Source organism: Citrobacter portucalensis (genome assembly GCF_002042885.1).
Lineage (GTDB): Bacteria > Pseudomonadota > Gammaproteobacteria > Enterobacterales > Enterobacteriaceae > Citrobacter > Citrobacter portucalensis.
Genome location: NZ_MVFY01000009.1, coordinates 1 through 57,671 on the forward strand (window position 1 = coordinate 1; position 57,671 = coordinate 57,671).

A 57,671-nucleotide genomic window follows, 5' to 3' on the forward strand; every position below is an offset into this window, starting at 1 on the left:
TTTTCATACTAATAGCTATAAATTATTTTTATCGTGAATCCGCTGGAGTGTGCAGTCGAATATTTTTATAATGGTTATTCAATAAACCCAACAAAGGTACATCGGCGCCATGACAACTGAAACGACAGGTTGTGCAAAAAAAAGCCGTGGCCGACCAAAAGTGTTCGACAGGGAAGCCGCGCTTGATAAGGCCATGACACTCTTCTGGCAGCACGGATATGAAGCGACCTCGCTCGCCGATCTCGTGGAAGCCACCGGCGCAAAAGCGCCCACGCTGTATGCGGAGTTCACCAATAAAGAAGGGTTGTTCCGTGCCGTACTGGATCGCTACATCACCCGCTTTGCGGCGAAACACGAAGCCCAGCTGTTTTGTGAAGAAAAAAGCCTTGAGTCCGCACTTGAAGACTATTTCACCGCTATAGCGACCTGCTTTACCAGCAAGGACACCCCGGCGGGATGTTTCATGATTAATACTTCTGCGACGCTGGCAGCCTCTTCCCGCGATATTGCGCACACGGTGAAATCCCGCCATGCAATGCAGGAACAGACGCTTACCCAGTTCCTTCACCAGCGCCAGCAACGAGGCGAAATTCCGGCCCATTGCGACGTGCAAAAACTGGCCGAATACCTGAACTGTATTTTACAAGGTATGTCGATCAGCGCCCGTGAAGGCGCAACGTTTGAAAAACTGATGCAGATCGCACACACAACTCTGCGGCTGTGGCCCGAACTCGTCAAAGCTTAACCCTTTCCCGCAATTCCCCCGCTGTACTCATACCACCGGGAGCTGATAAAGCCCCCGGTTAGATTCCCGTTCTATTGTCCCTACATTTCTCATTGTTTTCATCGTGTTACCCGATCATTTTTTGTAAAAAGTATTGATAACGACAATTATTATCAGCAATATTCGCATTTGTTTTAATGCCTGTTTCACAATGTAACCATCGGTTTCTCTACCGCTATAACAAAAACAGACCGACTTTTTTAAAAGGAATACAAATGCATAAGCGTCTCTGGGTGCTCAATCCTCTCCTGTTATCTTTAACTCTACCCGCTGTTGCGGCTGAGGAAGAGAACCTCATCGTCAGCGCCAACCGTAGCCAGCGCACAGTGGCAGAAATGGCGCAAACGACCTGGGTTATTGAAGGAAGCGAGATTGAACAACAGGTTCAGGGAGGTAAAGAGTTCAAGGATGTTCTTGCTCAGCTAATCCCAGGAATCGATGTTAGTAGCCAGGGACGCACAAACTACGGCATGAACATGCGCGGTCGCGCCATTGTCGTGCTAATTGACGGTGTCCGTCTGAACTCCTCGCGAACCGACAGCCGTCAGCTTGACTCCATTGACCCATTTAACATTGCGCACATTGAAGTCATTTCAGGCGCAACCTCTCTTTATGGCGGTGGCAGTACCGGCGGATTAATCAACATTGTCACCAAAAAAGGTCAGCCGGAGCGTGAAGTAGAACTCGAACTGGGGAGCAAAAGCGGCTTCAACAATAGCAACGATCATGATGAACGCGTTGCCGCGGCGGTGAGTGGCGGAACCGATCGCGCTTCCGGGCGTATGTCCGTCGCGTATCAACGATTTGGCGGCTGGTATGACGGTAATCACGATGCCCTGCTGCTCGATAACACCCAAACCGGGCTACAGCACTCCGATCGCCTGGACGTCATGGGCACAGGGACGATTGAACTTGACGACAACCGTCAGTTGCAACTGGTTACGCAGTACTATAAAAGTCAGGGGGATGACGATTACGGGCTGGATCTCGGCGAGAACATGTCCGCCGTGACCGGAAACGGCAAAGCATACACCAGCAGCGGACTGAATTCCGATCGTATTCCCGGCACCGAACGTCATCTTATTAGCCTGCAATATTCAGATGCGGATTTTTTTGGCCAGAACCTGGTCAGCCAAATCTATTACCGTGACGAATCGCTGAAATTCTACCCCTTCCCTACGCTCAGCAAAGGCAAAGTCACCAGTTTCTCCGCATCACAGCAGGACACAGACCAGTTTGGTGCCAAAATTACCCTCAACAGCCAGTTGATGGATAACTGGGAGCTGACGTGGGGTGTCGATGCCGATCACGAAACCTTCGACTCCAATCAGAAATTCTTCGATCTGGCCTGGTCCCTGCCCTCCGGCGGCATGGACAACCGTACCGCTTATACCACCGGGCGTTACCCCGGTTACAGCATCACCAACTTCGCGCCTTTCCTGCAAAACAGCTATGACATTAACGACATTTTTACCCTCAGCGGCGGCGTGCGCTATCAGTGGACCGAAAACAGGGTTGATGATTTCGTTGGCTATGCTCAACAGCAGGGAATCGCGACCGGGCTTGCGAACTCTGCCGATACTATTCCGGGCGGCAAAACCGATTACGATAATTTCCTGTTCAACGCCGGTATCCTTGCCCACCTGACCGACCGTCAGCAAACGTGGTTTAACTTTTCTCAGGGCGTGGAGCTTCCGGACCCAGGGAAATATTACGGTAACGGTACCTATTCGCTGGTTGGCGATCATTACCAGCTCCAGCGCAGCGTCAACGTGGCGGATTCACGTCTGGAAGGGATTAAAGTTAACTCGTACGAACTGGGGTGGCGCTACACCGGCGATAGTCTGCGCACGCAACTGGCCGCTTACTACTCAACTTCGGATAAATCGATCGTTATCAACCGTAGCGATATGACCATTAACGTTCAGCCCGACGATCGTCGCATTTATGGCCTTGAAGGTGCAGTAGATTATTTCATTGCGGACACGGACTGGAGTCTGGGTGGCAACTTCAACGTCATTAAATCGGAAGTGAAACAGAACGGTAAATGGCAAAAATGGGATGTCACGCTGGCCTCACCGTCCAAAGCAACCGCGTGGGTCGGCTGGGCACCAGAACCGTGGACCTTGCGCGTACAGAGCCAGCAAACATTTGATCTGACCGACGCCAGCGGTAACAAGCTGGATGGCTATAACACGATGGACTTTATCGGCAGCTATCAGCTCCCGTTGGGTAAACTGACCTTCAGCGTGGAAAACCTGCTGAATGAAGAGTACACCACACTGTGGGGACAACGTGCGCCACTGCTGTATAGCCCAACCTACGGCAGCCCGTCACTGTATGAATACAAGGGCCGGGGTCGTACTTTTGGTCTGAACTACGCCTTAACCTTCTGATAAAAAAAGCCCCCCAGCCTGAGCGAATGGGGGGCTAATGTTCAGGATAATGCTATTTTACGCTTTGTTATTCAGTACCAACTGTCCGTTGTTATCCAACGGAATTTGCGCGCCGGGGTCCTTATCCATACGGATTTTCCCCTGCTGATCGCCAATTTTGTACGTCACGTCGTAGCCCAGCATCTTTTCAGATTTGTCATACACCGTTTTACAACGCTGCTGCGTGGTGGTGTAAGTATCGTTTTCCTGCATCGAACCCTGAATCTGGTTACCTGCATAGCCGCCGCCTAAAGCACCGGCCACGGTAGCAATATCTTTACCACGTCCACCGCCAAACTGATGCCCAATAACACCACCCGCAACCGCGCCCAGTACGGAACCCGCGATACGGTTTTCATCTTGTACCGGCTTGCGGTGGGTGACCGTTACGTTCCGGCACTCCTGACGCGGTGTTTTTACCGACTCTTTAATCGGTGTTGCAGAGACAACTTGCGCATACTGTGGGCCACGCTCGAAAACGTTCAGACTGGCCACCGCTGCAACACCCAGCGCAGCAGCCACGCCAATCCCTATACCCGCCAACATTGATTTATTCACGGGACTACCTCCTTTTTTGCTATTAGCAACAACTTTGCAACAGAAGGTAAGGAATGCCAATCAGATTACGGATGAAAATAGCGGGAGGTGGAGCGAAAGCGGAATGATTCAGACAACTCTGAAGGAAGGCGTCGGATGCGTAAAATCATCCGACGCCACAGGTCGATATTAATGCAGTTTCAGACGCGGGCGAATCACCCGGTTGATACTGCCGACCAGCATCATCAGCCCGGTTTTGAAGTAGCCGTGCAAAGCAATCTGGTGCATGCGGTACAGTGAGATGTACACAAAGCGCGCAATACGTCCTTCCACCATCATCGAACCACGGGTCAGGTTGCCCATCAGGCTACCCACGGTAGAGAAGTTAGAGAGCGAGACCAGAGAGCCGTGATCTTTGTACTGATACGCTTTCAGCGGCTTACCGTTCATCTGTGCCAGAATATTGTTCATCGCGCAGGTCGCCATCTGGTGTGCTGCCTGAGCGCGCGGAGGCACAAAACCGCCTTCCGGGCGAGCGCAGGAAGCGCAGTCGCCAATCGCGTACACGTCAGGATCGCGCGTGCTCTGCAGAGTTGGCTCAACCACCAGTTGGTTAATACGGTTCGTTTCCAGACCGCCAATGTCTTTCATAAAGTCTGGCGCTTTGATACCCGCCGCCCACACCATCAGATCGGCTTTAATGTATTCGCCATCTTTGGTGTGCAGTCCGCCTTCATCAGCGCTGGTTACCATCGTCTGGGTCAGTACGCGTACGCCCAGTTTGGTCAACTCATTATGCGCAGCACCGGAAATACGCGGCGGCAACGCAGGCAGAATACGCTCACCGGCTTCGACCAGCGTAACGTTCAGCGCGTCATTGGTCAGCCCTTTGTAACCATAGCTGTGCAGTTGTTTTACCGCATTGTGCAGCTCAGCGGAGAGTTCAACACCCGTCGCACCGCCGCCCACAATGGCGATATTCACTTTTCCGTTAGCGCCCAGATTCGCGGAATACTTCAGGAACAGATTCAGCATCTCCTGGTGGAAACGACGCGCCTGATGCGGGTTATCGAGGAAAATGCAGTTTTCTTTCACGCCAGGGGTGTTGAAATCGTTGGACGTACTGCCCAACGCCATCACCAGCGTGTCATACGGCACTTTACGCTCAGGAACCAGCAGCTCACCCTTCTCATCGCGCAGCTCAGCGAGAGTAATGGTCTTCGCTTCACGATCGATATCCACCACCGAGCCTAACTGGAACTGGAAGCCATGGTTACGGGCATGTGCCAGATAACTCAGCGCATCCACACCTTCGTCCAGTGAACCCGTCGCCACTTCATGCAGTAACGGTTTCCACAAGTGACTGTGGTTTCTGTCTACTAGTGTGATTTTGACCTTTTTCTTACGCCCGAGTTTTTTACCCAGCTGCGTCGCCATTTCCAGTCCGCCAGCACCGCCGCCGACAATCACGATCCTTTTCAATGGTGTAGTCAACGTGACCCCCTCAAATTTATTAACCAATTGTTAATTAAAAGTTATGAGCATAGCCTTTAATTAACAACAAGTTACGGTAATGAAAATGTTCTTCGAGAGTGAGAATAACACGAACGGTGCATTGGTCATACCAAAATTGATATGTATCAAGTTTTGATGCTGAAAAGATAGACAACCGGAACTTTAAGAACAAAAAAACCAGCCCGATGGCTGGTTTTTTACACACTCAATAAGAATTAACCTAACGTCTTGAACGCTTTGATGCGCTGCAAATGCGGAGAGATATTCTTAAACTTATGCGTCTGCTCTTCGTCCCAGACTATCTCGTAAAAATGATGCAGCTCTTCCGACGAACGCTGACTGTTAAGCGCTTCATCATGACGTGACAGGATCACCAGGCAGCGATCGCGATTCTTCTCACGGAAATTGGTCACGCATTTTGTTGCGATGTCTGCATACTCCTCAGGTCTGTCGATTTTGCCTTCCATGTTCTCATACGGGAACAGGTTGGGATTAAACACTACCTGACGAATATCACACAGGAAACCAATCCGTTCAGCCCAATATCCCCCGAGCCCCACACCACAAATCAGCGGACGGTCATCCACATTCAGCTGCAGCATTTTGTCCACTTCTTTCAGCAGATGCTGCATATCATGTTTAGGATGCCGCGTACTGTAGCTAATCAGCCTGACATCCGGGTCGATGAATTGCAGCTGCAACACCTTCTCATGGTTGCCCGGGCTGTTAGAGTCAAAACCGTGTAAATAGATAATCATCGCATCCTCGCCAAACTTGCGTTAATGACCTGCTTTCTCTTCCTGCCAGCGCTCATGAAGTTGGTTAAGCTGAGCGCTTACCGTCTTCCAGCGTGCCGAGTCCATCAGTTCCTGACGTGAAAATGAACCTTTATGATACAAACGTGTAACACGTTCTGCATTGATCGGCGACAGATTATCTAACACACTGACCGCTCCCTTACGATTATTGCAGACCAGGATCATATCGCAACCTGCATCCAGCGACGCCTGTCCACGCTCCGCATAGCTTCCCATAATCGCCGCCCCTTCCATAGACAAATCGTCGGAGAAAATGACACCATCGAAGCCAAGTTCCTGACGTAGCACCGTTTTCAACCAGTGAGGTGAGCCACTCGCCGGACGCGGATCGACATCACTGTAGATGACATGCGCAGGCATAATGGCATCCAGTTTGTTTTCCGTAATCAACGTCTGGAACACGGACATATCTTTCGCACGAATCTCGGCTTCTGGGCGTGGATCGGTTGGGGTTTCTTTGTGTGAATCCGCCGTCACCGCCCCATGTCCTGGGAAATGTTTACCGGTCGTTTTCATGCCAGCAGCATGCATCCCGTCAATGAAGCGGGTCGCCATCGCCAGCGCTTTTAGCGGATCGGCATGGTAAGAACGCTCGCCGATTGCCGCGCTGATATGGCCCACATCCAGCACGGGTGCAAAGCTGATGTCAATGTCCATCGCGATCATTTCGCTGGCCATCAACCACCCGGCGTCCTGAGCCAGTTTGCCGCCCTCTTCCAGACCATGCAACGCAGCAAAGGATTGAGCCGCAGGCAGGCGGGTAAAGCCCTCACGAAAACGCTGTACGCGTCCGCCTTCCTGATCTACCGCCACCACCAGATGGTTACGTGACGCAGCCCGGATCTGACGCACTAATTCACGCAGCTGTTCCGGGTCATGATAATTTCGGGTAAAGAGGATCAACCCACCTACCAGCGGATGTGCCAGAATCTCACGCTCTTCAGCGTCCAGCTCATACCCTTCGACATCCAACATTACTGGGCCCACACTGCTCTCCTTATCCTTTCATTGTTAGCTGCCGCCAGGTTTCATCGGCCAGCCTGATAAATTGTCGATCGCCGGTTTGCCGCCAGCGATACTCAAACCACCCCGCCTTCAGCATCATTATCCAGGGTTGCCATTGTCTGACCTGTCGCCACAAAACGTCTGGCTCAATGTGCGCTCGTTGGGCGTAGGTGCTAACCAACTGTTGGTGCTGGGATTCATCGCTAACCCATACTGCCGCCAGCTCCAGAGCAATATCACCGTCTCCGGCGTATTCCCAGTCAATCAGCCGCAGCCCTGATGCCGTACGTACGATGTTGTCACCGTGAACATCCATATGCAGCGGCCCCAGGCGCAAAGGTCGAGGCTCACCTCGTTTCCTTAGCCGCTTCAGCGCGCGCAGCCAGCATGGTGTACGACGCGCCGGATCGCCACACTGCCAGTACTGTTCAAGTAGCGGAAGCAGGTTGATTCGCCAGCCCAATCGGGGTTGCTGGTGCAGATGATACAGTAAGCCTGCAAGTTCGTCGGCGTCCGGTAATCTGGATTCTACCTTACCGTGAAAAAACTCGACTGCCATCCACCCACGCGTATAAAAATGAGGACGTGGCGCAAGGCTTTCTGGCAGGTGTTTTAACGCATGATATTGGCGTAAGAAATGAGATTCCGGCGCGTCAGGATCGTGATGGCAGCGCAGTACCAGCCGGTGGGAACGGTGTTCAATGATGCAGCTCCCGCCACTCAGGCCGGTTTGGCTGGTTGCGACGGGATGATACTGCGGGAAATAGCGCGACAACACTTCGCCGCGCGTGAGTCTGTTATTGTTGCTGAACGGCACCTTTACCTGACCAGATTATCTCGCCAGTTTGTACCAGCATTAATTGCATTTGCAGCGCAGGCGAATTGACGTTGCCGGATGCGCTGGAATAAAGCACATACTGCGCGCCAACGTTACGGGCGATACCAATCGCTTTACTGCGCGTTCCCAGACTGTCATTCGGCGACAGACCTAACTGCTGTTTGGCGACAGCCAGCTGTTGGGCAGAAATCAGCGTAAACTTACCGTTATTCGCCAGCGCGTTACGTAAGGTTTCGGTGGCTTCACCCGCGTTCAACGAGCCGTTGGTGCGGTTATTCACGCTATCAACCAGCAGAACGCCGCCCGCTTTGACGCCGTCTGCCTGCAGCATTTTGCCGACCATCGGCTGCATAGCCCCGTTCCAGTCATAGTGACGTTGACGTGGCGTAGGCTGCGCCGTTTGGTCTTCATGCTCAATTGGGCCCGGCTGCTGCGGTATGCTTGGCACCGTTGGCACAACCGGAACCGGCTGTTGCGGCTGCGCAGGCTGTTCCGGTACCGGCTTCACTTCCTCTACCGGCGCGGGCTCACGTTGCGCCACACAGCCAGAGAGAAACATCGCCAGCGCGGCAATCAGTGCGTAGCGATTCATTTTGTTCATCAAGATTCACCCCTTACAAATAAAGATAAAGTCTAACCTTGTGCGCCCCCAGAAAATTGGCGCTGCCGTACAGCGTCACCGACGAATGAGCCGGAATAGTCACACTGCGTGGCGCTTCCAGAGGGTGCATTTCCAGCCCTCTGGCGTCATACCAGTAAAACCGATAATGAACGGTAACGGGTTCTTGTCTTTCGTTATAGAGTCGAGAGGATGCCGAAGCCTGAATATCAGACGTTGTTAACGTGGGCTGCTCTGCTGTAATACCCGCCGCCAGAATTGTTGATTCCATCACCAGCGACTGTTCATCACTTACCGGGATTTCAGGATGTGTTCGACAACCCGCCAGCAACAGCAAGCCCAGTGAAAGCGCAATGCATCCTCTGGTCATGCTTACAGACCTTTATGCGCAAGCATTGGGCCAAGCGCACGTCCACCCAGCAGGTGCATATGAATGTGATACACCTCCTGCCCCCCGTGGCGGTTGGTGTTCATGATTAAGCGGTACCCATCTGCAGCAATGCCTTCCTGCTCAGCAATTTTCGCCGCAACGGTGACCATGCGGCCCAATGCCTGTTCATGTTCCGCCGTCACATCATTGACAGTGGGGATCAGAATGTTAGGAATGATCAGGATATGCGTTGGTGCCTGAGGGGAAATATCACGAAACGCAGTGACCAGTTCATCCTGGTATACGATATCCGACGGAATCTCACGACGAATAATTTTGCTGAATATAGTTTCTTCTGCCACGACGTTTTCCTTTTTCATTAACAGCCCAAGCGTTTTGCCATGCTACGCCGGGTAACTCTGCGAGTATAGAGTATGAGCGAGTTACTCACGCTCTTTCAACTTTAACCCTCGATTTTTTAAGCGAAAACCCCAGTCAGTGCTGCTCTTATAACCATTTCCCTGCGCTATTGCTCAAGCATAGTACTGAAACAATATTTCATTTATGCCGTAGCATCTGTTTACACATTGAGTGCTAATGCGTATATTTCGCATTTGTATTTACATGCGCATTTAATAATTTACAACCAAAGGGTTCATCACAACTACCGGTGATTTGAACTTAATATTAATAATTATCAAGGACTTTTCGATGTCTTTCACAACACTCAACGGGAATGTTCAACGCCAACCGGGCCTTGCCCCTTCTTTGCTGGCAGCATGCATCACGCTAGCGCTTTTACCTTCCACCAGCCTCGCAGCCCCTGCTGAAGAGACAGTGATCGTGGAGGGTTCTGCTCCATCCGCATCAAGTGAGGAGCAGGATTACAGCGTTAAATCGACGACCGCTGGCACAAAAATGCAAATGACGCAGCGCGATATTCCGCAATCGGTCAGCATTGTCAGCCAGCAGCGCATGGAAGATCAGCAGTTGCAAACGCTGGGCGATGTGATGGATAACACGTTGGGGATAAGCAAAAGCCAGGCGGATTCAGATCGCAGCAGCTATTACTCGCGCGGATTTCAGATTGATAACTATATGGTCGATGGGATCCCGACCTATTTTGAATCCCGCTGGAATCTCGGTGACGCCCTTTCTGACACCGCCCTTTTTGAGCGTGTCGAAGTGGTCCGTGGCGCAAACGGGCTAATGACCGGGACGGGTAACCCTTCAGCCTCCATTAACATGATCCGTAAGCATGCCACCAGCCGCGAGTTCACCGGTAATGTTTCAGCGGAATATGGCAGTTGGAACAAACAACGCTATGTGACCGATCTGCAAAGCCCGCTTACAGCAGACGGCAACGTGCGCGGCCGCATCGTGGCGGGTTACCAGAATAACGACTCCTGGCTTGATCGCTACAATAGCGAAAAAATGTTCTTCTCCGGGATTGTCGATGCCGATTTGGGTGACACCACCAGCCTGTCTGCGGGCTATGAATATCAGCGCATTGATATCAACAGCCCAACCTGGGGTGGATTGCCGCGCTGGAATACCGATGGCAGTAAAAACAGCTACGACCGCTCGCGTAGCACTGCGCCGGACTGGGCTTACAACGATAAAGACTTCAACAAAGTGTTTGTCACCATCAAACAGCGTTTTGCCGATACCTGGCAGGCGACCATGAACGCCACCCACTCCGAGGTCAAGTTCGACAGTAAAATGATGTACGTCGATGCCTATGTTAATAAGGCCGACGGCACGCTGATTGGCCCATATGGTAACTATGGTCCAGGATATGACTACGTCGGAGGAACCGGCTGGAACAGCGGCAAACGTAAAGTGGATGCTGTCGATCTATTCGCCGACGGCGGTTATGATCTGTTTGGTCGCCAGCATAATCTGATGTTGGGCGGCAGCTACAGTAAACAGAATAACCGTTATGAAAGCTCGTGGGCGAACGTTTTCCCCAACGAAATCGGCAGCTTCTATACCTACGATGGTAACTTCCCGGAAACCAACTGGAACCCGCAGTCATTGGCTCAGGACGATACCACGCACATGAAATCGCTGTACGCCGCAACGCGTATTTCGCTGGCCGACCCACTACATTTGATTGTCGGCGCGCGTTACACCAACTGGCGTATCGACACCCTGACCTACAGCATGGAGCAAAACCACACCACGCCGTATGCGGGTCTGGTCTATGACATTGACGATAACTGGTCTACCTACGCCAGCTATACCTCAATCTTCCAGCCGCAGAACAAGCGCGACAGTTCCGGTAAATATCTCTCTCCGATCACCGGCAACAACTATGAGCTTGGCCTGAAGTCCGACTGGATGAACAGCCGTTTAACCACCACGCTCGCGGTGTTCCGCATTGAACAGGATAACGTAGCGCAATCAACCGGTGTGCCAATCGCCGGTAGCAATGGCGACACGGCCTTTAAAGCGATGGATGGTACGGTCAGCAAAGGGGTCGAATTCGAGATTAACGGTGCGATCACTGATAACTGGCAGATGACGTTTGGCGCGACACGCTATGTTGCTGAAGACAACGAAGGCAATGCAGTAAACCCGAATCTGCCGCGGACCACGGTCAAACTGTTTACCCGTTATCGCCTGCCAGCCATGCCGGAACTGACCGTCGGCGGTGGAGTTAACTGGCAGAATCGTGTTTACAGCGATACGGTCACGCCTTATGGCACATTCCGCGCGGAACAGGGAAGCTACGCCCTGGTAGATTTGTTCACCCGCTACCAGGTAACAAAAAACTTCTCAGTGCAGGGTAACCTTAATAACCTGTTCGATAAAACCTACGACACGAATATCGACGGTTCTATCGTTTATGGTGAGCCGCGTAACGTCAGCGTTACCGCCAGCTATCAGTTCTGACACCGGGTATTGCGTAGAATCGCTAACTCGCTGACTTAGGTTGCAAATTCTCATCAAACTCCAGCCGCTTTCTGTCGGGTTCTACCGCAGTCAGCGGCTCCACTTCTGCAAGCGTCTGCTGACAGCGCTCCACCAGCACCTGATACTCGCGAGTACCCTGTTTTTTCCACACCAGTTCCTGCTCAGTTAACATGCGAATCGCTTTCGCCGGGCTGCCGACAATCAGATGGTTGGCGGGCATCTCAGCGCGCGCTTTCACAAACGCCGAAGCACCAACGATACTGTTTTCACCGATGGTCGCGCCATCGATAATCACCGCGCTCATGCCGACCAGCGCGTTACGCCCAATCACACAGCCATGCAGAATCGCGCCGTGGCCGATATGTCCGTCCTCTTCCACTACCGTATCCTGGCCGGGAAATCCGTGCATCACGCAGTTATCCTGGATATTCGCCCCATCTTTAACCACAATACGCCCAAAATCTCCGCGCAGGCTGGCGTTGGGACCAACATAAACTCCTTTGCCGAGAATGACATCGCCAATCAGCACTGCGGTTGGGTGAACATAGCTTTCTGCAGGAACTACCGGGATCATCCCGTCAATCTGGTAAATCGGCATGGCTTCTCCTGTTACACCTCGGCTAATCCGCCGAAGCGTTGATAATAGAGCGGACCCGGCGCGGGCAGTTCCCCCACCGAGCTCTCGCCTTTTTCGCTGACGAAAACCTGGGCGCCGGGCGCAACACGTTGATAAATATTAATGCACAGCTGACGCGCCGTCTGACCCAGCCAGTGAGCAGGCAACAATTCTTCCGGCAGCAGCGGATCTTTGAGCACAACCCGACGATAGAAGTGAATGAGCAACAGGCGGATCTGGAAGCAGCGCTCTGGCGTAAGTTCGTCCGGCCCGGCGTCACGCAGTAGCGGTAACAACGGACGGAACAGCATGATAAACGCCTCGTACATGGCATTTTGTTCGGTTAAGTGCCAGCACCCTTCTACCCGCTCACGCAGCGCAGCGCGGGAGAGTGCCAACGGCGAATGCGCCTCAAAAACGATGACGTTTTCCGCTACCCCAGCTTCATGAAGCAGCGACTGTACGTCCGCCAGCTTTTGCGATGGCGACGCCAGCAGACTCGGCGCCAGTACGCCAAAACCTTGCCATAACAGCTGCTTTTTAACTTCGGCCAGGGTATTTTTCTCCAGCCCCTCCGACAGCAGCAGCAGCCAGGTACCGTCCCACTCAGGGGCGCTGGCACGGTAGATTTTGCTCTCGGCGCGGCGCGTCAAGCGTAGCCCTTTATCACTCAGGCGGTAGAAACTGCGGCGGCCGATACGTACTACGTCCAGCCATTCTTCTTTATTAAGGCGAAACAGCGCGGTACGTACAAAACGTTCACCGAAGCCAAGCCCTTCCAGCAGCGCGGCAACGCTACCGAGCCAGACTTCTCCACCGCGTTGCGATAAACAGTCCCCGTAAAGCGAGGCGATAAGAGAGGTGCCGCTGACCGGCATTGCGGTTACCGCCTGCTGAATAAAACTATCGAGTTTTTCCATATGATTCATACTGTTGTCTTTTTTGTCCTTTTTGAATCATAGCACAGGATAATTTCCGCGATATGGCAGGAATTTGTAGGCCGGATAAGGCAACGCCGCCATCCGGCAACTTGTGCGCTCTCGCCTGATGGCGCTGCGCTTATCAGGCCTACGAGTCTTAACCGTTGGCGGCAACTTTGCGCAGGTCGAACACCCGGCACGCCTTTCCTTCTGAGCGCGGAATGCTGCCGCAGTTAACAATGCTTACGTCCGTTGAAATACCGACCATCGACTTAATACGATGACGCAAATGATGGCAAATCTGGCAGCGCTGCTCATGGCTTAGCACCAGGCTACTCTCTTTAAGCTCCACGCGTACCGAAAGCGAATCAAGATGGCCACGGCGATCCACTTCCAACTGGTAATGCGGAGCCAGATGTTCAATCTTGAGGATCTCTTCTTCCACCTGCGATGGGAAGACGTTGACGCCGCGAATAATCAGCATATCGTCGCTGCGCCCGCTAATGCGATCCATACGACGCATCGTGCGCGCGGTACCCGGCAGCAGGCGCGTCAGGTCGCGGGTACGATAACGAATGACCGGTAGCGCTTCTTTCGTCAGCGTGGTGAACAGCAGTTCGCCGTGCTCGCCGTCGGCCAGTGGCGTACCGTCATCCGGATTGACCACTTCCGGGAAGAAATGATCCTCCCATATTGTCGGACCATCACCCGTTTCGATGCACTCCATCGCCACGCCCGGCCCCATCACTTCCGAGAGGCCATAAATATCCAGCGCCGTAATACCCAGGCGACGTTCGATCTCCGCGCGCATCCCCGTTGTCCACGGCTCTGCGCCAAAGACACCGGTACGCAGCGAACAACCCCGCGCGTCACCGCCCATCTGGCGCTCCAGCTCTTCAATCAGGTTCAGACAGTAGGATGGCGTAACCATAATCATGTCAGGTTTGAAATCGCGAATCAGCTGCGCCTGTTTCTCGGTTTGACCGCCGGACATCGGGATAACCGTTGCCCCCAGGCGTTCCGCGCCGTAGTGCGCGCCCAGTCCGCCGGTGAAAAGGCCATAGCCATAAGCGACGTGGATTTTATCTTTCGCGGTACCGCCTGCGGCACGCAGCGAGCGGGCGACGATGTTAGCCCAGGTATCGATATCATTTTGCGTATAGCCCACCACCGTCGGTTTACCCGTGGTGCCGGATGATGCATGGATACGCACCACCTGCTCCATCGGTACCGCGAAGGTGTCAAAGGGATAGTTGTCACGCAGGTCCTGCTTGGTGGTGCAGGGAAACTTGCTCAGATCGCTCAGCTCACGGAAATCATCCGGGTGAACCCCCGCCGCGTCGAACTTACGGCGGTACATCGGGACATTTTCATAGGCGTGTTTTAACGTCCATTTCAGGCGCTCGGTTTGCAAAGCCTGTAATTCGTCACGCGATGCGGTTTCAATCGGATCTAATTTTGTTGTTGTCGTTGTCATTTTGTAGGGCACTCGCAGGTCAATTAGCTCACACTCGCTCAAGGATCATGGCAATGCCCTGACCCACGCCAATACACATCGTACACAGCGCATAACGTCCATTGCGTCGTTCCAGCTCCAGCGTTGCGGCCAGCGCTAGCCGCACACCGCTCATCCCCAGCGGGTGACCTAAAGCGATAGCCCCCCCATTGGGATTCACGTGTTCTGCGTCATCTGCCAGTCCAAGCTGTCTCATCACACCCAACGCCTGGGCGGCAAAGGCTTCATTCAGCTCAATCACATCCATATCGTTGATATTCAGCCCGGCGCGCTCCAGCACTTTTCGTACCGCAGGAACTGGCCCAAGCCCCATAAACTTCGGCTCCACGCCCGCCGTCGCCATCGCGACAATGCGTGCACGTGGCGTTAGTCCCTGGGCCTTTATGTGTTGCTCGCTGGCTACGATCATTGCTGCCGCGCCGTCGTTCACCCCAGAGGCATTGCCTGCGGTGACCACGCCGTTCTTACGAAACGGTGTTTTCAGTTGTGCGAGTTGCTCCAGCGTGGTTTCTGCACGCGGATGTTCATCTTCACGTACTGCGCTAACTGCCCCTTTCTTGCCAATGATTTGTACCGGCACAATTTCCTGCGCCAGAATGCCGTCACGCTGGGCTTTCGCCGTGCGCTGCTGGCTGCGATACGCAAAGGCGTCCTGGTCTTCTCGGCTTACATTTAACAATTCAGCTACATTCTCCGCCGTTTCCGGCATGCTGTCAGTTCCGAATTGTTGCTGCATGAGCGGGTTCACAAAACGCCAGCCAATGGTGGTATCAAACATTTCTGCCTGACGCTGGTATGGCGTCGTTGCCTTACCCATCACGAACGGCGCGCGGGACATTGACTCAACACCACCAGCGATCAGCAGGTCGGCATCACCGGCTTTGATCGTGCGAGCAGCGAAGCCGATCGCATCAAGCCCGGAGCCGCACAGACGGTTGATGGTCGTGCCGGCAACGCTGTGCGGATAACCCGCCAGCAGGGTCGCCATATGCGCCACGTTGCGGTTATCCTCGCCCGCCTGGTTGGCGCAACCGAAGATCACATCGTCAATAGCGCTGGGATCCAGGCGTGGGTTGCGGTTGAGTAATTCACGCAACGGGATGGCCGCCAGATCGTCGGCACGCACGCCTGCCAGCGCCCCGCCGTAGCGACCAATCGGGGTACGAATACCGTCACAAATAAATGCGTCACGCATTAGACTTCTCCTGTAATCGTGCCACCGATGCGGTGGGATTTGCCGCGAAACAGAGCCACGGTTTTGTGTTGCTGATTGACAATTTCAATGTCGTAAACGCCAGTGAGTTTGCCTTGCTGCTTAACCCGCGCGGTGGCGGTCAGTTTGTCACCTGCAAAAGCCGGACGCAGAAAGTCGATACTGGCCGCTGAGGCTACTGCTGCCAGTCCCTGACTGTTGCAGGCGTAAGCAAAGGCGGTATCCGCCAGCGAGAACAGTTGCCCGCCGTGACAGGTCTGATGTCCATTCAGCTGCGATGGCGACACGGTCATGGTCATCTGCGAATAACCGTCGTCCATCTCAATAATTTCAATCCCCAGCGCCTGCGCGCAGGTGTCTTTCACATACATGGCGCGGGCGTTGCGCCAGGCTTCATTACTCATGACGCATCTCCATCAGCGCTTTCTGGCGCAGCAGCGCACTCGGGCGATAGCGTTCTTCGCCATAGTGCTGTTGTAGATTTTCCAGCAGACGAAGCACACGTCCCCAGCCGAGCGATTCACCCCAGGCCAGCGGCCCGTGCGGGTAGTTGACCCCCAAACACATGGCGGTATCGATATCCTCGGCGCTGGCGACTCCTTTTTGCAGCGCATCCAGCGCTTCGTTCGCCAGCATCGCTACCGTGCGCCATACCAGCAGCCCTGGGTAGTCGGCAATACGCAGCACTTTTTTGCCCTGCTGCTGGAAGTAGTACACCGCTTTGTCGGTGGCTGAAGCCGGGTTGGTTGGTGCGCTTGCCAGCACGACGGTGTCGCCCGTAGCATGGTCATACACCACCACCGGGCGCTGGTGCTGCACGCTTAAGGCCAGCGCGGTTTCACCGGTAGTTTCAAGGAGCAGCACATCATCCAGTTCAGTGACAACGTCACGTTTGATATTTTTTGCTGCATTTTCAGGCGCTACCGCTGCAACAGCCAGTTCAGGCGATACTTCAGCAGGCCAGCGATAGACGCCGTGGCCGCTCTTCTTTCCCAGACGCCCCGCCAGAGCGAGCTCCTGTTGCAGCAAAGACGGTAGAAAACGGCGGTCCTGCCAGAAGGCGTTAAACACCGAACAGGTCACGGCAAAGTTGACGTCCTGGCCAATCAAGTCGGTCAGCGCCAGCGGCCCCATCGGGAAGCCGCCGCCGTCACGCAGCGCCGCATCAATCACTTCCGCTGACGCAACCTGTTCTTCCAGCGCGCGCCAGGCTTCAGCGTAGTACGGACGCGCCACGCGGTTAACGATAAAGCCTGGCGTTGAGCGGCAGCGCACCGGCTGTTTGCCCCAGGCAGTCACGCACTGGCAAAGCTGCTCGACTACCTCGGTTGAGGTGGCAATGCCGCTCACCACTTCCACCAGTTTCATCACCGGTGCAGGGTTAAAGAAGTGCAGCCCCGCCACACGTTCCGGATGCTTCACTCCCGCCGCAATTGCGGTGATTGAGATCGACGAGGTATTACTGGTCAGCAGCGTTGACGGCAAACAGATCTCCGCCAACTGACTAAACAGCGCTTTTTTAATTTCCAGCCGCTCGGAAGCGGCTTCAATCACCAGTTGTGCATCGGCAAGCTGATTCAGTTCAGTCGCGGGTGCGATCCGTCCCAGCAGCTCACTGGCCTGTTCCGCACTGATTTTTCCACGACCAACACGAACGTCGAGTCGCTGGCGAATACCCTCAATGGCGCGAGTAATCGCCTCAGCGGAAATGTCATACAGCAGGACCGAATGTCCGGCGCTGGCAGCCACCTCGGCAATACCTGCACCCATTGTTCCGCCGCCGATCACGGCAACGCGATGAAGAGTTTGCGTCATGGCTTATTTCCCGCTGAACTGTGGTGGGCGTTTGCCGAGAAAGGCGCTGACCCCTTCGCGGTAGTCGTCGCTGCGACCGGCCATGCGCTGGTAGTCGCGCTCAAGCTCAAGCTGCTGATCCAGCGTGTTGGTTTCGGAAAGCTGCAAGGCTTTCTTAATCAGCCCCAGGCCATAGGTCGGCTGCGTCGCGAAATGGCGCGCCATGGTCAACGCGGCATCTTTCAACTCGGCATCGTCGACCACTTGCCAGATCATGCCCCACTGCGCGGCCTGTTCGGCGCTGAGGTTATCGCCAAGCATCAGCAAACCCACGGCACGAGCGCGACCGGCTATGCGCGGCAGCACCCAACTTCCGCCGCAGTCCGGCACCAGACCGAGCTTGCTGAAGGCCATAACAAACTTCGCCGAGCGCGCGGCGAGGACGATGTCGCAGCCCAAGGCCAGTGTGGCACCGGCACCAGCGGCCACGCCGTTGACGGCACAGATAACCGGCTTCGGCAGCGCGGCTAAGCGGCGCACCAGCGGGTTGTAGAAGCGTTCCACCGACATGCCCAGATCCGGCGCGAGACCGCTCGGGTCAACGTTACGGTCGTTCAGATCCTGTCCGGCGCAAAATCCGCGTCCGGCACCGGTGATCAGCAGGCAACGAATGGTGTCGTCGCGCTCGGCCTGTTTCAGGCAGTCGGCGAGCTGCTGGTGCATCACGTCGTTAAAGCTGTTGAGTCGGTCCGGGCGGTTCAGGGTGATAGTCATAACGCCCTGCTCCACTTCGCTGAGAATAAATACGTCCACGATTAGCGTCCTTTAAATTCCGGTGTGCGTTTTTCTAAAAAGGCGCTGACGCCTTCACGACGATCTTCGGTGCCGCTCAGCAGCGTAAACAGCTGACGTTCCTGCACCAGACCGGCCTGGAGCCCCACTTCTTGCGAAGCGCGTAGAGACTGTTTTGCCGCCCGCAGCGCCAGCGGTGAGTGACGGGCGATGGTCGCCGCCAGCTTGAGCGCGTATTCATCGGAGAGATTCACCGGGTGAATGTCACTCACCAGCCCGGCCTGTTGCGCTCGTTCTGCATCAATGCTTTCACCGCTCAGCACCATTCGGCTGGCCAGCGCTTTACCAACACAACGGATAAGCCGCTGCGTACCGCCCGCCCCTGGCATGGTGCCGAGAGTAATCTCCGGCAGACCAAAGCGCGCGTTATCCCCGGCAATCACCAGGTCGCACAGAAGAGCCAGCTCGCACCCGGCTCCCAGCGCGTAACCGTTAACCACCGCGATCAGCGGCTTGTTGAAGGCATCAATACGTGCCCACAGGCGAGGACGAACATCGTCGAAAGTGGCGGGCAGATCTTTTTCCGCCATTTCATTAAGATCGGCCCCGGCGGCGAAATAGCGCGGGTTGCCGCCAATCACGCAAACGCTGATGCTGGCGTCCGCCGCCGCGCTTTCCAGCGCGTCAGCAATCTGCGTTAGCAGCGCATTGTTCAGGGCGTTACGCGCCTGCGGACGGTTCAGGGTCAGTTGCAGTACACGGTCGTGACGGGAAATCAGCAGTTCGCTCATGCCATCCCCCGCGCATCGAAGTCGACCACTACGTCACCGCTGGTTGGCAGCGCCTGGCAGCTCAGCACATAGCCCGCCGCCAGTTCATCGGCTTCAAGGCTGTAGTTGGCGGCCATCGCCACCTCGCCGCTGACCACCTTGCATTTGCAGGTGGCGCACACGCCGCCTTTACAGGCGAACGGCAGGTCAGCACCCTGGCGCAGCGCGGCGTCGAGAATGCTGTCATCTTCCGCATTCAGTGAAATCAGGCGATCGCGCCCATCCTGACGAAGGGTGACCGTGCGGCCTTCCGCCTGCACGCCGGTGGCGTGTTTCACGCTGGTCCCCGGCGTATTGAAACGCTCAAGGTGAATGGATTTTTCCGCTATGCCCAGTTCGCGCAGTGCCACTTCGGCTTCATCCATCATTGCCGATGGGCCACAGATAAAGGCGTCGTCAAAGCGGCTGAAATCGAGCAGGTTTTTGCCCAGCGCACGCAGTTTGTCGCCGTCAATACGACCCTGTAGCAGATCGCTGTCCATCGACTCCTGACTGAACAGGTGCACCACCTGTAAACGCTGCGGATAGCGGTCTTTCAGATCGGCCAGCGCCTGACGGAACATCATGCTGTGGCTGCTGCGGTTGCCGTAGATCAGCGTGAACTGGCTGGCCGGTTCGATCGTCAGCGTCGCTTCAATAATCGCCATCATCGGCGTAATGCCGGACCCGGCGGCAATCGCCAGATATTGGGCTTCGCGCTCGGCCTGCGGCTGGTAGCCGAAGTGCCCCTGCGGCACCATCACTTCCAGCGCCATACCCTGCTGGATATCCTGCTGGGCATAGCGGGAGAAACGCCCACCGTCGATAGCTTTAACCGCGACGCTAATTTCCGACGGCGAGCGGCTGCGACAAATGGAGTAACACCGACGCAGCTCTTCTCCACCGAGGTGAGCTTTCAGCGTCAAATGCTGGCCCGGTCGAAAGGCGTAGTCATTACGCAGCGCGTCAGGAATGGTGAAAGTGATGGTCACCGCATCGCGCGTTTCCGCTTCGACGTTGGCCACGGTAAGCGAATGAAATGTTGTCATCGCAACCTCAAATACATTTAAAGTAATCAAAGGGTTCACGGCAGCTGTCGCAGCGATACAACGCTTTACAGGCCGTGGATCCGAATTCGCTAATCAGCGAGGTATGGGTGCTGGCGCAGCGCGGGCACTGTACATCAGTTGGCATTTCGGCATGACAGGCGTGGGCCTGCGGCGGGCTGATACCATACTGGCGCAGGCGTTCGCGGGCGTCCGGGCTCATCCAGTCAGTGGTCCACGGTGGGTCAAGCTGCAGGACGATATGTACTGGCGTATAGCCGTGCTCCGCCATCACCATGCGAATTTCACCCAGTAGATGCTCGGTGGCCGGGCAGCCGGAGTACGTCGGCGTAAAGCCGATAACCCAGCCGTCGCCGCAGCGCTCAACGCTGCGTACCATGCCGAGATCGGTGATGGTCAGCACCGGCACTTCCGGATCGGGAATCGCACTTAACAGCCCCCAAACGGTGTGCACCTCTGGCGGTGCGATCGCGGTAAGACGTTGCATAGCCACCTCCTGCTACCACTGCTGCCCAGGATACGCACGCTGCAAGTACTGCATCTCGGCCAACATCGGCCCGAGATGTTCGCTGTGTAGCCCCTGCTTACCGCCGTTGCGAAACGCCGCCTCTTGCGGAACCTGTAAACCAGAATCAATCAGCGCAGTGTGTACCGTCATTTGCCATTCGGTTTGCAGTTCGCGCGGATCGACGGCAATGCCCTGCCTGGCCAGAGCGATCTCCAGTTCGTCGGCAAGGAACAATTCGCCGGTGTAACGCCACAGATTGTCCACCGCCTTCTGCATCAGTTGCGCGGAGTAGTCAGTACCATTCCCCAGTCGTTCCAGCCAGCCGCGGCTGAAGCGCAGGTGATAACGCACTTCTTTCAGTCCTTTGGCAGCGATAGCCGCAATCTGCTTATCGCGGCTGTTAACCAAACGAGTGAACAGCGCCACATGCCAGACATCGATAAAGAACTGGCGAGCGATCGTGTCGGCAAAGTTGCCGTTAGGCTGTTCCACCAGCAACAGATTGCGGAACTGACGCTCGTCACGGCCAAAAGCCAGCGTGTCTTCGTCGCCGCTACCCGCCAGTTCGGCTGCGTAGCTGAGGAAGTTGCGCGCCTGCCCCAGCAGGTCGAGGCCGATATTAGCCAGCGCCAGATCAATCTCCAGCTCCGGCGCATGACCGCACCAGGCCCCCAGACGCTGAGCCAGCACCAGGCCGTTATCGCCCAGACGCAGGGCATAGGTTGCAACGGGATTCAGGTTATTCATCGTTGCCTCACATATGTTCCATGCCGTCCGGCACGGTGTAGAACGTGGGATGGCGATAGACTTTGCTCTCCGCCGGGTCAAAAAACTCACCGCGTTCTTCCGGCTGTGACGCAACAATTTCGCTGGCTTTCACCACCCAGATGGAGCAGCCTTCGCTGCGGCGTGTATAGGCATCGCGTGCATTTTCCAGCGCCATCTGGTCATCGGCGGCATGCAGACTGCCAACGTGACGGTGTGATAACCCCTGTTTGCTGCGGACAAAAACTTCGTATAACGGCCAGTATGTTTTGCTCATGACTCTCTCCTTACGCCGCGTCGCGGGCCTGTTGCTTTTCGGCGTGCGCCAGTGCGGCCTCGCGCACCCATGCCCCTTCTTCCCAGGCCTTACGCTTTGCGCCCAGACGTTCGTGGTTACAGACACCACGACCGTTGATGACCTCATTAAATTCCTGCCAGTCGATCTCACCGAATCGATATTTCCCCGTCGCTTCATCAAGCTGTAGGTCGGCGTCCGGCACGGTCATACCGAGAATTTCTACCTGCGGGACCGTGTTATCAACAAAGCGCTGACGCAGTTCGTCGTTGGAGTGCAGTTTGATTTTCCACGCCATGCTGCGGGCGCTGTTCGGTGAGTTGTCGTCGTTCGGGCCAAACATCATTAGTGCAGGCCACCAGAAACGGTTGATGGCGTCCTGCAGCATCTGACGCTGATCCTCGCTACCGGTAGCCAGCGCCATACACGCTTCGAAGCCCTGACGCTGATGGAAGCTCTCTTCTTTGCAGATTTTGACCATCGCCCTGGCATACGGGCCGTAGGAGGTACGACACAGCGCCACCTGGTTAACAATCGCCGCGCCATCGACCAGCCAGCCGATCACACCGATATCCGCCCAGCTGAGGGTTGGGTAGTTGAAGATGGAGGAGTATTTCATCTGGCCGTCGAGCATCTTCTGGTACAGATCTTCACGCACGCAGCCCAGTGTTTCCGCCGCGCTGTAGAGGTACAGACCGTGTCCGGCCTCGTCCTGTACTTTTGCGAGCAGAATGGCCTTACGCCGCAGCGTAGGTGCGCGGGTTATCCAGTTGCCTTCCGGTAACATGCCGACAATTTCCGAGTGCGCATGCTGGCCAATCTGGCGGATCAGCGTCTTACGGTATGCGTCCGGCATCCAGTCCTGCGGCTCGATGGCCGTTTCCTGCGCGATGCGCTGGTCAAAGCGTTGTTCTTCTGTCACGTCATCACCTTATGATTCCGATAATTTCAACAAATCAATATTTGCGAATCACTTTGTTTTATAAAAGTTACATCTTGGTTAAATAAAACCACAAATTTTGTTTGCTGATTTTGCGATACTTGTCGCAAATGGTTTTTGTTTATTCATTAATAACAGATAGATAACCAATAAAGGTAAAGTGTTCGCGATCTCATTGTTAACAAATTATTAAAATCTCACTTGCATTTTGTGATTCATAAAAGAACTATTTAAAGAGATATTACGGAACACATCTGGAGATTAACGATGCAGCAGTTAGCCAGTTATTTATCAGGTGCCTGGCAGACAGGCCGGGGCCGCACCCGCACCATCCACCACGCCCTTACCGGTGAAGCGCTTTGGGAAGTGACAAGCGTTGGACTGGATATGGCGCAGGCGCGCCGCTTTGCGATTGAGCACGGCGGCAAAGCGTTACAGGCAATGAGTTTTATTGAGCGCAGCGCGATGCTAAAAGCGGTGGCGAAGCATTTAATGGAACTGAAAGCCGATTTCTATGCCATATCCGCGCAAACCGGAGCAACGCGCGGTGACAGCTGGGTCGATATCGAAGGCGGCATTGGCACGCTTTTCACTTATGCCAGTCTCGGTGGCCGCGAGCTGCCGGACGATACGCTGTGGCCGGAAGACGAACTGATCCCGCTGTCCAAACAGGGCGGTTTTGCCGCACGCCACGTGCTGACCTCCAAATCCGGTGTTGCGGTGCATATCAACGCCTTTAACTTCCCCTGCTGGGGTATGCTAGAGAAGCTGGCGCCAACCTGGCTTGCCGGGATGCCAGCCATTATCAAACCTGCAACCGCCACCGCGCAGCTCACTCAGGCAATGGTGAAAGCGATTATCGACAGTGGCCTGGTACCGAACGGCGCAATTAGCCTTATCTGCGGCAGCGCGGGTGACCTGCTCGATCACCTCGACAGCCAGGATGTGGTGACCTTTACCGGTTCTGCTCATACCGGGCAGCAGTTGCGCGTGCACCCCAACCTGGTGGCTAAATCGGTTCCATTCACCATGGAAGCGGATTCACTCAACTGCTGCGTGCTGGGTGATGACGTCACCCCAGAACAGCCTGAGTTTGCACTGTTTCTACGTGAAGTAGTGCGCGAGATGACGACCAAAGCCGGGCAGAAATGTACCGCTATCCGCCGCATTATCGTGCCACAGGCGCAGGTGAAAGCGGTCAGCGAGGCGCTGATTACCCGTCTGCAAAAAGTGGTAGTGGGCGATCCGGCGCAGGAAGGCGTGAAGATGGGGTCGCTGGTGAATAACGATCAGCGTCAGGACGTGCAGGATAATGTGAATCGTCTGGTTGAAGCCGGGTGTGAGGTGCTGCTGGGTGGAAAAGCAGATCTGAGCACGGCTGGGGCTTTCTTCCCGCCAACGCTGCTGTTTTGTCCGCAGCCGGATGAAATTGCCGCGGTACATGCAATTGAAGCCTTTGGTCCGGTCGCCACGCTGATGCCGTATCAAAATACCGGGCATGCCATGACGCTGGCGCGCGCCGGTGAAGGCAGTCTGGCAGGAACGCTGGTGACGGCGAGCGGCGAACTGGCGCGAGAGTTTATCCTCGGTGCGGCCCGCGCCCACGGGCGTATTCAGGTGCTGAACGAAGAGTCCTCGATGGAATCGACCGGCCACGGATCTCCGCTGCCACAGTTGGTCCACGGTGGGCCTGGACGTGCAGGCGGCGGTGAAGAGCTGGGTGGGCTGCGCGCGGTGAAACACTACATGCAACGCACCGCCATTCAGGGCAGCCCAACCATGCTCGCGGCGGTAAGCCAACAGTGGGTGCGTGGCGCTCGGGTGGAGGAAGATCGTATTCACCCGTTCCGTAAATACTTCGAAGAGATCCAGCCGGGCGACAGCCTGCTGACGCCACGTCGTACACTGACCGAAGCGGATATCGTTAACTTTGCCTGCCTCAGCGGTGACCACTTCTACGCCCATATGGACAAGATTGCAGCAGCCGATTCCATTTTCGGCGAGCGCGTGGTGCACGGTTACTTCCTGATTTCCGCCGCAGCCGGTCTGTTTGTTGACGCGGGCGTCGGTCCGGTGATTGCCAACTATGGCATGGAAAACCTGCGCTTTATCGAGCCGGTTAAGCCGGGCGACACTATCCAGGTGCGTTTAACCTGCAAACGCAAAACGGTGAAACGTCAGCGCAATGCCGAAGAAAAAGCGACCGGCGTGGTGGAGTGGTCGGTGGAGATCTTTAATCAGCACCAGCAGGCGGTGGCGCTGTATTCCATTCTGACGTTGGTTGCGCGTCAGCATGGGGATTTCCCGGCATAAGATTCCGGTGTAGCTTCGCTCGATCAGGCTTGAAACAAAAAGCAAAAAGCAAAAAGCCTGCTTAGTTTCCTAAGCAGGCTTCTTAAATATGGCTCCTCTGACTGGACTCGAACCAGTGACATACGGATTAACAGTCCGCCGTTCTACCGACTGAACTACAGAGGAATCGTTGTGGAGGCTTATCTTAGCGGCGAAAAAAATTTTGTCAAACCCCATTTCCTCGAATGCGAATCAATTGATGCTTCTCTCGACAGTTTGTTGCATTTACAGACATTTTAAATAGAAAAAACTTTGCAGCTTTTTTGATTCTCCCTCATCATTTGAAATGAGGTTTCAACTTTCTTCGTTAAGGTCCACTTTGAACGTCTCCGCTGCCTTACGCCAGGTCGCTTCCCGCACGCCCTGGTATGCCAAACGCAAGAGTTATAAGGTTCTCTTTTGGCGCGAAATCACTCCGCTGGCTGTCCCCATTTTTCTGGAAAACACCTGTGTGCTATTGATGGGTGTTCTCAGTACCTTCCTGGTCAGCTGGTTGGGAAAAGAAGCGATGGCCGGTGTCGGACTCGCCGACAGCTTTAATATGGTCATCATGGCATTTTTCGCCGCCATCGATCTGGGCACCACCGTGGTTGTAGCATTTAGCCTCGGGAAACGAGATCGTCGACGGGCCAGAGCCGCGGCCAGACAATCACTGGTGATCATGACAATTTTTGCTACCGTTCTGGCAGCGGTCATTCACTATTTTGGTCAACAGATTATTGACGTTGTCGCAGGTGAAGCAACGCCAGACGTTAAAGCTTTGGCACTCACCTATCTGGAGCTGACGGTGCTCAGCTACCCGGCAGCAGCCATTGCGCTGATTGGCAGTGGCGCACTACGTGGAGCCGGAAATACAAAAATACCGTTGTTGATTAACGGCGGCATGAACATCCTGAATATCATCATCAGTAGCATCCTGATTTACGGGATCTTTTCCTGGCAAGGTCTGGGATTTGTGGGAGCAGGTCTGGGACTGACCATTTCGCGCTACATCGGGGCGATTGCCATCATCTGGGTACTGATGATTGGTTTTAACCCCGCGCTGCGAATTCCCTTCAAAAGCTATTTTAAGCCACTCAATCTCGCCATTATCTGGGAGGTGATGGGGATCGGCATTCCGGCAAGTATCGAGTCAGTGCTGTTCAATGGCGGTAAACTTTTGACGCAGATGTTTGTTTCAGGCATGGGAACCAGCGTTATCGCCGGGAACTTTATTGCATTTTCTATCGCCGCGCTTATCAACTTACCGGGGAATGCTTTAGGTTCCGCGTCGACAATCATTACCGGCAGGCGTCTGGGAAATGGTCAGATTGCCCAGGCTGAAATCCAGCTACGGCATGTATTCTGGCTGTCGACGATCGGCCTGACGGCAATTGCCTGGTTAACCGCTCCTTTCGCCGGGGTAATGGCCTCATTTTATACCCACGATCAGGATGTAAAAGAGGTCATAGTCATCCTGATTTGGCTCAACGCAGCATTTATGCCGATATGGGCAGCCTCCTGGGTGTTACCAGCAGGCTTTAAAGGTGCGCGAGATGCACGTTTTGCTATGTGGGTATCGATGCTGGGCATGTGGGGCTGCCGCGTAGTCGCGGGTTACACCCTCGGTATCGTATTAGGATGGGGAGTTGTCGGCGTTTGGTTAGGTATGTTCTTCGACTGGGCCGTACGCGCCGCGTTATTTTACTGGCGTATGGTCACTGGCCGCTGGTTGTGGAAATACCCGCGCCCCGAACGCGAAAAGTGCATAAAACAACCGGTTGCGTCTGAATAAGCGGCGAAATGGGGAATATTTCAGCAAACGATCGCATTTATCCATTCAGGCTTTGACAACGCTGAGCGGCATCGCTAATATTCGCCTCGTTCAAACGATTCCTCTGTAGTTCAGTCGGTAGAACGGCGGACTGTTAATCCGTATGTCACTGGTTCGAGTCCAGTCAGAGGAGCCATATTTAAGAAGCCTGCTTAGGAAACTAAGCAGGCTTTTTGCTTTTCTGCGATCCCAGTCGCCAGGTAGACCGCTTCACTCCACACCAGGTTTTTCCATACTGCCGACGGGAGAATGTCCGTCTGCTTATGCAAAATGTCTCTATGATCCAATTCGTTAACGTCATAGTTAAGTATCTTATCGTGCAACGACATCAGAATGAGACCCATACTTGCCCATGCCGATACTGCTGAAAGCAGCGCTAACCGCTTTATTAGTAATTCCACTGAGTACAATAGCCGGTGAGAAAGTCACGCTACGTTGCCCGGACAGAGGCTGGGCGGAGGTGACATTTCATTTGTTCCAGCACGTTAGTGTGCTGTGGGAAAACAATAGTTTTTATGTTTCCGATGCCCGGCGTAGTCAGAGTAATAAATTCTATACGTTTACCAATCGAGATGTTCTTTCGGTGAAGAATGGATTTCAGTTTATTTATGCGGATTCGGGCCGGGCGGTATCTTGTTCGATATTGTCGCGGGTACCGACGCAGGATCTGAGGCTGGAGACCTTGAGGTAACGCAGAGTTCTACCCGCCATTCGGTGACGTCAGAGAAGCCCGTTTACTCACGGGCTTTTGTAGTTAAATCTGATAATCAATCACCGCCTCATCTGGCTCCATCGCCTGACGCTTAATTTCATCGACGGATAACCCTGCATTGCATAGCTCGATAAATCGCCAGACGTAGTTGCGCTGCAGCTGTCCGCGTTTAAGCCCCAGCCAAACGGTATTTGCATCAAACAAATGCCGGGTATCCAGACGGGTTAAGGTCCCCTCTTCCTGCTCGCCGCTGGATTGCTCTGCCACCAGCCCAATCCCCAACCCCAGCGACACGTAAGTTTTAATCACATCCGAGTCCTGGGCGCTGAGAATAATATCCGGTATCAGCCCTTTGCGAGCAAATGCTTCATCGATGCGGGAACGCCCTGTAATCCCCTGACGATAGGTAATTAACGGCCAGTGAGCAATAGACTCCAGCGTGAGCGGAGAGGCTTTCACTAACGGATGGTCATGAGGAACAAGCAGGCTGTGGTGCCAACGAAACCAGGGAAAAGCCACCAACAATGGATCGCTGCTCAGCCGCTCACTGGCAATTCCGATATCTGCCCCGCCATTTTGTAGCAGGACATCAATCTCCTGTGGCGTACCCTGAATAAGTTCCAGACGCACCTCAGGGAACAGCTCACGAAAAGCTTTTATCACCGCAGGCAAGCTATAGCGTGCCTGGGTATGCGTGGTGGCAATCGTCAGAACGCCGGACGTGTCATTGGTAAACAGATCCGCCAGTCGACGAACATTGCTGGCCTCATTCAGAATACGCTCGGCAATAACCAGCAAGGCTTTACCCGGTTCGGTCATGCCCAACAGGCGTTTACCGCGACGGATAAAAATCTCGATACCAAGTTCATCTTCAAGTTCACGAATGTGTCGGCTGACGCCCGACTGCGAGGTGTACAGTATATTCGCGACCTCTGTCAGGTTGTAATCCTGACGAGCCGCCTCGCGGATTATTTTAAGTTGCTGGAAATTCACGTTTCGCTCCGGGCACATCAGACATTACGCTATTGTTAAAGTCTGATGCCCGGCATAACAAATAATAAAAACCTGCATCTTATTCCTTGCGGGAATAAGGTTTAGCTGACCAGCTGCAGCTCGCGATTTTCCAGCGCCGGACGGCTGACCAGCGACAACAGGATCTCCTTCACGGCCTGCGCCTGGGGCGATAAGCTCCCTCTGGCGGATACGTTCAACGATAATGGCAGATTCATCGACGGTGTTGTAATGCGCGCCATCCAGCCGTTAGCCGCATTGCATAATGAACGGGCGGCCGACTCAGGCAACACTGTGACACCCATACCACTGGCAATGGCGGCCGTTAGGGTGGAGATAGACTCAATTTCGCCAATCACTTTAGCCGTTAAGCGACGTAGCGAAAAAGCTTCATCCACGCGCAGGCGAACCGCGCTGTAATCCCGTGGCAAGAACAAATTCATCTGCGCCACTGCGGCTAAATCGACGCTTTGGCCAGGACACTCACGCGTGCCGACCAGGTACAGATCCTCTTTAAGCAACGGTTGACTGCTGATGCCCGCCACAGGAGAACGCTCATAGAGCACTGCCATATCTAATTGCCCGCTGAGCAGCTTGTCATTCAGCACTGCCCCACTGTTTTCATGCAAATAGACCAGCACATCAGGCAGTTCGGCACGTAGCGTCTGTAATAACGGCATGGTAATGGATGACGCGACTGTCCCCGGCGCAAGGCCGATAGAGACCTGTCCACTCAAAGTCTGGCCCACGTTATTAACCGCAAGTTGCGCCTGTTCGCACTGACGTAAAATCGTCCGGGCGTGGGTATATAGCACTTTTCCTGCTTCCGTCGGCGTGACGCCACGCTTGGTACGAATCAGCAATTGCTGATCCAGCTCACCTTCCAGCGTAGCGACCTGCTGGCTCAGCGCGGGTTGCGCAATGTGCAACACTTCCGCTGCCTGGGTCAGGCTACCAATATCGACGATTTTCACGAAATATTTCAGTCGTCTGAAGTTCATTTTGCCTCCTGTCGGAATACCAGAACCCGTGCTGGCAGTCATTAAATTCAGGATTGCAAGATGCTTGCCACTTTCGTCTAAAACGGTGTTTTACGGTTAAAGCCGCGTAAAGTCAGGAGTAAAAGCGAAGGAAGATCATTCTGCACACCTAAGTATCTCATTCAGGCTGCCCTGGAAGAGGTAGACACGCACCAGAATGGGGCAAAAGCATAAAAAGACGGAAAGATCGCCGCTTTGCTGATTTTGTCAGCAAACGAACACACAAATGTATTTACCCCTTTGACAAGCCTCACCACCCTCGCTAATATGCGCCTCGTTCAAACGATTCCTCTGTAGTTCAGTCGGTAGAACGGCGGACTGTTAATCCGTATGTCACTGGTTCGAGTCCAGTCAGAGGAGCCATATTTAAGAAGCCTGCTTAGGAAACTAAGCAGGCTTTTTGCTTTTATGCCATTGCTCAGTGCGCATATCAAAACCTCAACTTAGTCTGGCCAACACTTCATTCATAATAGCCGCAGGTATTTGTTCCAGACGCTTACCGTTCCGGGCTTCCATATCAATAGACAGGACCAACAATGAGTTGAGATGTCCGCTCTTCGCTCACTGCAGACTTTAAACTCACCCAGTACCTCCGTTCTGTGCCAGCAGCGGCGTTTTCTATCGCCGCTGATATATTAATCAATGGAGAGCAGGCCATATTTATAATATAAATTGACGGATACGCTGAATTTTACAGGAACATCTCCAATGAATATTGCCGCCTCAATTGCCCTTTTGGGCGCTTGCCCATTTGTGAGTCTGGCGGCAGTACCGGTGACCTTTTCCGAAACTGTCCTGGATGCCGCAGGGCCAAAAGGCCCTTTGAAAGGCACGTTACTCACCCCGAATTCAAAACCAACAGCCGTTGTTCTTATCGTTCCTGGCTCCGGGCCAACCGATCGGGATGGAAACAACCCGCTTGGTGTGAACGCATCGCCTTACCGACTTCTTGCTGAAGGCCTGGCTGCCAAAGGTTTTGCGACGCTTCGTATCGACAAACGTGGAATGTTCGCTAGCGCAATGGCTGTAGAGGATGCCAATGCGGTGACGATTGCTGACTATGTTGACGACATTCGATCCTGGGTAGACGTGCTTCGACGTCACATGCACACCCCCTGTATTTGGGTTTTAGGGCACAGCGAAGGGGGCGTAGTCGCACTTGCCTCGGCTCAAGAAGAGAATGTGTGCGGTGTGGTTCTTATCGCAACGCCCGGGAGGCCGATGGGCGAGGTGTTGAGGGGGCAACTTAACGCTAATCCGGAAAATGAAATTCTATTAAAGCAGGCGCTGCCGATAATTGATGCTCTGGAGCATCGGCGGCGAGTCGATATTACGAATATTCACCCAGCACTGCAAAGTATCTTTAATCCTGCTGTTCAGGGTTTTTTGATCAATGCGTTTTCATATAATCCGGGTCATCTCATTTCGAGTATTTCCAAACCCGTGTTAGTGCTACAAGGGCAACGCGATCTCCAGGTGGAAGAAACGGATGCAAGACTGCTTAAGGCCGCGAATCCTCAAGCGTCCCTGGTTATACTGCCCAATATGAACCATGTTATGAAAGAGGTGACTTCGGACGATCGCAAAGCGAATATCGCGACATACGCTGAACCCGCGCTCCCCTTAGCTCCCGGTTTAATCGACTCGATTGAGCATTTCCTGATCCGCAACTCACCTTTTCCCGAAAAGTAACAGCTGCTCTGCTCTCGGTGTCCTCCCAAAAACGGTTTACTTTTAAAGAGTTCAGCATGCTTTAAAGCATTCGTCTGCTCCATGCTCACAGCAGACATGGTCAGATGTCATTCCAACCGTCACATGCCAGAAGCAGACTCCCCTTCTCCATCCGATATCCACCTCATAACATTTTTATAAATAACAACGCATTAAGAAGTTCAACGTAATACAATTATATTTCTAATTGTAATGATAACCATTCTCATATTACTATAATCGCGTGATAATTAACTTTTGATACATTCCACATGTCTGACCACGCCACTACCACTGCTTCCTTTACGCTCGAGTCGCTTTATGGCGCACATCACGGCTGGTTGAAAAGCTGGCTGACGCGCAAACTCCAGTCCGCCTTTGATGCAGATGACATTGCCCAGGACACTTTTCTACGGGTAATGGGCAGCGACTCGCTCTCGACGATCCGCGATCCGCGCTCCTTTCTGTGCACTCTCGCCAAACGGGTGATGGTCGACCTGTTTCGCCGAAATGCGCTGGAAAAAGCCTATCTGGAGATGTTGGCGCTTATGCCGGAGGCGCTCGCGCCTTCCCCCGAGGAACGCGAGAGCCAGCTCGAAACCCTGCAACTCATCGACAGCATGCTTGACGGGCTGAACGGAAAAACACGAGAAGCGTTTCTGCTTTCGCAACTGGATGGTCTGACATACAGCGAGATCGCGCTGAAGCTCGGTATCTCCGTCAGCTCGGTGAAAAAGTATATGGCAAAGGCTATCGAACATTGTCTGCTGTTTCGTCTGGAGCACGGTCTGTGAACGCTTCTATCACCGATTCTCGCCGCCAGGCATTGCGCTCGGCATCGCACTGGTATGCTGTATTGAGCGGCGAGCGTGTCAGCCCACAGCAAGAAGCGCGCTGGCAACAATGGTACGAAGAGGACAAAGATCATCAGTGGGCCTGGCAACAGGTTGAAAACCTGCGCAGCCAGCTCAGCCGCGTACCGGGCGATGTTGCCAGCCGGACGCTGCACGATACGCGCCTTACCCGTCGTCATGTCATGAAAGGGCTACTGCTGCTGCTCGGCGTGGGCGGCGGCTGGCAGCTCTGGCAGTCTGAAGCCGGTGAAGGTCTGCGCGCGGATTACCGCACCGCCAAAGGCGCGGTCAGCCATCAGCGGCTGGAAGATGGCTCGCTGCTGACGCTCAACACACAAAGCGCCGCGGACGTTCATTTTGATACGCGTCAACGAGTTGTCCATCTCTGGTACGGAGAAATTGCTATTACTACCGCAAAAGACGCGCAGCAGAGACCTTTCCGCGTTGTGACCCGTCAGGGCCAGCTCACCGCATTAGGCACAGAATTTACAGTCTACCAGCAGGACAACGTCACACGCGTTGTCGTTCAACAACACGCTGTTGAAGTCTTACTGGCAAATCGTCCGCAGGAAAAACGCATCGTCAGCGCTGGCGAGAGCCTGCAGTTTAGCGCGTCTGAATTTGGTGCAATAGCCTCAGCGGATGATGAAAGCGCCACCTGGACGCAGGGCATTCTGAGCTTCAGCGATAAACCTTTGAGTGAAGTGATTGCCACGCTGAGCCGTTATCGCAACGGCGTGCTGCGCTGCGATCCGGCTGTAGCCGGGTTACGCCTGAGTGGCACTTTCCCGCTGAAAAATACTGATGCAATCCTGGATGTTATTGCCAAGACTCTTCCAGTGAAAATTCAGTCAGTTACGCGATACTGGGTAAATATTTCCGCACTGTAAGAAAAATAATTCTCATTTCGATTGTCCTTTTTCCCCTTCTCATTCGACTCATAGATGAACACAACAAAAATGATGATGGAGAAGGTATGACGCCTTTACGCGTTTTTCGCAAAACAACACCTTTGGTTAACGCCGTTCGCCTGAGCCTGCTGCCGCTGGCCGGGCTGTCGTTATCCGCCTTCGCAGCGCAGGTTGATATTGCACCGGGTTCGCTCGACAAAGCCCTTAATCAGTATGCCGCGCTCAGCGGAATTACCCTGTCGGTTGACGCCAGCCTGACGCGCGGCAAACAGAGTAACGGTCTTCACGGTGACTACGACGTCGAAACCGGCCTGCAACACCTGCTGAACGGTAGTGGCCTGCAGTTGAAACCGCTGGGTAATAACAGCTGGACGCTGGAGTCCGCACCAACACCGCAAGAAGATGCCCTGACCGTGGTGGGCGACTGGCTGGGGGATGCGCGCGAAAACGACGTATTCGAGCATGCCGGCGCACGTGACGTTATCCGCCGTGAGGATTTTGCCAAAACCGGCGCAACATCCATGCGCGAGGTACTGAACCGCATTCCGGGCGTTACCGCCCCAGAAAACAACGGCACCGGTAGCCACGATCTGGCAATGAACTTTGGTATTCGCGGCCTGAACCCGCGCCTGGCCAGCCGTTCAACGGTGCTGATGGACGGTATTCCCGTACCGTTTGCCCCTTACGGCCAGCCGCAGCTTTCACTGGCGCCCGTCTCACTCGGAAATATGGACGCCATCGACGTGGTTCGCGGCGGTGGCGCGGTGCGTTACGGGCCACAGAGCGTGGGCGGGGTGGTGAACTTTGTTACCCGCGCTATTCCGCAAGACTTCGGCATGGAAGCCGGCGTGGAAGGCCAGCTCAGCCCAACATCTTCACAAAATAACCCAAAAGAAACGCACAACCTGATGGTGGGCGGCACGGCGGATAACGGTTTTGGTACCGCCCTGCTCTACTCCGGTACACGTGGAAGCGACTGGCGCGAACACAGCGCGACCCGCATCGACGACCTGATGCTGAAAAGCAAATATGCGCCAAACGAAGTGCATACCTTCAACAGTCTGTTGCAATACTACGACGGTGAAGCTGACATGCCCGGTGGCCTGTCTCGCGCGGATTACGACGCTGACCGCTGGCAATCCACGCGCCCTTACGATCGCTTCTGGGGGCGCCGCAAGCTGGCAAGCCTCGGCTATCAGTTCCAGCCGGACAGCCAGCATAAATTCAATATTCAGGGCTTCTACACTGAAACCCTGCGCAGCGGCTACCTGGAACAGGGAAAACGCCTCACCCTTTCACCGCGTAACTACTGGGTACGCGGCATTGAACCACGCTACAGTCAGAGCTTTATGGTGGGTCCTTCCGCGCACGAAGTGGGCGTGGGATACCGCTATGTGAGCGAGTCGACGCATGAAATGCGTTACTACACGGCCACCAGCAGTGGACAACTGCCGTCCAGCGCCAGCCCTTACGATCGCGACACTCGTTCGGGCACCGAAGCGCACGCCTGGTATCTGGATGACAAAATCGACATTGGCAACTGGACTATCACACCGGGTATGCGCTTTGAACATATCGAGTCATACCAGAACAACGCCATCAAAGGCACACATGAGGAAGTAAGCTACAACGCCCCACTTCCGGCGCTAAATGTGCTTTATCACCTGACTGATAGCTGGAATCTTTATGCAAACACTGAAGGCTCATTCGGCACCGTACAGTACAGCCAAATTGGCAAGGCTGTGCAAAGCGGCAATGTGGAACCGGAAAAAGCGCGAACCTGGGAGCTCGGAACCCGATACGACGATGGCGCGCTGACGACGGAAATGGGGCTGTTCCTGATTAACTTTAATAATCAGTACGATTCCAACCAAACCAACGACACCGTTACTGCACGCGGTAAAACGCGTCATACCGGACTGGAAACTCAGACTCGCTATGATCTCGGCACATTGACGCCAACGCTCGACAACGTTTCAGTCTACGCAAGCTATGCGTATGTGAACGCTGAGATTCGCGAGAAAGGCGATACCTATGGCAATCAGGTGCCCTTCTCACCAAAACACAAAGGCACGTTGGGCGTGGACTATAAGCCGGGCAACTGGACCTTCAATCTGAATAGCGATTTCCAGTCCAGCCAGTTTGCGGATAACGCCAACACCGTTAAAGAGAGCGCTGACGGCAGTACCGGTCGCATCCCTGGCTTTATGCTCTGGGGCGCACGCGTAGCCTATGACTTCGGCCCGCAGATGGCAGACCTGAACCTGGCGTTCGGTGTGAAAAATATCTTCGACCAAGAGTATTTCACCCGCTCTTACGACGACAACAACAAAGGCATCTACGCAGGCCAGCCGCGCACGCTGTATATGCAGGGTTCGTTGAAGTTCTAAACCCCCGTTTACCCGGCCTGCATGCTGTTTTTGTAGGTCGGGCAAACGAAACGCCACCCGACGCAGGCAATTTACATGTTCACACCATTACGCACGCTATTCGCCGCTCTGCTGCTCACCGGCCATGCTTTTGCCGCCACGGTTCATGACGAACATGGCACCTTTACGCTTGATAAAACACCACAACGGATAGTGGTGCTGGAACTGTCGTTCGCGGACGCACTGGCTGCTGTCGATGTCAGTCCGGTCGGCATTGCCGACGATAACGATGCCACACGCATTCTTCCAGAGGTTCGTGCCCATCTGAAACCCTGGCAGTCTGTCGGCACGCGTGCGCAGCCGAGTTTAGAAGCCATCAGCGCGCTGAAACCGGATCTGATCATTGCCGACAGCAGCCGCCATGCGGGTATTTACAGCGCCTTACAGCAAATAGCACCTGTGCTGCTGCTCAAGTCTCGCAATGAAACCTACGCTGAAAATCTGCAATCTGCGGCCATCATCGGTGAAATTGTGGGTAAAAAAGCACAGATGCAGTCACGCCTGGCGCAACACCAACAACAGATGTCAGCGTGGGCCAGCCAACTGCCAAAAGACACGATGGTGGTGTTTGGTACGTCCCGGGAGCAGCAGTTCAACCTGCACACGCAGGAGACCTGGACCGGGGGCGTCCTGACCTCTCTGGGGCTGACGGTGCCTGCAGCTATGGCGGGTTCGTCTATGCCGTCCATCGGTCTGGAACAGCTGCTGGCGCTCAATCCGGCATGGCTGCTGGTCGCGCACTATCGTGAAGAGAGCATCGTGAAACGCTGGCAACAAGACCCGCTGTGGCAGATGTTAACTGCGGCGCAAAAACAGCAGACGGCGTCGGTCGACAGTAACGCCTGGGCGCGGATGCGCGGCATTTTCGCAGCCGAACGCATTGCCAGCGACACGGTAAAAATCTTTCACCGCCAGCCTTTATCCGATGTGAAATGACAATTTTCAAACATCCAGCGCTACAGTGGGGGCTTCCCCTTGTCGCGCTTATCGCTATCTTCTGGCTGAGTCTGTTTTGCTACTCGGCCATTCCTGTTTCCGGCGTTGACGCCATTCACGCCCTGCTACCAGGCCATACGCCGACGCTTCCACAAGCGCTGGTGCAAAACCTTCGTTTGCCGAGAAGCCTGGTCGCCATTTTGATCGGCGCAAGCCTGGCTCTGGCGGGAACGCTGCTGCAGACCCTGACGCATAATGCAATGGCCTCCCCTTCACTACTCGGTATTAACAGTGGCGCAGCGCTGGCGATGGCGCTTACCAGCGCTATCAGCCCTGCGCCCGTTACGGGTTACTCCATCGCCTTTATCGCCGCCTGCGGCGGTGGCGTAAGCTGGCTGATGGTGATGACCGCAGGTGGTGGATTTCGCCACACCCAGGACAGAAACAAACTGATCCTCGCGGGCATCGCGTTCTCGGCTTTCTGTATGGCCCTTACCCGCATCACCCTGCTGCTGACGGAAGATCACGCCTACAGCATTTTTTACTGGCTTGCGGGAGGCGTATCCCACGCACGTTGGCAGGAGTTCTGGCAGCTTTTCCCAATGGTAGTGGTTGCTGTACCGGTGGTATTGCTGCTGGCTAATCAACTGAACCTGCTTAACGTCAGTGACAGCACCGCCCGCACGCTGGGGGTGGATCTGCCGAAGCTCCGTTTGATCATCAATATTCTGGTGCTGCTTCTGGTCGGTACCTGCGTCAGCGTGGCAGGTCCGGTGGCGTTTATCGGTCTGCTGATGCCGCATCTGGCTCGCTTCTGGGTAGGATTCGATCAGCGCAAGGTCCTGCCGATGAGCATGCTTATGGGCGCCACGCTGCTGCTGCTGGCTGATGTTCTGGCCCGAGCGCTGGCCTTCCCTGGCGAATTGCCCGCGGGGGCAGTAGTGGCGCTGATTGGTGCACCCTGTTTTGTCTGGCTGGTCAGGAGGCGTGGATGAAAATTGCGTTCGTCATTTTCATCGCCCTCGCGCTGGCAGGACTTTCGGTTTTGTCACTACAAATGGGGGTGATCGCCGTTCCCTGGCGTGCTCTGCTGATCGACTGGCAGACCGGGCGCGAATATCATTACGTATTAACGGCGTACCGCCTGCCGCGACTGCTGCTGGCGCTGCTTGTCGGTGCAGCCCTCGCGGTGGCAGGCGTGCTGGTGCAAGGGATCGTGCGTAACCCTCTGGCATCACCGGATATCCTCGGCGTAAACCATGCCGCCAGCCTGGCCTCTGTGGGCGCGCTGCTTCTCTTACCGTCACTACCGGTGATTACTCTGCCGCTACTGGCCTTTGCCGGTGGCATGGCGGGCCTGATCCTGCTGAGAATACTGGCGAACACCAGCCAGCCGATGAAGCTGGCGCTCACGGGTGTTGCGCTCTCTGCCTGCTGGGCCAGCCTGACGGATTATCTGATGCTTTCGCGTCCGCAGGATGTGAACAGCGCCCTGCTGTGGCTGACCGGCAGCTTATGGGGCCGTGACTGGAGCTTTGTGAAAATAGCCGCCCCACTGCTGATTTTGTTTCTGCCGCTGAGTCTGCGTTTTTGCCGCGATCTCGACCTCCTGGCATTGGGCGATGCGCGCGCCACCACGCTCGGTGTGTCGGTGCCGCGTATTCGGCTCCTGGCTTTGCTACTGGCCGTCGCCATGACATCGACCGGCGTGGCCGTCTGCGGCCCAATTAGCTTTATTGGTCTTGTGGTGCCGCATATGGTGCGCAGCATTACTGGTGGACGTCACCGCTTGCTGCTGCCCGTTTCAGCCATGACAGGTGCGTTACTGCTGGTGGTTGCCGACCTGCTGGCGCGAATTGTTCATCCTCCTCTGGAACTTCCGGCTGGCGTGCTGACCGCCATTATCGGTGCACCATGGTTTGTCTGGCTGCTTGTGAGAATGCGATAAATGACATTACGAACTGAAAATCTGACGGTCTGTTACGGTACAAACAAGGTGCTTGATGGCGTTTCACTCACCCTACCAGCAGGGAAGGCAATCGCCCTGCTCGGCCCTAACGGCTGCGGGAAGTCAACGTTGTTAAACTGTTTTTCACGACTGTTAACGCCGCAGTCCGGAGGCGTATTTCTCGGCGATAGTGCCATCAATACGCTCTCATCACGCCAGCTAGCCCGCAGGCTGGCGCTGCTGCCCCAGCACCATTTAACTCCCGAGGGGATCACCGTCCAGGAGCTTGTTTCGTACGGTCGCAACCCGTGGTTGTCACTCTGGGGGCGTCTCTCCGTTGAAGACAATACGCGGGTCCATGATGCTATGAACCAGACCCGGATCCAACATCTTGCCGACCGACGGTTAACCGATCTTTCTGGCGGTCAGCGACAGCGCGCATTTCTGGCAATGGTCCTGGCGCAGGATACGCCCGTTGTACTACTCGATGAGCCAACCACCTATCTCGATATCAATCATCAGGTGGAACTGATGCGGCTGATGGGCGAACTCCGGGCTCAGGGGAAAACGGTGGTCGCCGTGCTGCACGACCTTAATCAGGCCAGCCGGTACTGTGACCATCTGGTGGTCATGGCGAACGGACATATTATGGCGCAAGGCACACCAGAAGAAGTGATGAACCCTGGATTGCTGAGAACCGTATTCAGCGTGGATACGGAGATACACCCCGAACCAGTATCTGGCAGGCCGATGTGTGTAGTGAGGTAGATGATACAGTCTGTAATGGTACCATGGCTTCAACAGGTCGCCTGTCATATCACTCACGCTGCGATGACTTTACTCTGCCCTGTGAGTTCAATCGGTCGATGCAACACTATCCTTAATCGAAGGGGGACGTTGGACGTTCACTAGAATACGGCAGATTCCGGTGTGATGATTAACCATTACGCGTGGTTGCCGTTGTATCAACGTACTATCCTGGAAAGGATAAAATCCACACATCCCTCTATAGAAACGCATAGCAATTCATAAGAAAATCTGTCTGCGCGTCATCGCTGATTTTTTTATGAAAATTATTTGACTGATCGTTCCATAATCAATACTATGCCGCCTCAACTCATTTCAAGTCCCACATCCCTATGAGTGCTGAAAAACCAACCTTTCCAGGTCGTCCACGAAAGTTCGAAGATCAGGATGTCATTGATGCTGCCGTCGCTGTTTTCAGCGCCAATGGTTATGCAGGCACCTCTGCGCAAGATTTATGCAATGGTACGGGATTAGGGCGGGGAAGCCTATACAATGCCTTTGGAAGCAAGCAAGCCCTGTACGAGCAAGCTTTGTTGCGCAGCCACGAACAAACTATGTCAGCACAGTTAACAATACTCACACAGCCAGGTCTGGTAAAAGAGCGATTGCATACCCTTCTGCTCTGGGGTATTGCCGAAGATCTTTCTCAGCCAGAGCAGCATGATGCGATGGTCTTATTTTCAGCCCTGGAGATGGGCAGTAAAGATGAAGCCGTTGCGAGCCTGAATAATGAATATCGTCAGCATTTAGAAAAAACGCTGGTGTCGGTATTCATCGAAGGCCAACGAACCGGCGAACTGAACAATAAAGCATCAGCCGTCGAAATGGCGAGAGGCTTTATGGCAGGCTATTACGGTTTACGTGTACTGAATAAAAACATTACAGATAGAAAAATCCTCGAAGATGTCGTCGCTGGTCTGTTAATCAATTTATAAATTTAAGCGAAAAAATTCATTATTTACTTGCACTCATTTTTGTAACGATCATTCCAATACAAGGAAAAATAAAAAAACATGCCATTAGTCGTTTATATTTTAGGGTTAGCCATTTTTTCATTAGGTACAGCAGAGTTAATGGTGGCGGGTATGATGACCACGCTATCGGAAGCATTTGGTGTTACAGTCGGCGAAGTCGGGCATTTGATTTCATATTATGCATTCGGTGTAATGCTAGGTGGCCCGGTATTAACCTACACCTTTCTTAAGTTTAAAGCGCCCTATCGCTCAACATTATTATGGCTGTTAGGGTTATATGTTATCGTACAAGGATTAAGCGTCTTTGCCCCTGATTACAATGTGTTAGTTGCCATTCGAATCGTGACAGGTATTTTATGTGCAGGGTGTTTAAGTCTTTCACTCGCGACAAGTATGGCTCTTGTATCTGTAGAAAATCGCCCTCGTGCCGCATCAATAGTGATAGCAGGTTTTATGGTATCCAATGTCTTTGGTGTACCTATCGCGACAATCATTGACCAGCACTGGGGCTGGAAAATGAGTTTTGGGCTGGTCGCGGTCCTGGTTTTCATATGCCTGCTAGCATTAGTACGTTTATTGCCACATATGAGCGGCGGCGGTGCTATCAAGATGGCTGAAGAGATTAAGGCATTTAAAAATAAAGCCTATTGGAAAGCCTGTGCAACCAGCTGTTTGATTTTGGGGGCAAGTTTTGCGGCATTCAGTTATTTTGTTCCCGTGCTGACTGATGTCAGTGAATTTACAATGCAGACGGTTCCCTTCATTCTGATGCTTTATGGACTAGCCAATATCATCGGGAATATGGTAACGGGACGTCTTGCATATCGCCATAGTTTAACTGTTATGGTTGTCGGCTTAACAATATTGAGTATTTCTTTGCTCGGCATGGCGCTATTTGTTCAATATCAGGTCATTGCTATTCTGGCTGTTATACTTATCGGTTTATCTGGCGTACCAATGAATCCGGCAATGATGGCAAGAATTGTCAGCGTGGCACATCCAGGGCCAATGGTCAATGCCGTTCATACTTCCGTGATCAATATTGGATTAGGTGGCGGTTCTTATTTAGGTGGAATGGCAATTTCATCTGGATTCGGTTTACGTTCAGCTCTATGGATTGGAATGGTATTAGCGGTTCTGGCTTTATTATCCGTATTACCTTATATCCGTCGTAGTAAACAAGGCTGGAGTTAATAGGTTCTGAAAATAAAAACGCCCCACTTATAAAAATTACGGGGCGTCGATTTAGCCGTTAAATTTTATTCAAAACTGACTGGCTGCATGTCGCTCAAAGTTGCCCCTCAGTTCCACGACAGGTGCGGAGTAAACCCATCCGTGTAAGTGCACAATTTTCATGCGCTACTTAAGCAGCGTGCTCCCATCAACATTCAGTCAGCTTTATACGCCTGCCACTCGCGCCAGACATTCTCAGGATCAATATCGCGGTAGCCACGCTCTCTGATTATATCCTCGGCTGCTTCGGCTGGCAGGCGGATGGCTGTAGCGCCATCGCGAATGGACTCAACCTCATCGCGGGTCAATTCCCGTCCTATGTCCTGTTCTTTATCAATCAGAACTACGATCAACGCAGGGATAAAAACAATCTTCATACTGATAAGCCTCTGAAATGTTCGCATGCCACTGTATCACTGACAGTTTTGATATAGTTCAGTAATCGTTAATTTATTACCAGGACAGGAATCATTCATGACATTACAAATCCGTGAAGCCACACCTGCCGACGCGATGTTGCTTAATGCGCTGGGCTACCGCATCTACCGCGCACACTTTGAACATCTGTGGGAGTCAAAGTCTGAACTGGAAGCTTTTTTAGCAAGCGAATATTCTCTGGACGAGCTGGAACAGAGCCTGAATGAGCAAGCGGTCTGTTGGTATGTAGCAGAGACCGATAGGCCAATTGGTTTTGCGAAAGTGACCTATGAAAGCAGCATCCCTGATACGAATATGTCAGGGATGCTGCTTAACAAACTCTATCTTGATCCTGCAGACACCCGTAAAGGTTACGGTCAGGTCATGTTTGACACCGTCAAAGACCTGGCCCGGGCCAGGGGGAAAGACTTTGTATGGCTGGAGGTTCTTGAACAGAACGAACGCGCCTGTAATTTCTACCGCAAACAGGGCATGACCTTAATTAAAAGAGACTATTTCAAAACGGCTTCACAGCAGAGCGTCATCAGGATTATGGGGATTGCTGTCTAGCGGGTGACCGGCCGCTTCGTGCCAGGAGCGGACATTAAAAAGATTGATAGAGATTTGAACAACATATCAGATCATAATGCAACAACCTTTCTTTAACGAAGGCTGTTGCTTTATATGATTAATTAGCTTATTTTTTTTAGTGAATGAGAGCTTCGGAAGCACCGCCAAGTAAAGAAAGCACAAAATTTCTGGCGTCGCAATTATTTTTTATAACTCTGATAACATTTAGCTCATATCTTTTTTTATCTATAAACCCACATTGTTTGGCAACAGGAGTCAGCAAATTCGTTTCTCTTATTGGGTAACGACCAACAAGCGAGTCAAAATCAGATGAGTTCATTAAACTATTGAAATAAATAATTTCATCATTTAAAAATGAAGAAAAATTAATTTCTTTACTGTAGGTTCCGCCTTCACGAATATCTCTTTGCGTTGGAATTGAGGACATCACATCTGCTCGAATTTTTTTCTCTATTGCTCGACAACATAAATGTTCTTTTTTCTCTTCAAGAGCAGAGCGTATAATTTCGCAAACCTTACTAAAACATTCATCAATAGTAGAAGTCAAATTAGTATCCTTAACAGAATGCAATACCCATCTTATCATTTTAGGGTGATAGTAAATTGATTCGATTGAATGTACTGAAAGACTAAAAACAAAACTCGAATTTAAATTTTCTATTTGTGACGGAACCTTATTATCATTATCTATGATTCCGATAGCGTTAACCCAATGCGCAGCAGTGTTATTTCTCAAGCCTTTAACTGCCTGTTCAACAAGATCACATTTTTCTTTTGATATTACTGATACATTTTCAAATAAAGCACCGTACAACTCAGCATCCAAGCTTGATTGTGTACCTTCCACAAATAACATATTATTTCTTGCACCAAGAATATCAGTTTTGACTTGCTCATCTAAACCATTCAACGCCTCATCATATTTTTTTATAACAGCCGCATTCCATTGAATAGGTTGATCATTTTCATAAATGCAGCTATTAATACTTACAACTGTAGACTCTTTAAAAAAAGAAGGTAATGCCAATTCATGCGTTGATATGACAAAAGCACAGTCTCTGCGAGCCTCTATTAGGTTCGATAAGAGAAGAGATACGATCCGTTTGTGTAAGTGGCGCTCAGGTTCATCGAGCACAATAAGTGCACCACTATTAGCACATAAAACCTCACAACAGATGATTAATGCGCTTTTTTCTCCATCAGACATCCGGGATAATGAGTATTTTTTTACCGGTTCATAGCTAAAATTATTCACCATTAAGTTTGCTTCTTCATCAATGATAAATTCAAGATTAAATCCACTATTTTTAAAAATATTGTTAACAAGATCAATCTCGTTGTGAAGAACAAGTTCTTCTGTTTTACCACCTGCCTTTAAGTGTTGCATGCTTTTGACCGCATGGGATGTCGCTTTATTTTTTAATCTTACTATTGGCACTGCAGTTCTATCATCTTCCCAAGCCGTCCGATACCTACTACTTGCAGACCTGGAATCATTAAAGACTCTCTGGGATGCACTTTTATAATCTGAGTTACTATAATCAATTATATCCGTCTTAAACGCATTTTTCCGATGTGCAACCACGTATACGGAATTATCATCGGAGTGTTCTCGGTATAGTTTATTAACGAGAGATGATTTTCCTGTTCCATTTCCACCGACAAAAAAAACAACCTCTCCACAACGAACACTAATCGTTTCATTAGAACGATCATTTTTAATAAATGAAAAATCAAACATTAAGTAATCCTTTTACAATTAGTTATCTCTTTTAATATATTTCACTTTAAAGAAAAATAGTGAATGTCTGCCAAAATTTTACGCTTAAATACTTAGCTTAATCTAGGCTTTTCTTTATTATTTATCTCGTAAGGAGCATGTCCGCTCCTCGCTCAAAGCGCGCCTACAGTTCCACATACCAGTCCGCTTCGTGCCAAGAGCGGACATTGAACAAGATTTGATGTAGGGTATTGCGCGATTCGTATAGCCGCAACGTTAATGAGAGCCAGACTTATGAACTACTTTATTCGACCAGCTACGCCTGACGATATCAATAAAATAATCGAATTCACCACTCAGGAAGCACAAGAATCTGAAGGTTCAGTGATTGACCTTGTTGCTGTGGAGCGTGGCGTTTCGTCGGCGTTTAGTGAAAACCACGTTCAAAATATTGGGTCATGGAAGATTCTTCAGGAACAGTGATCGCCGATACCTCTGTCGTAAAAGAATGGAGTGATTTTCATGGAAATGACTACTGGTGGATCCAAAGTTTTTATATCGCCCCGGAGCATCGTGGGATGGGATTAGCTGATGAGCTCATCAAACATCTTACAAAAGAAGCTAAATCAGAAAAGGCAATGGAGCTTCGTTTATATGTCCATGGAGATAACGGGCGTGCGATTCGTGCTTATGAGCGATGTGGTTTCACCGAATCTCCGTATACCATTATGAAAGTGGGTTTATAACTTCCCCAAATACAGCGCTCCTAATGCTCCACCTGAAATCAGAACACCCCTGACAGCCCACGATTCCACCAGGTTCAGATTTCTCATTCATCTTATTTTTCATGTTGCCCTCAGATGAGGGAGATAATCGTTTTCACTTCCCGTCTGTCGCGGTAATCTCATAACGGTCGTTAATATTGCGACTGCAATGTGTGTAACCCAACTCAAATACTAATAACTAAAAAACAGTACAGACAGGATAACTATGGATTCCTCCCTCACCTCCACGGGTCCCCAACAGGACGCCTCTTCACTTAACCGCGCCCGACGCGCTGCGCTTGGTAGCTTCGCGGGTGCCGTGGTCGACTGGTATGATTTTCTGCTTTACGGCATCACTGCCGCACTGGTCTTTAACCGCGAGTTCTTCCCGCAAGTCAGCCCGGCGATGGGGACACTTGCCGCATTTGCCACCTTTGGCGTTGGATTTTTGTTCCGTCCGTTAGGCGGGGTGATCTTCGGCCACTTCGGCGATCGCCTGGGGCGTAAACGTATGCTGATGTTCACCGTCTGGATGATGGGGATCGCCACTGCACTGATAGGGATTATTCCTTCCTTTGACACCATTGGCTGGTGGGCACCTGTGCTGCTGGTGACGCTGCGCGCTATCCAGGGATTTGCCGTTGGCGGTGAATGGGGCGGGGCGGCGTTGCTCTCGGTCGAAAGCGCGCCGAAAAATAAAAAAGCCTTCTACAGCAGCGGTGTTCAGGTCGGTTATGGCGTCGGGCTACTGCTTTCTACCGGTCTGGTCTCGCTGATTAGCTCGCAAACCACCGATGAGCAGTTCCTGAGTTGGGGCTGGCGTATTCCATTCCTGTTCAGCATCGTGCTGGTATTGGGCGCGTTGTGGATGCGTAACCGAATGGATGAATCAGCCGAATTCGAACAGCAGCAGCAGGCACCGCAACCAGAGAAAAAGAGACTACCGGTAGTCGAGGCGTTAATCCGTCATCCAGGTGCCTTTTTGAAAATTATCGCTCTGCGCCTGTGTGAACTGCTGACGATGTATATCGTCACTGCGTTTGCCCTAAATTACTCCACGCAGAATCTGGGCTTACCCCGTGAACTGTTTCTGAATATCGGCTTGTTGGTGGGAGGGCTGAGCTGTCTGACCATCCCCTGCTTTGCCTGGCTCGCCGACCGCTTTGGTCGCCGGCGCGTTTACATTACCGGCGCACTGGTCGGGACGCTCAGCGCATTCCCGTTCTTTATGGCGTTAGAAGCGCAATCCATTTTCTGGATCGTGTTCTTCGCGATTATGTTGGCCAACATTGCACACGATATGGTGGTCTGCGTGCAGCAACCTATGTTTACCGGTTTGTTTGGCGCAAGCTATCGCTACAGCGGTGCGGGCGTTGGTTATCAGGTAGCAAGCGTGGTTGGCGGCGGTTTTACCCCCTTCATTGCTGCTGCGCTGGTAACATTCTCCGGCGGAGACTGGCACAGTGTGGCCATTTATCTGATGGCGGGTTGTCTTATTTCCGCCACTACAGCATTGCTGATGCGGGATAAGCAGCACGGTTAAGCCCGGGTGCGGAGGCCGTCCGGTCTTCGCACAATCTTCCTCAACGTCTGACTTTTGTTTCACATTCCTGTGACATACTATCGGGAGAGCAGTACATCTGTGGAACAAGGAGACAGACATGAACAATAAGGGCTCCAGCCTGACCCCGGCTCAGGCACTGGATAAACTGGACGCGCTGTACGAGCAGTCGGTAAAAGCACTGCGTAGCGCCATTGGTAAGTATATTGAAACAGGGACGCTCCCTGACGTAATCGCCCGCCATAACGGTCTTTTTGTTTACCCATCACTGTGTGTCACCTGGGATGGCAGCGCCACCAATCCCCCTAAAACCCGCGCCTATGGTCGTTTTACCCATGCGGGCTGCTACACCACTACGATTACCCGTCCGTCGCTTTTTCGTCCGTATCTTGAAGAACAACTCACGCTGCTGTATCAGGATTATGATGCGCATATCTCCGTTGAGCCGTCGCAGCATGAAATCCCCTATCCGTATGTCATTGACGGTTCTGAACTGACGCTCGACCGCTCGATGAGTGCCGGCCTAACGCGCCACTTCCCCACAACCGAGCTGTCACAGATTGGCGATGAAACAGCCGACGGTACCTATCATCCGGCGGAATTCTCCCCGTTGTCGCACTTCGACGCCCGACGAGTAGATTTTTCGCTGGCGCGACTGCGCCACTACACGGGAACACCGGTTGAACATTTTCAGCCGTTTGTGCTGTTCACCAACTACACCCGCTACGTCGATGAGTTTGTGCGTTGGGGTTGCAGCCAGATCCTCGACCCGGACAGCCCGTATATCGCGCTTTCTTGTGCGGGCGGGATCTGGATCACCGCTGAAACTGAAGCGCCTGAAGAAGCGATCTCCGATCTCGCCTGGAAGAAACACCAGATGCCCGCCTGGCATTTAATCACCGCCGACGGTCAGGGGATCACACTGGTCAATATCGGCGTTGGCCCGTCTAACGCCAAAACCATTTGCGATCATTTGGCCGTACTGCGTCCTGATGTCTGGCTGATGATTGGTCACTGTGGCGGGCTGCGTGAAAGCCAGGCGATTGGCGACTATGTTCTGGCCCATGCTTATCTGCGTGACGACCACGTGCTGGATGCCGTACTGCCGCCAGATATTCCAATTCCGAGCATCGCGGAAGTGCAGCGCGCACTGTATGACGCTACCAAAGAAGTCAGCGGTATGCCCGGCGAAGAGGTTAAACAGCGCCTGCGTACCGGTACCGTCGTCACCACTGACGATCGCAACTGGGAGCTACGCTATTCCGCTTCTGCGCTACGCTTTAACCTCAGCCGCGCGGTGGCTATCGATATGGAAAGCGCCACCATCGCAGCCCAGGGATATCGTTTCCGCGTTCCGTACGGCACGCTGCTGTGCGTTTCCGACAAGCCGCTGCACGGTGAGATCAAACTGCCGGGTCAGGCCAACCGTTTTTATGAAGGTGCCATTTCTGAGCATCTGCAAATAGGTATCCGGGCTATCGATCGTTTGCGTGCTGAAGGCGACCGACTGCACTCCCGTAAATTACGTACATTCAACGAACCGCCGTTCCGTTAAGACCTGAAGGTAACTATGCACAACTCAACTCCTCTTTCCGCCCTGCGCAACCTGCTGATAGCGCAGGGGCTGGATGGCATGATTGTTCCGCGCGCCGATGCTCATCAAAGTGAAGATTGTACGCCGCATGACAATAAACTAGCCTGGCTGACCGGTTTTAGCGGCTCTGCTGGCCTCGCGTTGGTCCTTCGGGATCGCGCGTTAATGTTTGTCGATGGACGCTATCAGGTCCAGGTACGTAATGAAGTCTCGCTGGATGATTTTGAGATTCATCATTTACACGATGAGCCGCTGGCCGACTATTTGCAGTCTCATGTTGCAGCAGGCACACGTATCGGCTTTGAACCAATGCTGATGGTCAATAGTCAGTTTGAAGCACTGTCGGCAACCCACTGCGAGCTGATGCCTCTTGAGCAAGATCCTTTTGACCAGGTATGGCTAGACCGTCCGGCAGCACCCTGCGGCATCATTCGTGAAATGCCCATTGAAATCAGCGGGGAAAGCAGCACGCAAAAGCGTGCCCGCGTCGTGGAACAACTCGCTCAACACCAGGCTGACGTGCTGGCAATTACCCTGCCGGATAACATTGCCTGGTTATTGAATGTGCGTGGTTCGGATCTGGCCATGGTGCCAGTGCCGTTTTCGTTTGCCCTGCTCCATCGCAGCGGTGAGCTGGAATGGTTTGTGGATAGCAATAAAACGCAACAGCTCCCCGCATCACTGCTGGATACGCTTACTCTGGCCCCGCAAGAGAATTTTCTGACTCGCTGCCAGCAATTAGCTAATGGGAAGCGTTTCCTGGTCGATAAAGACTACGCCCCGGTCGCATTGCGTTTTGCCATTGAAGAACACGGTGGCAACGTTCTTTGGGCGCCCGATCCCATCACTCTGATGAAATCCCACAAAAATGACGTTGAACTGGCAGGCTATCGGGAATGCCATGAACAAGATGGCGCAGCCTGGGTAAACTTCCTTGCCTGGCTGGCCCATGAAGTTCCTTTGCGCGAAGCGGCAGGCAATCCGGTCACCGAGCTGGAAGCGCAGGCCAAGCAACTGGAATTTCGCCAGCAGCAGCCGGGATTTATCGAGCAAAGTTTCAGCACGATTTCGGCCTCTGCCAGCAATGCCGCAATGTGCCATTACCACTCCAGTGAAAAAACCAATACGCCAATTACCTCACAGGCCATGTATCTGAATGATTCCGGTGGCCAGTACCACAATGGTACGACGGATACGACGCGTACCCTCGCGTTTGGCCCACAGGATCCGCAACGTCGCCTGCATTACACTGCCGTGTTGAAAGGCTTTTTGTCGCTTATTTCGCTGCAGTTTCCCAGCGGGACTCAGGGCCATCAACTGGATGCTTTTAGCCGCCGGGCGTTGTGGGAGCTGGGTCTGGATTTTGATCATGGTACGGGACACGGCGTGGGTCACCAGTTGCTTATTCATGAGCAGCCACATCGCATTGCCAAAAAAGTAAACCCGTGGCCACTGATCGCAGGCAACATCATCACCATCGAGCCAGGTTATTATCTGGCCGGACAATATGGGATCCGCATTGAGAATCAGGTGGAGATTATCAACAGTCGTCCTGGTTTCTGTCGTTTCTCAACGCTGACGCTGGTACCGATTGATTTGAATCTGGTCGAACTGCATCTGCTGAGTGATGCTGAGAAACAGTGGATTGATGATTACCACCAGCAGGTCAGAGAGACGCTATCCCCGCGCGTGAACGCAGAGGCTCGTCCCTGGCTGTTCGCCGCCACCGCACCGATTCGCATTCAGGCTAATTAATGCAATAAAAAAGGCAGCCCGCAGGCTGCCTTAGTTCTCCCCAACTTCTTACTGCTTAGCTGTTACGGATGTACTCATCCATTTCAGTTTTCAGGTTATCGGACTTAGTCCCGAAGATAGCCTGAACACCGGAACCAGCTACCACAACGCCTGCCGCACCCAGTTTCTTCAGGCCAGCCTGATCCACTTTAGCAACGTCAGCCACGCTGACACGCAGACGAGTGATGCACGCATCGAGGTTAGTGATGTTTTCTTTACCGCCGAATGCAGCAACCAGAGCCGGAGCCATTTCACCGGTCGCACCTGCTTTGCTGTCTTCGGTAGCATCTTCACGACCTGGCGTTTTCAGGTCCAGCGCTTTGATCAGCACACGGAAGATGGTGTAGTAAACTATCGCATAACCGATACCGACAATCGGGAACAGCCATAGTTTGCTGCTGTTACCGGACAGAACGATAAAGTCGATCAGACCGTGGGAGAACGACGTACCGTCGCGCATACCCAGCAGGATACAGATCGGGAATGCCAGACCAGCCAGAATCGCGTGGATGATGTACAGGATCGGCGCCACGAACATGAAGGAGAACTCGATCGGCTCGGTAATACCGGTCAGGAACGAGGTCAGCGCCGCGGAGATCATGATACCGCCCACTTTCGCGCGGTTTTCTGGTTTAGCAGAGTGCCAGATAGCGATAGCAGCAGCCGGCAGACCGTACATTTTGAACAGGAAGCCACCGGACAGTTTGCCCGCAGTCGGGTCACCCGCCATATAGCGAGGAATATCACCGTGGAACACCTGGCCCGCAGCGTTGGTGTATTCACCGATCTGCATCTGGAATGGAACGTTCCAGATATGGTGCAGACCAAACGGTACCAGGCAGCGCTCAATGAAGCCATAGATACCGAACGCCACGACCGGGTTCTGGTATGCAGCCCACTGAGAGAACGTCTGAATAGCAGTACCAATCGGCGGCCAAATGAAGGACAGAACCACACCTGTGAAGATGGCAGCCAGACCAGAAATGATAGGAACGAAGCGCTTACCCGCAAAGAAGCCAAGATACTCAGGCAATTTGATACGGTAGAAACGGTTAAACATATACGCTGCAATCGCACCGGAGATAATCCCCCCGAGAACACCCGTATCAGCAAGGTGTTTAGCGGCGATCTCTTCAGCAGGTAAATGCAGAACCAGCGGCGCAACAACAGCCATGGTCTTAACCATGATGCCGTAAGCAACAACGGATGCCAGTGCAGATACACCGTCATTATTAGTGAAGCCTAACGCAACACCGATAGCAAAAATCAGCGGCATGTTCGCAAAAACAGAACCGCCTGCTTCTGCCATTACGTGCGATACAACGGCTGGCAGCCAGCTGAAGTTAGCGGAACCGACGCCCAGCAGGATACCTGCAATCGGGAGTACGGATACCGGCAGCATCAGCGATTTACCGACCTTTTGCAGGTTAGCAAATGCATTCTTAAACATAATTAGGAGTGCTCCTGAGTATTTGTGCTTATACACTTCATCCTTCAAACCGCCTCAGGGCGGGCTGCGCTCGCTCATCCCAGTCACTTACTCTAGTAAGCTCCTGCAATTCACTCACTTGCCGCCTTGATGCAGCTTGATTGACTTTGTGTATTCTACGTTCTCACGCATTGGCGAGGGGGGAGAACCTCGCCGTGTACAGGGCATCTAAGTACCCTTTATTTATTACACAGAGTAAAATAATTCAGTTTGTTTTTGTTTGACGGCTATCACAGTTCAGTCGTGAATGGCCGCAAAATCCGCACATTCCGATAAAATGCGTTTCTGAATGTGTCAAACTGATTATTCACCGCCCATTTTGTGGCGGTGAACTTTACTCGCATTAGTGATTAATTACGAGCTTTAAAAAAAGTCAGTTAACGAACAGATTGCAGGCGAGAAGCGTCGATGTGAAACAGGCGGGCAAAGTTATCAGTGGTTGCCTGCGCCAGTTCTTCAACGGCAACACCTTTCACTACGGCCATGTACTCAGCAACGTCACGAGTCATGGCGGGCTGGTTCTCTTTTCCACGATGCGGTACAGGCGCAAGGTAGGGAGAATCCGTCTCGACCAATAACCGGTCCAGAGGAACATAGCGGGCGGCATCACGGAGCTGCTCTGCATTTCGGAACGTGACGATGCCGGAAAACGAGATATAGAATCCAAGGTCCAGTAATTTGCCCGCCGTTTCTCTGTCCTCTGTAAAACAGTGTAGTACGCCGCCACAATCCGTCACTTTTTCTTCGCGCAGAATAGACAGCGTATCGGCTCGCGCATCGCGGGTATGCACGATAACCGGCTTCTGTAACTCACGGCCGATCTGAATATGGTGGATAAAAGATTCCTGCTGGCGCACCTTTGTTTCCGGCGTGTAAAAATAGTCCAGCCCGGTTTCTCCCATCGCCACAACCCCCTCTTCGGCGGCAAAACGACGCAGGTCCTCAACATCATAGGTTTCATCCTGATTTAACGGATGCACGCCGCAGGAGAAAACCACATTGTCACGCTCACCGACCAGTTCGCGCATACTGCGATATCCTGGCAGAGTGGTCGCAACGGCAAGACAGAATTTCACATCACGTGCGGCCGCTTTTGCCAGCACGTCATCCACGTCCTTATGCAGAGATTGATAATCCAGGCCATCAAGATGGCAGTGTGAGTCGACTAAAAACATAATGTCTCTCTCAAAGATGGGGAACAGGCAGTACGGTGCCCGGTTGCAGGTAATGCTCAATACGAAGAATAAGATCGGTTAACACCAGTTCACGGTTTACGCCCGTTACGTTCAGCAGTTGCTGACGACAATGACAAACGTCACCGAGTATCGCCTGTATCTGGGCAACGGATAACCGTTCTGCGATAGAAGATATCAGGTCCAACGCATCAGGATTCGTTAAATGGGAAACGCCATACGGACGTTTCAACGCATCGGTCAACAACGTTGCCAGCCAGTGTAAACGGGCGGCAGCCTGATCGTGATTTAACGCCGCGAGCAAGATATACCAGTCGCCTGTGTTTAATGTGTTCACCAGTGCCGCACAAAAATCTGTGCGGTGCGCCCAGCTTTCAGCCTGTAACAACGTAAGTGCCGCGCCTGGCGAACCTGCACTCAGGCGTAACGCGCTCAGCAGCGCTTCTGACGATGCAGTCACCTCACGAGCAAGCCAGGAAATCGCATACGACTCCGGCGGTGGTGCAAGATGATGTAACCGACAACGGCTGCGTAATGTCGCCAGCAAGCGAGCTGGCTCTGTGCTGGCGAGGAAAAACCAGGTTTGTGCCGGGGGTTCTTCCAGCGTTTTCAGCAAGGCGTTGGCGGCGGCATCGGTTAACTGGGCAGCATCCGGGATCCACACGACCTTCGCACCGCCGAGACGCGAATGCTCGTACAGCTTTTCACTGACTTCGCGTACCGCATCAACCCCGAGCGTGCTTTTGCCTTTTTCCGGCAGCAGCGAATAGTAGTCAGGGTGCGTCCCCGCCTGCATTAGCTGACAGCCGCGGCACTGTCCACAGCTTTTATGCCCTTCCGGCTGCTGGCACATTAAATAGCGGCTGAGGGCGTAAATCAGCGCGTCGTCGCCCATTCCGGGTAACGCCTGAATCAGTAACGCATGGTGACCACGACCCGTCTGGTAGCTGGCTACCAGTTTTTCAAAATCCGGTCGTAACCATGGGTACCATTTCATGCGCCCTGCTCCTTCACCCATTGGGTGATGGTATGACGGATATCAGCCATCACAGCCTCCAACGGCTGCGTAGCGTCTATAGTACGAATGCTGGCGTCTTTGGCAGCCAGCTCAAGATAGCGCGCGCGAGTACGATTAAAGAAGTCGAAAGATTCCTGCTCAATACGATCCAGCTCGCCGCGGGCACGGGCACGCTTCAACCCGACTTCTGGCGTCACATCCAGATAGATCGTCAGGTCCGGGCGAAAATCACCAAGCACCGCATCACGCAGGGTTGCCAGCATGTTTTGATCGATACCGCGTCCGCCGCCCTGATACGCCTGGGTCGACAGATCGTGACGATCGCCAATTACCCACGCGCCTTTCGCCAGTGCAGGTTTAATAACGGTTTCGACCAACTGTACACGCGCCGCGTAAAACATCAGAACTTCGGCTTTATCGGTAATGACCTCGTCACCGACCGATTTAATATCCAGCACCAGACTTCTTAGTTTCTCAGCCAGCTGCGTTCCACCAGGTTCACGGGTGAAAACCATGTCACGAATACCGAGTTGCTCAAGTGTCTCCACCACCACGTTACGCGCGGTGGTTTTTCCGGCGCCTTCCAGGCCTTCAATGACGATATAGTTACTGCCCATTTTTTTCCTTAAGCACTTTCAGGTAATCCTGCACGGACCGGTTATGGCTGGCAAGATTGGTGTTAAACGTGTGGCCGCCTTTACCGTCAGCCACAAAATAGAGATACGGCGTTTTTGCCGGATGCGCCGCGGCCTGCAACGAGGCCTCTCCCGGCATGGCAATCGGGCCTGGCGGCAGTCCCGTGATGGTATAGGTGTTATAGGCGGTCGGGGTGTCTAAATCCACACGCGACAATTTGCCATTATACCGTGTACCCATCCCGTAAATCACGGTCGGATCGGTTTGTAAACGCATACCGATACGTAAGCGGTTAATAAAGACCGAAGCCACCTGGTCGCGCTCGCTGGCAACCGCAGTTTCTTTTTCAATAATAGAAGCCATGGTTACCAGCTGATTTTTGTCCTGATAAGGCAGGCCATCAGCGCGCCCCTCCCAGACAGTATCCACCGCTTTAACCATTTTCTGATGCGCGCGTTTTAGCAACGCTACGTCAGTAGTATTGGCGGTATACATCCAGGTATCTGGCCAGAACCAGCCTTCTACCCATTGCGGGTTTTCCAGCTTAAGTGCCTCGGCCACGGTCTCATAGCTATCGTCGCTTAACGTATGTTTGATATACGGGGCATCACGCAGCTGTTTGAGGTAATCGCTCAGGCGCATCCCTTCAACCAGACGTAGCGGGAACTGCGCCTCTTTGCCGCTTTCCAGCAGTTGCAGCATGTCCCGCACCGTCATGTCAGGCGTGAAGCGATATGTTCCGGCCTTAAAATGCGACAGCTCGGGCTCCACACGCAGCAGCCACTGGAACACGCGCGGACGATTGATAACTTTGTCTGCATACAGCTGTTCGCCGAGAGCCAGACGGCCCGTCCCCGCTTTCAGCGTAAAAATCGTTTCTTCTTTAATCAATAATTTGCTGTCCGCCAGATGGCGAACTTTCCACATTCCCACTCCAGCGGCAATGCCCAGCACAACCAGCAATAACAGGACAACAAGTAACAGTTTTTTCATGACTAATTCGGGTGCTCACAAAGTGGGGCTAAATAATCGAATAACAAACGTGAAGACAACAACGTGTCGCCACAGGCACGCACGGGAATAATGGGCATTAACGCGTTACAGACGACGATTTCATCAGCCTGCATTACCTCCTCCAACCCGGCATACACTTCGACAATACTGAATGGCGATTGTGCCAGCATCCGGATACAGAATTGTCGCATAATACCGTTCACTCCGGCCTGGTCCAGCCGGGGCGTGTAAACCACATCGCCTTTACGCCAGAACAAATTAGCCGCACAGCATTCCGTAACCCATCCCTCGCTGTCAAGAACCAGCGCTTCATCGGCGTCCGTCTGTTCAAGATGAGAGCGAATCAACACCTGCTCCAGTCGATTCAGGTGTTTAAGCCCGGCAAGCAGTGGATTACGTCCCAGCCGCACTGGGCTTAGCGCCAGCGTAATACCTTCTTGCCGCCAACGATCGTAATGATCGGGCCAGGATGAAACGGAGAGGATGCGTGTGGCACTATGACAATTTTTGCCACTGTAACCCCGGCCTCCACTGCCACGGCTGATAATCACTTTCAACACTCCGCGTACGTGCCCTTTCGCCAGCATTTTCATTTCATTTTGCAGCTCGGACCAATCTTCAAAAGAGATCAGCAGTTTTTGGCAAGCGTCTTGTAAACGCGCAAGATGCGCTGCAAAGAGAGGAATTTCACCGTCGATAATACAGGCAGTGGTAAAACAGCCATCACCAAATTGGGTCGCTCGATCGCTTGCGGCCAGCATATCTTGCTCGCAGCCATTAATTAAGAACATGGTGGCTCCTTATTTCTGGTCCGCTAGTTTGGCAGGATGAGTAACACAGGACAAGGGCGGAAAACCGAATAAAAAAAGGCCCGACAAGCGGACCTTTTCAATTTGCTATCGATGCTAGCGCATCACCTGACGGACTTAAATCTTTTTAAAGATCAAAGAGCCGTTGGTACCACCGAAGCCAAAGGAGTTACACAGCGCATACTCCAGACCACTAACCTGACGCGCTTCATGAGGTACGAAGTCCAGGTCACAACCTTCATCCCGGTTATCCAGGTTGATGGTTGGCGGAATAGCCTGATCGCGCAGCGCCAGGATAGAGAAAATAGACTCTACCGCGCCCGCCGCACCCAACAGGTGTCCGGTCATGGATTTGGTGGAGCTTACCATCACACGGCTTGCCGCATCGCCAAAGACAGATTTCACTGCCTGGGTTTCAGCTTTATCGCCTGCAGGCGTAGACGTACCATGCGCGTTGACATAGCCAATCTGACCCGCTTCAATAGCCGCATCGCGCAGTGCGTTGACCATTGCCAGCGCAGCGCCTGCACCGTTTTCCGGTGGCGACGTCATGTGGTAAGCATCGCTGCTCATACCGAAGCCAACGACTTCAGCATAGATTTTTGCACCGCGCGCTTTCGCATGCTCGTACTCTTCCAGTACCACCATGCCAGCGCCGTCGCCCAGCACAAAGCCGTCACGCTCTTTGTCCCATGGGCGGCTTGCCGCTTGCGGGTTATCATTACGCGTAGACAGTGCACGTGCCGCGCCAAAGCCACCCACACCCAACGGCGTACTGGCTTTTTCAGCACCACCCGCAACCATCGCGTCTGCATCGCCGTATGCAATGATACGTGCGGCATGACCGATGTTATGCACGCCTGAAGTACAGGCGGTCGCGATGGAGATGCTTGGCCCTTGCAGGCCGTACATGATGGTCAGATGACCAGCCACCATGTTAACAATCGTCGACGGAACGAAGAACGGGCTGATCTTACGCGGCCCACCGTTTACCAGTGAGGTATGGTTTTCTTCGATCAGACCGAGACCGCCAATACCAGAGCCGATAGCGGCGCCAATACGATGAGCGTTCTCTTCCGTAATTTCGAGGCCAGAATCCTGCATGGCCTGAACGCCAGCGACAATTCCATATTGAATGAAGGCATCCATCTTGCGCTGTTCTTTACGCGAGATAATGTCTTCACAGTTAAAATCCTTTACTAAGCCAGCAAATTTCGTTGCATAGGCGCTAGTATCGAAATGGTCGATCAGGCTGATGCCACTCTG

At 53.1% G+C, this 57,671-nt stretch carries 54 protein-coding genes, 3 tRNA genes and 1 pseudogene (1 of these 58 running past the window's edge); 24 read left to right on the top strand and 34 right to left on the bottom strand.

Going from position 1 to position 57,671, the window contains the following annotated elements; translation table 11 throughout:
- Nucleotides 1-109: 109 nt before the first annotated feature.
- Both comR and BZK40_RS14480 read left to right on the top strand, forming a co-directional pair.
- The gene (gene comR / locus BZK40_RS14475; RefSeq protein WP_008784432.1) at nt 110-745 is read left to right on the top strand and encodes a TetR family copper-responsive transcriptional repressor ComR; all 636 of its coding nucleotides are present in this window, start codon (nt 110-112) and stop codon (nt 743-745) included.
- A 254-nt stretch (nt 746-999) separates the two neighbouring features.
- The gene (locus tag BZK40_RS14480; RefSeq protein ID WP_048214422.1) at nt 1,000-3,180 is read left to right on the top strand and encodes a TonB-dependent siderophore receptor; all 2,181 of its coding nucleotides are present in this window, start codon (nt 1,000-1,002) and stop codon (nt 3,178-3,180) included.
- Between the two features lie 57 nt (nt 3,181-3,237).
- On the opposite strand, the gene BZK40_RS14485 is transcribed toward BZK40_RS14480, so the two are convergent.
- From BZK40_RS14485 to hinT, 8 genes are all read right to left on the bottom strand, one after another.
- Nucleotides 3,238-3,777, bottom strand: coding sequence for a glycine zipper 2TM domain-containing protein (locus BZK40_RS14485; RefSeq protein ID WP_003030814.1), 540 nt, complete (start codon nt 3,775-3,777; stop codon nt 3,238-3,240).
- A 168-nt stretch (nt 3,778-3,945) separates the two neighbouring features.
- Complete coding sequence (gene ndh / locus BZK40_RS14490; protein ID WP_079934864.1) at nt 3,946-5,250, bottom strand: NADH-quinone dehydrogenase; 1,305 nt, start codon at nt 5,248-5,250, stop codon at nt 3,946-3,948.
- A gap of 236 nt (nt 5,251-5,486) precedes the next feature.
- Nucleotides 5,487-6,029, bottom strand: coding sequence for an alpha/beta hydrolase YcfP (gene ycfP, locus BZK40_RS14500; RefSeq protein ID WP_003030817.1), 543 nt, complete (start codon nt 6,027-6,029; stop codon nt 5,487-5,489).
- Nucleotides 6,030-6,050: 21 nt separating this feature from the next.
- Nucleotides 6,051-7,076, bottom strand: coding sequence for a beta-N-acetylhexosaminidase (nagZ, locus tag BZK40_RS14505; RefSeq protein WP_032943019.1), 1,026 nt, complete (start codon nt 7,074-7,076; stop codon nt 6,051-6,053).
- A 10-nt stretch (nt 7,077-7,086) separates the two neighbouring features.
- Nucleotides 7,087-7,911, bottom strand: a complete 825-nt coding sequence (gene thiK / locus BZK40_RS14510) for a thiamine kinase (protein WP_048235622.1) — start codon at nt 7,909-7,911, stop codon at nt 7,087-7,089.
- Complete coding sequence (gene lpoB / locus BZK40_RS14515; protein WP_008784426.1) at nt 7,892-8,533, bottom strand: penicillin-binding protein activator LpoB; 642 nt, start codon at nt 8,531-8,533, stop codon at nt 7,892-7,894. Before lpoB ends, thiK begins: the two co-directional genes overlap by 20 nt.
- A gap of 13 nt (nt 8,534-8,546) precedes the next feature.
- Nucleotides 8,547-8,921 (bottom strand): YcfL family putative periplasmic lipoprotein, encoded by a 375-nt coding sequence (locus tag BZK40_RS14520; protein ID WP_008784425.1) that lies wholly within the window; start codon nt 8,919-8,921, stop codon nt 8,547-8,549.
- Nucleotides 8,922-8,923: 2 nt separating this feature from the next.
- The gene (gene hinT / locus BZK40_RS14525) at nt 8,924-9,283 is read right to left on the bottom strand and encodes a purine nucleoside phosphoramidase (protein WP_071444757.1); all 360 of its coding nucleotides are present in this window, start codon (nt 9,281-9,283) and stop codon (nt 8,924-8,926) included.
- A 349-nt stretch (nt 9,284-9,632) separates the two neighbouring features.
- On the opposite strand from hinT, the gene fhuE reads away from it, so the two are divergent.
- Nucleotides 9,633-11,819 (top strand): ferric-rhodotorulic acid/ferric-coprogen receptor FhuE, encoded by a 2,187-nt coding sequence (fhuE, locus tag BZK40_RS14530; RefSeq protein WP_079934867.1) that lies wholly within the window; start codon nt 9,633-9,635, stop codon nt 11,817-11,819.
- Between the two features lie 22 nt (nt 11,820-11,841).
- Here the strand turns inward: fhuE and paaY are convergent, their stop codons facing one another.
- From paaY to paaA, 13 genes are all read right to left on the bottom strand, one after another.
- Nucleotides 11,842-12,438 carry a phenylacetic acid degradation protein PaaY gene (gene paaY / locus BZK40_RS14535; RefSeq protein WP_003832248.1) on the bottom strand — a complete coding sequence of 199 codons (597 nt, stop codon included), beginning with the start codon at nt 12,436-12,438 and terminating at the stop codon, nt 11,842-11,844.
- An 11-nt stretch (nt 12,439-12,449) separates the two neighbouring features.
- Nucleotides 12,450-13,376 (bottom strand): phenylacetic acid degradation operon negative regulatory protein PaaX, encoded by a 927-nt coding sequence (gene paaX / locus BZK40_RS14540; protein ID WP_172111175.1) that lies wholly within the window; start codon nt 13,374-13,376, stop codon nt 12,450-12,452.
- Between the two features lie 157 nt (nt 13,377-13,533).
- Nucleotides 13,534-14,853: a phenylacetate--CoA ligase PaaK gene (gene paaK, locus BZK40_RS14545; protein WP_003832244.1), complete on the bottom strand. Its 1,320-nt coding sequence runs from the start codon at nt 14,851-14,853 to the stop codon at nt 13,534-13,536.
- Nucleotides 14,854-14,881: 28 nt separating this feature from the next.
- Nucleotides 14,882-16,087 carry a 3-oxoadipyl-CoA thiolase gene (pcaF, locus tag BZK40_RS14550; RefSeq protein ID WP_079934868.1) on the bottom strand — a complete coding sequence of 402 codons (1,206 nt, stop codon included), beginning with the start codon at nt 16,085-16,087 and terminating at the stop codon, nt 14,882-14,884.
- Nucleotides 16,087-16,509, bottom strand: a complete 423-nt coding sequence (gene paaI, locus BZK40_RS14555) for a hydroxyphenylacetyl-CoA thioesterase PaaI (protein WP_003832239.1) — start codon at nt 16,507-16,509, stop codon at nt 16,087-16,089. Before paaI ends, pcaF begins: the two co-directional genes overlap by 1 nt.
- On the bottom strand, nt 16,502-17,920 hold the full coding sequence (gene paaH / locus BZK40_RS14560; RefSeq protein ID WP_079934869.1) for a 3-hydroxyacyl-CoA dehydrogenase PaaH: 1,419 nt from the start codon (nt 17,918-17,920) through the stop codon (nt 16,502-16,504). The genes paaI and paaH overlap by 8 nt, the downstream gene beginning before the upstream one ends.
- Nucleotides 17,921-17,923: 3 nt before the next feature.
- On the bottom strand, nt 17,924-18,712 hold the full coding sequence (paaG, locus tag BZK40_RS14565) for a 2-(1,2-epoxy-1,2-dihydrophenyl)acetyl-CoA isomerase PaaG (RefSeq protein ID WP_079934870.1): 789 nt from the start codon (nt 18,710-18,712) through the stop codon (nt 17,924-17,926).
- A 2-nt stretch (nt 18,713-18,714) separates the two neighbouring features.
- The gene (paaF, locus tag BZK40_RS14570) at nt 18,715-19,482 is read right to left on the bottom strand and encodes a 2,3-dehydroadipyl-CoA hydratase PaaF (protein WP_079934871.1); all 768 of its coding nucleotides are present in this window, start codon (nt 19,480-19,482) and stop codon (nt 18,715-18,717) included.
- Nucleotides 19,479-20,549 (bottom strand): 1,2-phenylacetyl-CoA epoxidase subunit PaaE, encoded by a 1,071-nt coding sequence (gene paaE, locus BZK40_RS14575; protein ID WP_079934872.1) that lies wholly within the window; start codon nt 20,547-20,549, stop codon nt 19,479-19,481. The genes paaF and paaE overlap by 4 nt, the downstream gene beginning before the upstream one ends.
- Nucleotides 20,550-20,556: 7 nt before the next feature.
- Nucleotides 20,557-21,054 (bottom strand): 1,2-phenylacetyl-CoA epoxidase subunit PaaD, encoded by a 498-nt coding sequence (paaD, locus tag BZK40_RS14580; RefSeq protein WP_079934873.1) that lies wholly within the window; start codon nt 21,052-21,054, stop codon nt 20,557-20,559.
- A 12-nt stretch (nt 21,055-21,066) separates the two neighbouring features.
- Complete coding sequence (gene paaC / locus BZK40_RS14585) at nt 21,067-21,822, bottom strand: 1,2-phenylacetyl-CoA epoxidase subunit PaaC (protein WP_071444752.1); 756 nt, start codon at nt 21,820-21,822, stop codon at nt 21,067-21,069.
- A gap of 7 nt (nt 21,823-21,829) precedes the next feature.
- Nucleotides 21,830-22,117: a 1,2-phenylacetyl-CoA epoxidase subunit PaaB gene (gene paaB, locus BZK40_RS14590; RefSeq protein WP_032943000.1), complete on the bottom strand. Its 288-nt coding sequence runs from the start codon at nt 22,115-22,117 to the stop codon at nt 21,830-21,832.
- Between the two features lie 10 nt (nt 22,118-22,127).
- Nucleotides 22,128-23,057: a 1,2-phenylacetyl-CoA epoxidase subunit PaaA gene (paaA, locus tag BZK40_RS14595; RefSeq protein WP_079934874.1), complete on the bottom strand. Its 930-nt coding sequence runs from the start codon at nt 23,055-23,057 to the stop codon at nt 22,128-22,130.
- Nucleotides 23,058-23,342: 285 nt separating this feature from the next.
- Here paaA and paaZ point away from each other — a divergent pair, with 285 nt between their 5' ends.
- Nucleotides 23,343-25,388, top strand: a complete 2,046-nt coding sequence (gene paaZ, locus BZK40_RS14600) for a phenylacetic acid degradation bifunctional protein PaaZ (RefSeq protein WP_079934875.1) — start codon at nt 23,343-23,345, stop codon at nt 25,386-25,388.
- Between the two features lie 89 nt (nt 25,389-25,477).
- Here paaZ and BZK40_RS14605 read toward each other — a convergent pair.
- A tRNA-Asn gene (locus BZK40_RS14605) sits at nt 25,478-25,553 on the bottom strand.
- A 6-nt stretch (nt 25,554-25,559) separates the two neighbouring features.
- On the opposite strand from BZK40_RS14605, the gene BZK40_RS24965 reads away from it, so the two are divergent.
- The 3 genes from BZK40_RS24965 (at nt 25,560) to BZK40_RS14615 (ending at nt 27,376) form a co-directional block, all read left to right on the top strand.
- The gene (locus BZK40_RS24965; RefSeq protein ID WP_219987838.1) at nt 25,560-25,667 is read left to right on the top strand and encodes a DUF5951 family protein; all 108 of its coding nucleotides are present in this window, start codon (nt 25,560-25,562) and stop codon (nt 25,665-25,667) included.
- A 46-nt stretch (nt 25,668-25,713) separates the two neighbouring features.
- Complete coding sequence (locus BZK40_RS14610; protein ID WP_003846749.1) at nt 25,714-27,201, top strand: EmmdR/YeeO family multidrug/toxin efflux MATE transporter; 1,488 nt, start codon at nt 25,714-25,716, stop codon at nt 27,199-27,201.
- 99 nt (nt 27,202-27,300) lie between these two features.
- Nucleotides 27,301-27,376 (top strand) — tRNA-Asn (locus tag BZK40_RS14615).
- A 618-nt stretch (nt 27,377-27,994) separates the two neighbouring features.
- Here BZK40_RS14615 and cbl read toward each other — a convergent pair.
- Both cbl and nac read right to left on the bottom strand, forming a co-directional pair.
- A complete protein-coding gene (cbl, locus tag BZK40_RS14625) occupies nt 27,995-28,945 on the bottom strand; it encodes an HTH-type transcriptional regulator Cbl (protein WP_048214440.1) in 951 nt (316 codons plus the stop codon).
- A 101-nt stretch (nt 28,946-29,046) separates the two neighbouring features.
- Nucleotides 29,047-29,964: a nitrogen assimilation transcriptional regulator NAC gene (nac, locus tag BZK40_RS14630; RefSeq protein ID WP_008784390.1), complete on the bottom strand. Its 918-nt coding sequence runs from the start codon at nt 29,962-29,964 to the stop codon at nt 29,047-29,049.
- 326 nt (nt 29,965-30,290) lie between these two features.
- Here nac and BZK40_RS14635 point away from each other — a divergent pair.
- Nucleotides 30,291-30,366, top strand: a tRNA-Asn gene (locus BZK40_RS14635).
- A 75-nt stretch (nt 30,367-30,441) separates the two neighbouring features.
- On the opposite strand, the pseudogene BZK40_RS24440 reads toward BZK40_RS14635, so the two are convergent.
- Nucleotides 30,442-30,528: pseudogene (locus tag BZK40_RS24440) on the bottom strand (type II toxin-antitoxin system PemK/MazF family toxin); the annotation flags it as partial.
- Nucleotides 30,529-30,711: 183 nt separating this feature from the next.
- On the opposite strand from BZK40_RS24440, the gene BZK40_RS14640 reads away from it, so the two are divergent.
- The 10 genes from BZK40_RS14640 to BZK40_RS14685 all read left to right on the top strand — a co-directional run bounded on the left by BZK40_RS14640 (nt 30,712) and on the right by BZK40_RS14685 (nt 41,766).
- A complete protein-coding gene (locus BZK40_RS14640) occupies nt 30,712-31,695 on the top strand; it encodes an alpha/beta hydrolase (RefSeq protein WP_079934877.1) in 984 nt (327 codons plus the stop codon).
- 290 nt (nt 31,696-31,985) lie between these two features.
- Complete coding sequence (gene fecI / locus BZK40_RS14645; RefSeq protein ID WP_008784388.1) at nt 31,986-32,507, top strand: ferric citrate uptake sigma factor FecI; 522 nt, start codon at nt 31,986-31,988, stop codon at nt 32,505-32,507.
- Nucleotides 32,504-33,457, top strand: a complete 954-nt coding sequence (fecR, locus tag BZK40_RS14650) for a ferric citrate uptake sigma factor regulator FecR (protein WP_079934878.1) — start codon at nt 32,504-32,506, stop codon at nt 33,455-33,457. Before fecI ends, fecR begins: the two co-directional genes overlap by 4 nt.
- Nucleotides 33,458-33,543: 86 nt before the next feature.
- Entirely contained in the window at nt 33,544-35,868 is a 2,325-nt protein-coding gene (fecA, locus tag BZK40_RS14655) for a TonB-dependent Fe(3+) dicitrate receptor FecA (protein WP_079934879.1), read from the top strand.
- 75 nt (nt 35,869-35,943) lie between these two features.
- Nucleotides 35,944-36,843, top strand: coding sequence for a Fe(3+) dicitrate ABC transporter substrate-binding protein FecB (locus BZK40_RS14660; protein WP_079934880.1), 900 nt, complete (start codon nt 35,944-35,946; stop codon nt 36,841-36,843).
- Nucleotides 36,840-37,838, top strand: coding sequence for an iron-dicitrate ABC transporter permease FecC (gene fecC, locus BZK40_RS14665; RefSeq protein ID WP_079934881.1), 999 nt, complete (start codon nt 36,840-36,842; stop codon nt 37,836-37,838). The genes BZK40_RS14660 and fecC overlap by 4 nt, the downstream gene beginning before the upstream one ends.
- Nucleotides 37,835-38,791, top strand: coding sequence for a Fe(3+) dicitrate ABC transporter permease subunit FecD (fecD, locus tag BZK40_RS14670; protein WP_079934882.1), 957 nt, complete (start codon nt 37,835-37,837; stop codon nt 38,789-38,791). The genes fecC and fecD overlap by 4 nt, the downstream gene beginning before the upstream one ends.
- Nucleotides 38,792-39,559: a Fe(3+) dicitrate ABC transporter ATP-binding protein FecE gene (fecE, locus tag BZK40_RS14675; protein WP_079934883.1), complete on the top strand. Its 768-nt coding sequence runs from the start codon at nt 38,792-38,794 to the stop codon at nt 39,557-39,559.
- A gap of 371 nt (nt 39,560-39,930) precedes the next feature.
- Complete coding sequence (locus BZK40_RS14680) at nt 39,931-40,533, top strand: TetR/AcrR family transcriptional regulator (RefSeq protein ID WP_008784381.1); 603 nt, start codon at nt 39,931-39,933, stop codon at nt 40,531-40,533.
- A 78-nt stretch (nt 40,534-40,611) separates the two neighbouring features.
- Entirely contained in the window at nt 40,612-41,766 is a 1,155-nt protein-coding gene (locus tag BZK40_RS14685; RefSeq protein WP_079934884.1) for an MFS transporter, read from the top strand.
- 194 nt (nt 41,767-41,960) lie between these two features.
- Here BZK40_RS14685 and BZK40_RS14690 read toward each other — a convergent pair whose 3' ends face one another.
- On the bottom strand, nt 41,961-42,182 hold the full coding sequence (locus tag BZK40_RS14690; RefSeq protein ID WP_003036289.1) for a hypothetical protein: 222 nt from the start codon (nt 42,180-42,182) through the stop codon (nt 41,961-41,963).
- Between the two features lie 97 nt (nt 42,183-42,279).
- On the opposite strand from BZK40_RS14690, the gene BZK40_RS14695 reads away from it, so the two are divergent.
- Nucleotides 42,280-42,792: a GNAT family N-acetyltransferase gene (locus BZK40_RS14695; protein WP_032942975.1), complete on the top strand. Its 513-nt coding sequence runs from the start codon at nt 42,280-42,282 to the stop codon at nt 42,790-42,792.
- Nucleotides 42,793-42,928: 136 nt separating this feature from the next.
- Here the strand turns inward: BZK40_RS14695 and BZK40_RS14700 are convergent, their stop codons facing one another.
- Nucleotides 42,929-44,554, bottom strand: a complete 1,626-nt coding sequence (locus tag BZK40_RS14700; RefSeq protein WP_079934885.1) for an AAA family ATPase — start codon at nt 44,552-44,554, stop codon at nt 42,929-42,931.
- 273 nt (nt 44,555-44,827) lie between these two features.
- On the opposite strand from BZK40_RS14700, the gene BZK40_RS24830 reads away from it, so the two are divergent.
- From BZK40_RS24830 to BZK40_RS14720, 5 genes are all read left to right on the top strand, one after another.
- Nucleotides 44,828-45,016, top strand: coding sequence for a hypothetical protein (locus tag BZK40_RS24830; RefSeq protein ID WP_244293980.1), 189 nt, complete (start codon nt 44,828-44,830; stop codon nt 45,014-45,016).
- Nucleotides 44,992-45,279: a GNAT family N-acetyltransferase gene (locus BZK40_RS24835; RefSeq protein WP_253193184.1), complete on the top strand. Its 288-nt coding sequence runs from the start codon at nt 44,992-44,994 to the stop codon at nt 45,277-45,279. Before BZK40_RS24830 ends, BZK40_RS24835 begins: the two co-directional genes overlap by 25 nt.
- Nucleotides 45,280-45,523: 244 nt before the next feature.
- Nucleotides 45,524-46,840, top strand: coding sequence for a shikimate transporter (shiA, locus tag BZK40_RS14710; RefSeq protein ID WP_079934886.1), 1,317 nt, complete (start codon nt 45,524-45,526; stop codon nt 46,838-46,840).
- 118 nt (nt 46,841-46,958) lie between these two features.
- The gene (locus tag BZK40_RS14715; RefSeq protein ID WP_032942969.1) at nt 46,959-48,413 is read left to right on the top strand and encodes an AMP nucleosidase; all 1,455 of its coding nucleotides are present in this window, start codon (nt 46,959-46,961) and stop codon (nt 48,411-48,413) included.
- A 15-nt stretch (nt 48,414-48,428) separates the two neighbouring features.
- Complete coding sequence (locus tag BZK40_RS14720; RefSeq protein WP_079934887.1) at nt 48,429-50,207, top strand: aminopeptidase P family protein; 1,779 nt, start codon at nt 48,429-48,431, stop codon at nt 50,205-50,207.
- A gap of 55 nt (nt 50,208-50,262) precedes the next feature.
- Here BZK40_RS14720 and ptsG read toward each other — a convergent pair whose 3' ends face one another.
- From ptsG to fabF, 7 genes are all read right to left on the bottom strand, one after another.
- Nucleotides 50,263-51,696, bottom strand: a complete 1,434-nt coding sequence (gene ptsG, locus BZK40_RS14725) for a PTS glucose transporter subunit IIBC (RefSeq protein ID WP_003836725.1) — start codon at nt 51,694-51,696, stop codon at nt 50,263-50,265.
- Between the two features lie 416 nt (nt 51,697-52,112).
- The gene (locus BZK40_RS14730) at nt 52,113-52,910 is read right to left on the bottom strand and encodes a metal-dependent hydrolase (RefSeq protein WP_020996495.1); all 798 of its coding nucleotides are present in this window, start codon (nt 52,908-52,910) and stop codon (nt 52,113-52,115) included.
- A gap of 10 nt (nt 52,911-52,920) precedes the next feature.
- Entirely contained in the window at nt 52,921-53,925 is a 1,005-nt protein-coding gene (gene holB / locus BZK40_RS14735; RefSeq protein WP_048235646.1) for a DNA polymerase III subunit delta', read from the bottom strand.
- Entirely contained in the window at nt 53,922-54,563 is a 642-nt protein-coding gene (tmk, locus tag BZK40_RS14740; RefSeq protein WP_048214457.1) for a dTMP kinase, read from the bottom strand. The genes holB and tmk overlap by 4 nt, the downstream gene beginning before the upstream one ends.
- Nucleotides 54,553-55,575, bottom strand: coding sequence for a cell division protein YceG (gene yceG, locus BZK40_RS14745; RefSeq protein ID WP_008784373.1), 1,023 nt, complete (start codon nt 55,573-55,575; stop codon nt 54,553-54,555). Before yceG ends, tmk begins: the two co-directional genes overlap by 11 nt.
- A gap of 2 nt (nt 55,576-55,577) precedes the next feature.
- Nucleotides 55,578-56,387: an aminodeoxychorismate lyase gene (gene pabC, locus BZK40_RS14750; RefSeq protein ID WP_079934888.1), complete on the bottom strand. Its 810-nt coding sequence runs from the start codon at nt 56,385-56,387 to the stop codon at nt 55,578-55,580.
- 135 nt (nt 56,388-56,522) lie between these two features.
- On the bottom strand, nt 56,523-57,671 hold the 3' portion of the coding sequence (gene fabF / locus BZK40_RS14755) for a beta-ketoacyl-ACP synthase II (RefSeq protein WP_079934889.1). 93 nt of this gene lie beyond the right edge of the window; only the last 1,149 of its 1,242 coding nucleotides appear in the window; its start codon lies off the right edge, out of view; the stop codon is at nt 56,523-56,525.

Bases quoted from the DNA above. Each gene is read 5' to 3' on its own strand.
- comR (WP_008784432.1), top strand. From the start codon at position 110: ATGACAACTGAAACGACAGGTTGTGCAAAAAAAAGCCGTGGCCGACCA.
- BZK40_RS14480 (WP_048214422.1), top strand. From the start codon at position 1,000: ATGCATAAGCGTCTCTGGGTGCTCAATCCTCTCCTGTTATCTTTAACT.
- ycfP (WP_003030817.1), bottom strand. From the start codon at position 6,029: ATGATTATCTATTTACACGGTTTTGACTCTAACAGCCCGGGCAACCAT.
- lpoB (WP_008784426.1), bottom strand. From the start codon at position 8,533: ATGAACAAAATGAATCGCTACGCACTGATTGCCGCGCTGGCGATGTTT.
- BZK40_RS14520 (WP_008784425.1), bottom strand. From the start codon at position 8,921: ATGACCAGAGGATGCATTGCGCTTTCACTGGGCTTGCTGTTGCTGGCG.
- fhuE (WP_079934867.1), top strand. From the start codon at position 9,633: ATGTCTTTCACAACACTCAACGGGAATGTTCAACGCCAACCGGGCCTT.
- paaY (WP_003832248.1), bottom strand. From the start codon at position 12,438: ATGCCGATTTACCAGATTGACGGGATGATCCCGGTAGTTCCTGCAGAA.
- paaX (WP_172111175.1), bottom strand. From the start codon at position 13,376: ATGGAAAAACTCGATAGTTTTATTCAGCAGGCGGTAACCGCAATGCCG.
- paaK (WP_003832244.1), bottom strand. From the start codon at position 14,853: ATGACAACGACAACAACAAAATTAGATCCGATTGAAACCGCATCGCGT.
- pcaF (WP_079934868.1), bottom strand. From the start codon at position 16,087: ATGCGTGACGCATTTATTTGTGACGGTATTCGTACCCCGATTGGTCGC.
- paaI (WP_003832239.1), bottom strand. From the start codon at position 16,509: ATGAGTAATGAAGCCTGGCGCAACGCCCGCGCCATGTATGTGAAAGAC.
- paaH (WP_079934869.1), bottom strand. From the start codon at position 17,920: ATGACGCAAACTCTTCATCGCGTTGCCGTGATCGGCGGCGGAACAATG.
- paaF (WP_079934871.1), bottom strand. From the start codon at position 19,482: ATGAGCGAACTGCTGATTTCCCGTCACGACCGTGTACTGCAACTGACC.
- paaE (WP_079934872.1), bottom strand. From the start codon at position 20,549: ATGACAACATTTCATTCGCTTACCGTGGCCAACGTCGAAGCGGAAACG.
- paaD (WP_079934873.1), bottom strand. From the start codon at position 21,054: ATGCAACGTCTTACCGCGATCGCACCGCCAGAGGTGCACACCGTTTGG.
- paaC (WP_071444752.1), bottom strand. From the start codon at position 21,822: ATGAATAACCTGAATCCCGTTGCAACCTATGCCCTGCGTCTGGGCGAT.
- paaB (WP_032943000.1), bottom strand. From the start codon at position 22,117: ATGAGCAAAACATACTGGCCGTTATACGAAGTTTTTGTCCGCAGCAAA.
- paaZ (WP_079934875.1), top strand. From the start codon at position 23,343: ATGCAGCAGTTAGCCAGTTATTTATCAGGTGCCTGGCAGACAGGCCGG.
- BZK40_RS14610 (WP_003846749.1), top strand. From the start codon at position 25,714: ATGAGGTTTCAACTTTCTTCGTTAAGGTCCACTTTGAACGTCTCCGCT.
- nac (WP_008784390.1), bottom strand. From the start codon at position 29,964: ATGAACTTCAGACGACTGAAATATTTCGTGAAAATCGTCGATATTGGT.
- BZK40_RS14640 (WP_079934877.1), top strand. From the start codon at position 30,712: ATGAATATTGCCGCCTCAATTGCCCTTTTGGGCGCTTGCCCATTTGTG.
- fecI (WP_008784388.1), top strand. From the start codon at position 31,986: ATGTCTGACCACGCCACTACCACTGCTTCCTTTACGCTCGAGTCGCTT.
- fecA (WP_079934879.1), top strand. From the start codon at position 33,544: ATGACGCCTTTACGCGTTTTTCGCAAAACAACACCTTTGGTTAACGCC.
- BZK40_RS14660 (WP_079934880.1), top strand. From the start codon at position 35,944: ATGTTCACACCATTACGCACGCTATTCGCCGCTCTGCTGCTCACCGGC.
- fecC (WP_079934881.1), top strand. From the start codon at position 36,840: ATGACAATTTTCAAACATCCAGCGCTACAGTGGGGGCTTCCCCTTGTC.
- fecD (WP_079934882.1), top strand. From the start codon at position 37,835: ATGAAAATTGCGTTCGTCATTTTCATCGCCCTCGCGCTGGCAGGACTT.
- fecE (WP_079934883.1), top strand. From the start codon at position 38,792: ATGACATTACGAACTGAAAATCTGACGGTCTGTTACGGTACAAACAAG.
- BZK40_RS14680 (WP_008784381.1), top strand. From the start codon at position 39,931: ATGAGTGCTGAAAAACCAACCTTTCCAGGTCGTCCACGAAAGTTCGAA.
- BZK40_RS14685 (WP_079934884.1), top strand. From the start codon at position 40,612: ATGCCATTAGTCGTTTATATTTTAGGGTTAGCCATTTTTTCATTAGGT.
- BZK40_RS14690 (WP_003036289.1), bottom strand. From the start codon at position 42,182: ATGAAGATTGTTTTTATCCCTGCGTTGATCGTAGTTCTGATTGATAAA.
- BZK40_RS14695 (WP_032942975.1), top strand. From the start codon at position 42,280: ATGACATTACAAATCCGTGAAGCCACACCTGCCGACGCGATGTTGCTT.
- BZK40_RS14700 (WP_079934885.1), bottom strand. From the start codon at position 44,554: ATGTTTGATTTTTCATTTATTAAAAATGATCGTTCTAATGAAACGATT.
- BZK40_RS24830 (WP_244293980.1), top strand. From the start codon at position 44,828: ATGAACTACTTTATTCGACCAGCTACGCCTGACGATATCAATAAAATA.
- BZK40_RS24835 (WP_253193184.1), top strand. From the start codon at position 44,992: ATGGAAGATTCTTCAGGAACAGTGATCGCCGATACCTCTGTCGTAAAA.
- shiA (WP_079934886.1), top strand. From the start codon at position 45,524: ATGGATTCCTCCCTCACCTCCACGGGTCCCCAACAGGACGCCTCTTCA.
- BZK40_RS14715 (WP_032942969.1), top strand. From the start codon at position 46,959: ATGAACAATAAGGGCTCCAGCCTGACCCCGGCTCAGGCACTGGATAAA.
- BZK40_RS14720 (WP_079934887.1), top strand. From the start codon at position 48,429: ATGCACAACTCAACTCCTCTTTCCGCCCTGCGCAACCTGCTGATAGCG.
- ptsG (WP_003836725.1), bottom strand. From the start codon at position 51,696: ATGTTTAAGAATGCATTTGCTAACCTGCAAAAGGTCGGTAAATCGCTG.
- BZK40_RS14730 (WP_020996495.1), bottom strand. From the start codon at position 52,910: ATGTTTTTAGTCGACTCACACTGCCATCTTGATGGCCTGGATTATCAA.
- holB (WP_048235646.1), bottom strand. From the start codon at position 53,925: ATGAAATGGTACCCATGGTTACGACCGGATTTTGAAAAACTGGTAGCC.
- tmk (WP_048214457.1), bottom strand. From the start codon at position 54,563: ATGGGCAGTAACTATATCGTCATTGAAGGCCTGGAAGGCGCCGGAAAA.
- yceG (WP_008784373.1), bottom strand. From the start codon at position 55,575: ATGAAAAAACTGTTACTTGTTGTCCTGTTATTGCTGGTTGTGCTGGGC.
- pabC (WP_079934888.1), bottom strand. From the start codon at position 56,387: ATGTTCTTAATTAATGGCTGCGAGCAAGATATGCTGGCCGCAAGCGAT.